The sequence below is a fragment of the Nocardia vinacea NBRC 16497 genome (genome assembly GCF_000308835.1).
Classification (GTDB): Bacteria; Actinomycetota; Actinomycetes; order Mycobacteriales; family Mycobacteriaceae; genus Nocardia; species Nocardia vinacea.
In genome coordinates, this window is record NZ_BAGN01000129.1 from 1 (window position 1) to 56,636 (window position 56,636).

General features: G+C 65.2%; 57 protein-coding genes and 2 pseudogenes (1 of these 59 running past the window's edge). 23 read left to right on the forward strand and 36 right to left on the reverse strand.

Annotated features, from left to right (window positions below; genetic code table 11):
* Together ON44_RS17840 and ON44_RS17845 are read left to right on the forward strand one after the other, a co-directional pair.
* On the forward strand, positions 1–520 hold a 520-nt coding region (locus ON44_RS17840; RefSeq protein WP_040691458.1), incomplete at its 5' end, for an SDR family oxidoreductase.
* Between the two features lie 14 nt (positions 521–534).
* Positions 535–1,605: an NAD(P)H-dependent amine dehydrogenase family protein gene (locus ON44_RS17845; RefSeq protein WP_085998556.1), complete on the forward strand. Its 1,071-nt coding sequence runs from the start codon at positions 535–537 to the stop codon at positions 1,603–1,605.
* A 151-nt stretch (positions 1,606–1,756) separates the two neighbouring features.
* On the opposite strand, the gene ON44_RS17850 is transcribed toward ON44_RS17845, so the two are convergent.
* The 3 genes from ON44_RS17850 to ON44_RS17860 are packed head-to-tail and all read right to left on the reverse strand — an operon-like array spanning position 1,757 to position 4,324.
* Positions 1,757–3,004 carry a bifunctional cobalt-precorrin-7 (C(5))-methyltransferase/cobalt-precorrin-6B (C(15))-methyltransferase gene (locus ON44_RS17850; protein ID WP_040691463.1) on the reverse strand — a complete coding sequence of 416 codons (1,248 nt, stop codon included), beginning with the start codon at positions 3,002–3,004 and terminating at the stop codon, positions 1,757–1,759.
* Positions 3,001–3,756, reverse strand: coding sequence for a decaprenylphospho-beta-D-erythro-pentofuranosid-2-ulose 2-reductase (gene dprE2 / locus ON44_RS17855; protein ID WP_040691464.1), 756 nt, complete (start codon positions 3,754–3,756; stop codon positions 3,001–3,003). Before dprE2 ends, ON44_RS17850 begins: the two co-directional genes overlap by 4 nt.
* Positions 3,757–3,799: 43 nt before the next feature.
* Positions 3,800–4,324: a hypothetical protein gene (locus tag ON44_RS17860; protein ID WP_040691465.1), complete on the reverse strand. Its 525-nt coding sequence runs from the start codon at positions 4,322–4,324 to the stop codon at positions 3,800–3,802.
* Between the two features lie 139 nt (positions 4,325–4,463).
* On the opposite strand from ON44_RS17860, the gene ON44_RS17865 reads away from it, so the two are divergent.
* Positions 4,464–4,874, forward strand: coding sequence for a PPOX class F420-dependent oxidoreductase (locus tag ON44_RS17865; RefSeq protein ID WP_040691466.1), 411 nt, complete (start codon positions 4,464–4,466; stop codon positions 4,872–4,874).
* 60 nt (positions 4,875–4,934) lie between these two features.
* Here the strand turns inward: ON44_RS17865 and ON44_RS17870 are convergent, their stop codons facing one another.
* The gene (locus ON44_RS17870) at positions 4,935–6,062 is read right to left on the reverse strand and encodes a M24 family metallopeptidase (protein WP_040691469.1); all 1,128 of its coding nucleotides are present in this window, start codon (positions 6,060–6,062) and stop codon (positions 4,935–4,937) included.
* Positions 6,063–6,151: 89 nt separating this feature from the next.
* On the opposite strand from ON44_RS17870, the gene ON44_RS17875 reads away from it, so the two are divergent.
* Entirely contained in the window at positions 6,152–7,123 is a 972-nt protein-coding gene (locus ON44_RS17875; RefSeq protein WP_040691472.1) for a 5'-3' exonuclease, read from the forward strand.
* A 393-nt stretch (positions 7,124–7,516) separates the two neighbouring features.
* Here the strand turns inward: ON44_RS17875 and ON44_RS17880 are convergent, their stop codons facing one another.
* From ON44_RS17880 to ON44_RS17900, 5 genes are all read right to left on the reverse strand, one after another.
* A complete protein-coding gene (locus ON44_RS17880) occupies positions 7,517–8,242 on the reverse strand; it encodes a DUF4333 domain-containing protein (RefSeq protein WP_040691578.1) in 726 nt (241 codons plus the stop codon).
* 150 nt (positions 8,243–8,392) lie between these two features.
* Positions 8,393–11,095 (reverse strand): DEAD/DEAH box helicase, encoded by a 2,703-nt coding sequence (locus ON44_RS17885; RefSeq protein ID WP_040691474.1) that lies wholly within the window; start codon positions 11,093–11,095, stop codon positions 8,393–8,395.
* Positions 11,092–12,042: a twin-arginine translocase subunit TatC gene (tatC, locus tag ON44_RS17890; protein WP_040691475.1), complete on the reverse strand. Its 951-nt coding sequence runs from the start codon at positions 12,040–12,042 to the stop codon at positions 11,092–11,094. Before tatC ends, ON44_RS17885 begins: the two co-directional genes overlap by 4 nt.
* A 104-nt stretch (positions 12,043–12,146) precedes the next feature.
* Positions 12,147–12,422 carry a Sec-independent protein translocase subunit TatA gene (tatA, locus tag ON44_RS17895; RefSeq protein WP_040691476.1) on the reverse strand — a complete coding sequence of 92 codons (276 nt, stop codon included), beginning with the start codon at positions 12,420–12,422 and terminating at the stop codon, positions 12,147–12,149.
* 395 nt (positions 12,423–12,817) lie between these two features.
* Positions 12,818–14,062 carry a cytochrome P450 gene (locus tag ON44_RS17900; RefSeq protein WP_157187206.1) on the reverse strand — a complete coding sequence of 415 codons (1,245 nt, stop codon included), beginning with the start codon at positions 14,060–14,062 and terminating at the stop codon, positions 12,818–12,820.
* A 592-nt stretch (positions 14,063–14,654) separates the two neighbouring features.
* Between ON44_RS17900 and ON44_RS17905 the strand changes: the two genes are divergently transcribed.
* Complete coding sequence (locus ON44_RS17905; RefSeq protein WP_051182147.1) at positions 14,655–15,203, forward strand: TetR/AcrR family transcriptional regulator; 549 nt, start codon at positions 14,655–14,657, stop codon at positions 15,201–15,203.
* 11 nt (positions 15,204–15,214) lie between these two features.
* Here the strand turns inward: ON44_RS17905 and ON44_RS17910 are convergent, their stop codons facing one another.
* Both ON44_RS17910 and ON44_RS17920 read right to left on the reverse strand, forming a co-directional pair.
* The gene (locus ON44_RS17910) at positions 15,215–16,033 is read right to left on the reverse strand and encodes an SDR family NAD(P)-dependent oxidoreductase (RefSeq protein ID WP_040691477.1); all 819 of its coding nucleotides are present in this window, start codon (positions 16,031–16,033) and stop codon (positions 15,215–15,217) included.
* A gap of 1,277 nt (positions 16,034–17,310) precedes the next feature.
* The gene (locus tag ON44_RS17920; protein WP_063721585.1) at positions 17,311–17,973 is read right to left on the reverse strand and encodes a TetR/AcrR family transcriptional regulator; all 663 of its coding nucleotides are present in this window, start codon (positions 17,971–17,973) and stop codon (positions 17,311–17,313) included.
* 103 nt (positions 17,974–18,076) lie between these two features.
* On the opposite strand from ON44_RS17920, the gene ON44_RS17925 reads away from it, so the two are divergent.
* The 5 genes and pseudogenes from ON44_RS17925 (at position 18,077) to ON44_RS17940 (ending at position 21,588) form a co-directional block, all read left to right on the forward strand.
* Positions 18,077–18,271, forward strand: coding sequence for a ferredoxin (locus ON44_RS17925; protein WP_040691482.1), 195 nt, complete (start codon positions 18,077–18,079; stop codon positions 18,269–18,271).
* Between the two features lie 167 nt (positions 18,272–18,438).
* Positions 18,439–19,638, forward strand: a complete 1,200-nt coding sequence (locus ON44_RS17930; RefSeq protein WP_040691484.1) for a cytochrome P450 — start codon at positions 18,439–18,441, stop codon at positions 19,636–19,638.
* A gap of 10 nt (positions 19,639–19,648) precedes the next feature.
* Positions 19,649–20,082, forward strand: a pseudogene (locus ON44_RS49485) (SDR family NAD(P)-dependent oxidoreductase); the annotation flags it as partial.
* 91 nt (positions 20,083–20,173) lie between these two features.
* Positions 20,174–20,626, forward strand: coding sequence for a Rossmann-fold NAD(P)-binding domain-containing protein (locus ON44_RS49490; RefSeq protein WP_085998559.1), 453 nt, complete (start codon positions 20,174–20,176; stop codon positions 20,624–20,626).
* 119 nt (positions 20,627–20,745) lie between these two features.
* Positions 20,746–21,588: an amidohydrolase family protein gene (locus ON44_RS17940; RefSeq protein ID WP_040691485.1), complete on the forward strand. Its 843-nt coding sequence runs from the start codon at positions 20,746–20,748 to the stop codon at positions 21,586–21,588.
* Positions 21,589–21,661: 73 nt separating this feature from the next.
* On the opposite strand, the gene ON44_RS52620 is transcribed toward ON44_RS17940, so the two are convergent.
* Positions 21,662–21,769 carry a helix-turn-helix domain-containing protein gene (locus tag ON44_RS52620; RefSeq protein WP_245567212.1) on the reverse strand — a complete coding sequence of 36 codons (108 nt, stop codon included), beginning with the start codon at positions 21,767–21,769 and terminating at the stop codon, positions 21,662–21,664.
* 10 nt (positions 21,770–21,779) lie between these two features.
* Between ON44_RS52620 and ON44_RS51975 the strand changes: the two genes are divergently transcribed.
* Positions 21,780–21,977 (forward strand): hypothetical protein, encoded by a 198-nt coding sequence (locus tag ON44_RS51975; protein ID WP_218007601.1) that lies wholly within the window; start codon positions 21,780–21,782, stop codon positions 21,975–21,977.
* Between the two features lie 84 nt (positions 21,978–22,061).
* On the opposite strand, the gene ON44_RS17950 is transcribed toward ON44_RS51975, so the two are convergent.
* The 3 genes from ON44_RS17950 to ON44_RS17960 form a co-directional block, all read right to left on the reverse strand.
* Positions 22,062–22,559, reverse strand: a complete 498-nt coding sequence (locus ON44_RS17950; RefSeq protein ID WP_040691587.1) for a nitroreductase family deazaflavin-dependent oxidoreductase — start codon at positions 22,557–22,559, stop codon at positions 22,062–22,064.
* Between the two features lie 101 nt (positions 22,560–22,660).
* The gene (locus ON44_RS17955; RefSeq protein ID WP_051182149.1) at positions 22,661–24,160 is read right to left on the reverse strand and encodes an MFS transporter; all 1,500 of its coding nucleotides are present in this window, start codon (positions 24,158–24,160) and stop codon (positions 22,661–22,663) included.
* 17 nt (positions 24,161–24,177) lie between these two features.
* Positions 24,178–24,669, reverse strand: coding sequence for a hypothetical protein (locus ON44_RS17960; RefSeq protein WP_040691486.1), 492 nt, complete (start codon positions 24,667–24,669; stop codon positions 24,178–24,180).
* 369 nt (positions 24,670–25,038) lie between these two features.
* On the opposite strand from ON44_RS17960, the gene ON44_RS17965 reads away from it, so the two are divergent.
* Positions 25,039–25,689, forward strand: coding sequence for an MspA family porin (locus ON44_RS17965; protein ID WP_040691489.1), 651 nt, complete (start codon positions 25,039–25,041; stop codon positions 25,687–25,689).
* 62 nt (positions 25,690–25,751) lie between these two features.
* Here the strand turns inward: ON44_RS17965 and ON44_RS17970 are convergent, their stop codons facing one another.
* A complete protein-coding gene (locus ON44_RS17970; protein WP_051182151.1) occupies positions 25,752–26,351 on the reverse strand; it encodes an Lrp/AsnC family transcriptional regulator in 600 nt (199 codons plus the stop codon).
* A 56-nt stretch (positions 26,352–26,407) separates the two neighbouring features.
* Between ON44_RS17970 and mmsA the strand changes: the two are divergent.
* Both mmsA and ON44_RS17980 read left to right on the forward strand, forming a co-directional pair.
* Positions 26,408–27,445 (forward strand): annotated as a pseudogene (gene mmsA / locus ON44_RS17975) (CoA-acylating methylmalonate-semialdehyde dehydrogenase); the annotation flags it as partial.
* A 64-nt stretch (positions 27,446–27,509) separates the two neighbouring features.
* Positions 27,510–27,902: a tautomerase family protein gene (locus tag ON44_RS17980; RefSeq protein WP_040691492.1), complete on the forward strand. Its 393-nt coding sequence runs from the start codon at positions 27,510–27,512 to the stop codon at positions 27,900–27,902.
* 115 nt (positions 27,903–28,017) lie between these two features.
* On the opposite strand, the gene ON44_RS17985 is transcribed toward ON44_RS17980, so the two are convergent.
* The 5 genes from ON44_RS17985 to ON44_RS18000 form a co-directional block, all read right to left on the reverse strand.
* Entirely contained in the window at positions 28,018–29,736 is a 1,719-nt protein-coding gene (locus tag ON44_RS17985) for an alpha/beta fold hydrolase (RefSeq protein ID WP_245567213.1), read from the reverse strand.
* Positions 29,737–29,788: 52 nt separating this feature from the next.
* The gene (locus ON44_RS17990) at positions 29,789–31,003 is read right to left on the reverse strand and encodes a cytochrome P450 (protein WP_040691495.1); all 1,215 of its coding nucleotides are present in this window, start codon (positions 31,001–31,003) and stop codon (positions 29,789–29,791) included.
* The gene (locus ON44_RS50285) at positions 31,000–31,149 is read right to left on the reverse strand and encodes a hypothetical protein (RefSeq protein WP_157187207.1); all 150 of its coding nucleotides are present in this window, start codon (positions 31,147–31,149) and stop codon (positions 31,000–31,002) included. Before ON44_RS50285 ends, ON44_RS17990 begins: the two co-directional genes overlap by 4 nt.
* A gap of 286 nt (positions 31,150–31,435) precedes the next feature.
* Entirely contained in the window at positions 31,436–31,669 is a 234-nt protein-coding gene (locus ON44_RS17995) for a hypothetical protein (RefSeq protein WP_157187208.1), read from the reverse strand.
* A gap of 188 nt (positions 31,670–31,857) precedes the next feature.
* Positions 31,858–32,466 (reverse strand): TetR/AcrR family transcriptional regulator, encoded by a 609-nt coding sequence (locus ON44_RS18000; protein WP_040691499.1) that lies wholly within the window; start codon positions 32,464–32,466, stop codon positions 31,858–31,860.
* Positions 32,467–32,662: 196 nt separating this feature from the next.
* Between ON44_RS18000 and ON44_RS18005 the strand changes: the two genes are divergently transcribed.
* The 4 genes from ON44_RS18005 (at position 32,663) to ON44_RS18020 (ending at position 38,356) form a co-directional block, all read left to right on the forward strand.
* Positions 32,663–33,955 (forward strand): MFS transporter, encoded by a 1,293-nt coding sequence (locus tag ON44_RS18005; protein ID WP_051182152.1) that lies wholly within the window; start codon positions 32,663–32,665, stop codon positions 33,953–33,955.
* The gene (locus ON44_RS18010; RefSeq protein ID WP_040691502.1) at positions 33,952–35,319 is read left to right on the forward strand and encodes a 4Fe-4S dicluster domain-containing protein; all 1,368 of its coding nucleotides are present in this window, start codon (positions 33,952–33,954) and stop codon (positions 35,317–35,319) included. Before ON44_RS18005 ends, ON44_RS18010 begins: the two co-directional genes overlap by 4 nt.
* A gap of 66 nt (positions 35,320–35,385) precedes the next feature.
* The gene (locus ON44_RS18015; protein WP_306306495.1) at positions 35,386–36,957 is read left to right on the forward strand and encodes an MFS transporter; all 1,572 of its coding nucleotides are present in this window, start codon (positions 35,386–35,388) and stop codon (positions 36,955–36,957) included.
* A 226-nt stretch (positions 36,958–37,183) separates the two neighbouring features.
* Positions 37,184–38,356 carry an aromatic ring-hydroxylating oxygenase subunit alpha gene (locus ON44_RS18020; RefSeq protein WP_040691504.1) on the forward strand — a complete coding sequence of 391 codons (1,173 nt, stop codon included), beginning with the start codon at positions 37,184–37,186 and terminating at the stop codon, positions 38,354–38,356.
* A gap of 93 nt (positions 38,357–38,449) precedes the next feature.
* Here ON44_RS18020 and ON44_RS18025 read toward each other — a convergent pair whose 3' ends face one another.
* The gene (locus ON44_RS18025) at positions 38,450–39,070 is read right to left on the reverse strand and encodes a TetR/AcrR family transcriptional regulator (RefSeq protein WP_040691608.1); all 621 of its coding nucleotides are present in this window, start codon (positions 39,068–39,070) and stop codon (positions 38,450–38,452) included.
* A 41-nt stretch (positions 39,071–39,111) separates the two neighbouring features.
* Entirely contained in the window at positions 39,112–39,240 is a 129-nt protein-coding gene (locus ON44_RS53465; RefSeq protein ID WP_281005215.1) for a hypothetical protein, read from the reverse strand.
* 1,050 nt (positions 39,241–40,290) lie between these two features.
* On the opposite strand from ON44_RS53465, the gene ON44_RS18030 reads away from it, so the two are divergent.
* A complete protein-coding gene (locus ON44_RS18030; RefSeq protein WP_245567214.1) occupies positions 40,291–42,894 on the forward strand; it encodes a discoidin domain-containing protein in 2,604 nt (867 codons plus the stop codon).
* Here ON44_RS18030 and ON44_RS52625 read toward each other — a convergent pair.
* The 7 genes from ON44_RS52625 to ON44_RS18060 all read right to left on the reverse strand — a co-directional run bounded on the left by ON44_RS52625 (position 42,828) and on the right by ON44_RS18060 (position 47,632).
* Complete coding sequence (locus ON44_RS52625) at positions 42,828–43,289, reverse strand: NAD-dependent epimerase/dehydratase family protein (RefSeq protein WP_373283177.1); 462 nt, start codon at positions 43,287–43,289, stop codon at positions 42,828–42,830. The genes ON44_RS18030 and ON44_RS52625 overlap by 67 nt on opposite strands.
* The gene (locus tag ON44_RS54035) at positions 43,180–43,527 is read right to left on the reverse strand and encodes an NAD-dependent epimerase/dehydratase family protein (RefSeq protein WP_051182155.1); all 348 of its coding nucleotides are present in this window, start codon (positions 43,525–43,527) and stop codon (positions 43,180–43,182) included. Before ON44_RS54035 ends, ON44_RS52625 begins: the two co-directional genes overlap by 110 nt.
* 28 nt (positions 43,528–43,555) lie before the next feature.
* Positions 43,556–43,807, reverse strand: coding sequence for a hypothetical protein (locus tag ON44_RS18040; RefSeq protein ID WP_157187209.1), 252 nt, complete (start codon positions 43,805–43,807; stop codon positions 43,556–43,558).
* A gap of 145 nt (positions 43,808–43,952) precedes the next feature.
* A complete protein-coding gene (locus tag ON44_RS18045; RefSeq protein ID WP_040691509.1) occupies positions 43,953–44,243 on the reverse strand; it encodes a hypothetical protein in 291 nt (96 codons plus the stop codon).
* 169 nt (positions 44,244–44,412) lie between these two features.
* Positions 44,413–45,456 carry a 2-dehydropantoate 2-reductase gene (locus ON44_RS18050; RefSeq protein WP_040691511.1) on the reverse strand — a complete coding sequence of 348 codons (1,044 nt, stop codon included), beginning with the start codon at positions 45,454–45,456 and terminating at the stop codon, positions 44,413–44,415.
* Between the two features lie 22 nt (positions 45,457–45,478).
* On the reverse strand, positions 45,479–46,477 hold the full coding sequence (locus ON44_RS18055; RefSeq protein WP_040691513.1) for a helix-turn-helix transcriptional regulator: 999 nt from the start codon (positions 46,475–46,477) through the stop codon (positions 45,479–45,481).
* Positions 46,478–46,636: 159 nt separating this feature from the next.
* Positions 46,637–47,632 carry a helix-turn-helix transcriptional regulator gene (locus ON44_RS18060; RefSeq protein ID WP_085998562.1) on the reverse strand — a complete coding sequence of 332 codons (996 nt, stop codon included), beginning with the start codon at positions 47,630–47,632 and terminating at the stop codon, positions 46,637–46,639.
* Positions 47,633–47,720: 88 nt separating this feature from the next.
* On the opposite strand from ON44_RS18060, the gene ON44_RS18065 reads away from it, so the two are divergent.
* The gene (locus tag ON44_RS18065; protein ID WP_040691611.1) at positions 47,721–48,017 is read left to right on the forward strand and encodes an MTH1187 family thiamine-binding protein; all 297 of its coding nucleotides are present in this window, start codon (positions 47,721–47,723) and stop codon (positions 48,015–48,017) included.
* A gap of 154 nt (positions 48,018–48,171) precedes the next feature.
* Here the strand turns inward: ON44_RS18065 and pafA are convergent, their stop codons facing one another.
* From pafA to dop, 5 genes are all read right to left on the reverse strand, one after another.
* Complete coding sequence (gene pafA / locus ON44_RS18070) at positions 48,172–49,530, reverse strand: Pup--protein ligase (protein WP_218007602.1); 1,359 nt, start codon at positions 49,528–49,530, stop codon at positions 48,172–48,174.
* Between the two features lie 175 nt (positions 49,531–49,705).
* Positions 49,706–50,488 carry a proteasome subunit alpha gene (gene prcA, locus ON44_RS18075; RefSeq protein WP_040691520.1) on the reverse strand — a complete coding sequence of 261 codons (783 nt, stop codon included), beginning with the start codon at positions 50,486–50,488 and terminating at the stop codon, positions 49,706–49,708.
* Positions 50,485–51,351, reverse strand: coding sequence for a proteasome subunit beta (gene prcB / locus ON44_RS18080; protein WP_040691523.1), 867 nt, complete (start codon positions 51,349–51,351; stop codon positions 50,485–50,487). Before prcB ends, prcA begins: the two co-directional genes overlap by 4 nt.
* Positions 51,348–51,542, reverse strand: coding sequence for a ubiquitin-like protein Pup (locus ON44_RS18085; protein ID WP_014351559.1), 195 nt, complete (start codon positions 51,540–51,542; stop codon positions 51,348–51,350). The genes prcB and ON44_RS18085 overlap by 4 nt, the downstream gene beginning before the upstream one ends.
* A gap of 324 nt (positions 51,543–51,866) precedes the next feature.
* Positions 51,867–53,366 (reverse strand): depupylase/deamidase Dop, encoded by a 1,500-nt coding sequence (gene dop, locus ON44_RS18090; RefSeq protein ID WP_040691614.1) that lies wholly within the window; start codon positions 53,364–53,366, stop codon positions 51,867–51,869.
* Positions 53,367–53,504: 138 nt separating this feature from the next.
* Between dop and ON44_RS18095 the strand changes: the two genes are divergently transcribed.
* The 3 genes from ON44_RS18095 to ON44_RS18105 all read left to right on the forward strand — a co-directional run bounded on the left by ON44_RS18095 (position 53,505) and on the right by ON44_RS18105 (position 56,204).
* Complete coding sequence (locus tag ON44_RS18095; RefSeq protein ID WP_083897957.1) at positions 53,505–54,713, forward strand: DUF418 domain-containing protein; 1,209 nt, start codon at positions 53,505–53,507, stop codon at positions 54,711–54,713.
* A 206-nt stretch (positions 54,714–54,919) separates the two neighbouring features.
* Complete coding sequence (locus ON44_RS51985) at positions 54,920–55,657, forward strand: hypothetical protein (RefSeq protein ID WP_040691527.1); 738 nt, start codon at positions 54,920–54,922, stop codon at positions 55,655–55,657.
* A gap of 19 nt (positions 55,658–55,676) precedes the next feature.
* Positions 55,677–56,204, forward strand: coding sequence for an NUDIX hydrolase (locus ON44_RS18105; protein WP_040691530.1), 528 nt, complete (start codon positions 55,677–55,679; stop codon positions 56,202–56,204).
* Here ON44_RS18105 and ON44_RS18110 read toward each other — a convergent pair whose 3' ends face one another.
* Positions 56,205–56,636 carry the 3' portion of a TetR/AcrR family transcriptional regulator gene (locus tag ON44_RS18110; protein ID WP_051182156.1) on the reverse strand. Its footprint extends 174 nt past the window's final position, so the window shows 432 of its 606 coding nt (coding positions 175–606); the start codon falls outside the window, past its right edge; its stop codon occupies positions 56,205–56,207.

Consider the following 56,636-nt stretch of genomic DNA (forward strand, 5'->3'; position numbering starts at 1 on the left):
GATCAACAATGCCTTCGCGATTCCTCCGATGAACCCGATCACCGAGATCGAGATCGACCACCTGCGCACCGTGAACGAGACCAATGTGTTCGCGCCACTGCGCCTTTCGGCCTTGTTCGCCGACGCGCTGGCGGCCTCGCGCGGCTCGATCATCATGCTCAACTCGTGCGTGTCCTACAGCTCGCAACCGGAGTACTCCGGATACAAGCTGTCCAAAGGCGCACTGCAGCATCTGGCATCGTCGCTGGCCACCGAGCTCGGCCCGCGCGGCATCCGCGTGAACAGTGTCGCGCCGTCCTACGTCTACGAGGACATCAACAAGGCCTACTTCGACTGGCTGGCCGGCCAAGCCGGAGTCACACACGCCGACATCTACCGCGAGAAGGCCGCACCGACCGATCTACAGCGACTGGCCGGGCCCGAAGAAGTCGCCCGCGCCACGCTGTTCCTGGCCAGCGATCTGGCCACTGCCGTCACCGGGCAGATGCTGACCGTCGACTGCGGCGAGTTCCACCGATGAGCACAGGAGCAACCATGAAGAAGCGAATCGTCCTGTGGGGTACCGGCGTCGTCGGCTCGATGGTGCTGTCGGAAATCCTGCGCCACCCACGTTTCGAACTGGCCGGCGTCGGTGTCAGCAACCCCGACAAGGTCGGCAAGGATGCCGGGGACCTCTGCGGAGCGCAGCAAACCGGTGTCCTGGCCACGGATTCGGTCGACGACCTGATCGCATTGCGCCCCGACGCGGTCGTGCACTACGGCCCCACCGCCCAGTTCGCCGACGAGAACATCAGGGTCATCGGCGCATTCCTGCGCGCCGGTATCGACGTGTGCTCGACGGCCATGACACCGTGGGTGTGGCCCGCCATGGACAAGACCCCTGACCTATGGCGTGATCCCATCACCGACGCGTGCGCCGAGGGCGGGGCATCCTGCTTCACCACCGGCATCGACCCCGGCTTCGCCAATGACCTGTTCCCGATGACCCTCATGGGTCTGTGCGGTGCGGTGGAGTCGGTACGGGCGTCGGAACTGCTCGACTACACCGACTACGAAGGCAACTACGAATTCGAGATGGGCATCGGCCATCCGCCGGAATTCCGAGCGCTGCTGGAATATCCGGACCTGCTGATCATGGCCTGGGGCCCGACGGTGCCCATGATCGCCAGCGCCGCGGGCATAGAACTCGACGCCATCACCACTACCTGGGACAAATGGGTGACTCCCGAGGATCGCCCATCGGCCAAGGGCATCGTGAAAGCAGGCACCGTCGCCGCCATCCGATTCACCATCAACGGCGTCTACCAGGGCCGTGAGGTCATCACCCTCGAACACGTCAACCGCATCGGCCGAGACGCCGCACCGCACTGGCCGGCCGGCACCCGCGACGACGTCTACCGTGTCGATATCGTCGGCTCGCCCTCCATATCCCAGGAGACCCAATTCCGGTTCACCGACGGTTCCGGCCGCACACCGGCCGTGGCGGGCTGTCTTGCGACGGGCATGCGCGCGCTCAACGCCGTACCCGTGGTCAACGAGCTGCCGCCCGGCTGGGTAACCGCACTCGACCTGCCACTGATTCCGGGGGCGGGCACGATCCGCTGAGGGCAGCGCCCTCGCCACCGGAACCCATCCCGCCACGATGGCAGGAGAATTCATCCGTCTCTCAATGGGACACGAATCCGGTGATAACGTCCAGATCGTTGGCACCGAGCCACCGCCGGATCGAGTCCGTTTCACCCGCGCATCGAGGTCTTCAGACCGAGTCACCTTTCACAACTGCCCACTGGGCGACCGGCAATTGCGGCCGCCAGGTCGTGAACTTGCCGAGGGCTTCGGCCCGGTAGATTTGAAACTTCCGCAGTTCACCGCCGTGCGCGGCGGCCCAATTCAGTAGCAGTGCTTCGGATTCCGCCGTCACCGCATTCGCCACCAAGCGGCCGCCCTGGCGTAGATGCGACCAACATTTCTCGAGTACGCCAACTTGAGTGAGCCCGCCACCGATAAATATTGCGTCCGGAGGCGCTGATTCGGTAGATTTTCCGATGTCGGTGAGTATTTCTCCACGCACACCGACATGTGGAACACCAAGGGCGGCGGCGTTGTCGGCGATCTGCCGCCGCCGGTGTTCGAGTCGCTCGAAGGTGACCGCGCGACAGCTCGGATGCGTGCGGCACCATTCGATCGCGATACTGCCTGAACCCCCGCCGACATCCCACAGCAATTCCCCGGGCGCGGGTGCCAGCGCGGCCAGCGTCATTGCCCTGATTTCGGATTTGGTGAGTTGACCGTCACCGCCGAAGAGCTCATCCGCCAGTCCGGGCACACGCGTCGCCCGCAGGTGCTTCGGGTCGGCGACGCAGTCGATCGCGACCATATTGAGCGGGTCCCCCGCCGCGAGTTCCCACCCCACCGCGCGATCGCGTACGACCCGTTCGCGCGGGCCGCCCAACTGCTCGAGCACGATCAACGTCGACTCACCGAAACCATTGTCCCGCAACAGTTCCGCCAGCCGTCCCGGTGTGTGCTCGTCCGCGCTCAGCACCAGCACCCGCCGCCGGTCCGCCAACTCGGGCAACACCGTCTCCACCGGCCGCCCCACCGCGCTCACCACCGGAGTTTCCGCCAACGCCCAACCCAGCCGTGCGCATGCCAGCGATGCCGCTGATGCCTGCGGAAATACCCGCAGGTGATCCGCACCGAGGAGCCGTGCCAACGTCACCCCGATGCCGTAGAACATCGGATCCCCGCTGGCCAGCACACCTATCTGCCGACCGGTATGGTCGGCGAACAAACCGGGCAGTGCAGGGACCAACGGTGAAGGCCACTCCCGCCGCGCCACCGCAACATCCTGTGGAATCAGCTCGAGCTGCCGCGCCGATCCGAATACCACTTCGGCATCCGAGACTGCTTCGCGCGCAGCCTCGCCGAGCCCGCTCCACCCGTCGGCACCGATACCGACGACAGCGATCGGCGGCCCACTCCACTCCGCACCGCTGTTCACCGCGGCATCCGACGCCAGATGGGTTGGGGCAGTAGGCGGATCGCGAAGATGACCGGACGCAGGATGCCGGGTACCCACACCCGGCCAGCACGACGACGCAGACCGCGCACAACCGCCTCCGCCACCTGGTCGGGGGTGCTGGACATCGGGGCGGGGTCCATGCCCTCGGTCATCCGGCCGATCACGAACCCGCAACGCAGCAGCAGCAGGTGCACACCGCTGCCGTGCAACGCATCCGCGAGACCGCTGGCGAATCCGTCGAGACCCGCCTTCGCGGAACCGTAGACGTAATTGGCTCGCCGCACCCGCGCACCCGCGAACGAGCTGAATACGACGAGCTGCCCGCTGCCCTGTGCGCGCAGCAGATTCGCCAGGATGGTGAGCACGCTGATCTGCGCGACGTAATCGGTGTGCACGACCGCGATCGCATGTGCCGGATCACGTTCGGCCCGCGCCTGATCCCCGAGCACTCCGAATGCGACCACCGCGACCCCGATCCCCCCGTACTCGGCCGCGATCTTCTCCAACAGCGCGGGATGACTCGCCGTATCGTCCGCATCGAATTCGACGGTATGCACTGCCGTCGCCCCGGCTGCCGCGACCGCCGCACTCTCCTGCGTCAACTCTGCGCTGCGCCGCGCCGCGAGAATCACCACACGCCCTGGCGCCAGCCGCCGCGCCACCTCGAACCCGATCTCACTGCGGCCCCCGAGTACCAGCACCGGCCCCTCGGCAATTCCACGCGATCCCATGCCGCCAGTCTTTCACCCCACCCCGCTATGCCGATCCGCCAGGTCAGACGATCTCGAGCTGATAGGAAGCCTCGACCCAGAAGCCTCCCGGCTCATACTCACCGCCGAAGGTGAGGATGTAGTCGCCGCGGAGCAGGTCGTCCAGCCTGCACCAGAGCCCCCAGGCCGTCGCCTTGAAACGGCCGGTCACCTGGAACGGGCCGCCGGCTGCCGCGTTGACGGGAAATGCCGCGCGGTTGGTCACTTCCAGCAGCGGTAATGCGACACCGTTCAGCTCGGCGTGGCCGCTCGCCGTCGGTACCACCGGAGGTCGGCTGCCGAATTGGAAAAACGACCTTTCGACCTTCTGGAAGATATTGAAGGCGGGAAAGAAGATCGGGCGGCCGTAGGGCACGGTGCAGCTTCGGCTGACCTTGCCGCCGAACGTTCCGGCGAGGAACCAGACATCGTCGGGCTGACCTTCGGCCGCGCAGGCTCCGGTCTCGTCGCAGACCGGATTCTTGGCGATCGGAATCGACATCGCCCACTGCCACCATCGAGCGGCCAACTGGACGTCCGTGCTCTGCATCCCTGAACCCCTCGATTGTCGATCTCGGCGCTCAGAATATCCGAGCACGCACGAAACACCGAACTGACCAGTCCGTACGGGAAGGGGCGACCCGGTACGTGCCGCTGCCGGGCGGCCCGCATACCGCTACGGTCAGGAGATGCCGACCAGCACCGCACAGCTGTCCACTGCCGCACTCGAATTCGTCGCCGAGCGACACCTCGCGACCTTGACCACCCTGCGCGCCGACGGCACGCCGCATGTGGTCGCCGTGGGTTTCACCTGGGATCCGGAAGCCGGGATCGCACGAGTGATCACCAACAACGGCTCGGTGAAGGTGCGCAATGTGCGGCGCTCCGGCTACGCGGCAGTGAGCCAGGTGGACGGAATCCGCTGGATCACCCTGGAAGGCCCGGCAACGGTGCTAGACGATCCGGACAACGTCGCAGAAGCGGTCGACCGCTACGCGGGCCGCTACCGAGTCCCCCGCGAGAACCCGACCCGCGTGGTCATCGCCATCCAAGTCCAGCGCGTACTCTCCAGCAGCACCCTCGCCCACACACCGGACTGAACCGACCGACGACCTCACCTGGCACCCGAGTCGTTGCGCCCCAGGGTATTTCGCCGCTTCTCAGAGCACCGTCAACCCATGCGGCCGCTGGTTCATCGACTCGCAGCCGTCTTCGGTGACCACCACGATGTCCTCGATCCGTGCGCCCCAATCGCCGCGGAAGTAGATGCCGGGTTCGATGCTGAAGGCCATGCCGGGTTCCAGGACCAGGCTGTTGCCTTCGACGATGTAGGGCTCCTCGTGGACCGACAGGCCGATGCCGTGGCCGGTGCGGTGGACGAAGGCGGGGCCGAAACCGGCTTCGGTCAACAGGTTTCGCGCAGCGGCGTCGACGGATTCGGCGGTGACACCGGGGCGGACGGCGGCGACGGCGGCGGCTTGGGCGCGCTCGAGTTCCCCGAACTGCGTGGCCACGCTCGGCTCGGGCGCACCGAGGACGTAGGTGCGGGTCGAGTCCGAGTAGTAGCCGGGGTCGACCGGGCCGCCGATATCGATCACCACCACATCTCCGGCTTCGATGCGACGGTCGGAGACACCGTGGTGCGGGTCGGCACCGTGCGGACCGCTGCCGACGATGACGAACGCCGCCTCGGTGTGCCCCTCCTCGACGATCGCCGCCGAAATATCCGCGCCGACCTCGGCCTCGGTCCGCCCGGCGCGCAGGAATTCACCCATCCGCGCATGCACCCGATCGATGGCCGCACCGGCACGACGCAGAGCCTCGATTTCGGCCTGGTCCTTGATCATTCGCAGTTCCCGCAGCACCGGCGTGGCCGAAGTGGGCAGTCCGCTGACGGATTCGGCCAGCGGCAGCAGATGCAATGCCGGCATGACATCGGTGACCGCGACCCGGGAGCCGACGTGCAACGACGACTTCACCAGCTGATACGGATCGACACCGTCGACCCAATCCAGCACCTGCAAACCGAGTTCACCCGCCGCCGAACCCTCCAGCGACGCCAATTCCAACTTCGGAATCACCACCGACGGCGTGGCGCCATCGGCCGTGATCACCAGACAAGTCAGTCGCTCGAAAGACTCCGCCGCCGATCCGATGAGATAGCGCAGATCCGGCCCCGGCGTGATCAATAGTGCGTCCAGATGAGCGGCGCGCATCAACTGCACCGCCCGCTCGAGTCGATCACCGTAGACATCCGCCGCGAATCGGGACTCCGTGTGCGAGCTCATACCGTCCGACGTTACCCGTCAGCGACATCAACCCGAATGCGAATACCGATCACCCGAGGTTGTCGTTGCGGACAGGTAGCCTCAGCGGCGTGAACACTGCGACTTCCGGTGGGCCCCTGCTGTTGCTCGATGGCGCGAGCCTGTGGTTCCGCGCGTTCCACGCGATTCCGGAGAAGATCACCGCATCCGACGGTCGATCGGTGAACGCCCTGCGCGGCTTCACCGATATGGTCGCCTCGCTCATCACCAAGCACAAGCCGACCCGGTTGGTCGTCTGCCTGGACCTGGAATGGCGCCCCGCATTCCGGGTGGCGCTGGTGCCGACCTACAAGACCCACCGCCTCGACACCACCGCCGATGCGGCACCCGGCGCCGAGGACGTGCCGGACACCCTGACCCCGCAGGTCGAGATGATCCTCGACGTGCTCGCTGCGGCGGGCATCGCCACCGGCGGCGCGATCGGACTCGAGGCCGATGATGTGCTCGGCACCCTGGCCACCCGCGAACGCACCGATCCGGTGGTGGTCGTCAGCGGCGACCGTGACCTGCTCCAACTCGTCCGCGACGATCCGGCACCGCCGGTGCGCGTGCTCTACGCCGGTCGCGGATTGGCCAAGGCCGAATTGTTCGGCCCCGCCGAGGTGTCCGCGAAATACGGTGTGCCACTGGAGAATGCGGGTCCTGCCTATGCGGATATGGCGACCCTGCGCGGCGACTCCTCCGACGGCTTGCCCGGCGTCGCAGGTATCGGCGAGAAGTCCGCCGCGATGCTCATCTCCCGCTTCGGCTCCCTCGACGCGCTCACCGCGGCCGTGGACGACCCCGCAGCCGATATGGCCCAGGGCATCCGCGCCAAACTCCGCGCCGCCGAGACCTATCTGAAGGCTGCCGCTCCGGTCACCCGTGTGGTCTGCGACGCCGATGTGGAGCTCTCCTGCCCCGACACCCTCCCCACGACCCCCGCCGACCCGGACCGTCTCCGCGAACTGGCCACCGCCTACAACGCGGAAAGCCCCATCACCCGCCTGATCGCCGCACTGACCGCGGCGTACTCGGCGTGACCGCACCGATCGTTACGCGCAAGCACGAGGCCTCGCATACCCAGTAACGACCTCGCATAGGTCGCAGCTTGTCCGACGCCGTCACTACCTCTGCGCCACCAGGCGGAAGCTCGGCGGTGTGCCGCCACGAATCCTGAGCGGCGGCTTCGTCGTGCGGCTCCCGGCCGAGGAAGAAGAAAACGTGTTTCGCGCCTGCACGCCGCGACACCGCCGGCCGCCCGATCGACAAAGAGCCGGGAACCAGGGACCCGGCACGCCGTACTCGACTCAGTAGTTGGAGCTACCCGGGCAGAAACTGGTCGCCGCGCGAAGGTATCCGCGCTCGACCACCAGGCCCGCGCAGCGGGGCCGCCCCACCGACGCCCGCTCGCCGACCTGCCGACCGAAGAACCGTCAGTTCGGGCGGCCGACCTCGTAGGTTCCGTCGTCCTTGGTGATCTTGACGGTGACCTTCTTCTGCTCGCCGCTGACCTTCAGATCACAGGTGAAGGTCGCGTCGACCTCGACCTGCTGGCCGGAGGGGCAGGAGACATCGGCGACGTCTTGGATTCCGTAGGAATCCGAGAGCACCTTCTTGACGCCGTCCTGAACGGCGGCCTGGTCGAGTTCGTCCTTGCTGGTCAGCACGAGCACCAGCACCACGATGGCACCGATGACGGCGAGCGCGAGCACGCCTAAGCCGATGAACAGGCCCTTGCTCTTGCCGCCACTGCTCGGCTGCGGGGTCTGCTGCTGCCACGGCTGCTGCTGTCCCTGCTGCCAGGGCTGTTGTCCCTGCTGCGCCGACCAGTCCTGCTGGGTCGGCTGCTGCCCCCACTGCGGCTGACTCGGCTGGCTGGGCTGAGGCTGGCCCCACTGCGGCTGGCTGGGCTGGCTCTGCGGATTCGGCTGGCCCCACTGCGGCTGACTCGGCTGGCTCTGCGGATTCGGCTGACCCCACTGCGGCTGCTGCGCGTTCGGATCGCCCCACTGCTGGGTCGGCTGCGCCTGCGGGGTCCCACCCCACTGCTGGGTCGGCCCGGCTGCACCAGGTGCCTGCTGTCCACCCCACTGCTGGGTGGGATCATTGCGTCCCTCCCCGGGACCAGGGGCGTCGTTCGGTCCGTACGGGCCGCTCATCTGATTGCCTCCACTCGCATCGTTATACACACGGTAGCCCCCCGCGTGAGACTCGTCGCACAACAGGATCAATCCGGTATAAGGTGCGATCCTGTCCGACTCCTCCGCCACGGTCGGTACGCGAAAGAAATCAAATCACAATCGAATCGGCTACGCGGCGTCCACGGCTACGACACCCCGCCGGATCGCGCGGACGGCCTTGGCCGCGGTCCCGGCGATCTCCACATCGTCGGCGGTTCCGTGGATCTGATCGAGCAGATCGATCACCTGTCGGCACCACCGCACGAAATCGCCCGCGGACAGCGGCGCGTTCTGATCGCCGCTGGCCAGCAACGATTCGGCCAACCCATCGCCGCGCGCCCATTTGTAAACACCTGTCACGAAACCGAGATCCGGTTCACGGGTGGGCGACAACTTGTGCCGTGCCTCATCGGAGCGCAACTCGCTCCACACGCCGACGGTCGCGCCGACGGCACGGCGCATCGGTTCGGTCGGCCCGCTGGCGCCGAGATAGCCGCCCTCCTGGCGGGATTCATAAACCAGAATGGAAACCACCGCCGCCAATTCGGCCGGACCGAGCCCGCGCCACAGCCCCTGCCGCAGGCATTCGGCGACCAGCAGATCGCTTTCGGCGTAGATCCTGGCCAGCCGACGTCCGTCGGCGGTCACTTCGCCCGCGTCCACGAACCCGCGCTCCTCGAGCAGGCCGAGGATCCGGTCGAAGGTGCGCGCCAGCGAATTGGTGGTCGCGGCAACCTTCTGGCGCATCGTTTCGGTTTCGCGCAGCAGCCGGTTGTAGCGCTCGCCGACCCGGCTCATCTGCTCGCGATCGGGCCGCGCATGCGCTGGATGCGAACGCAGACTGCGCCGCAATGTCGACAGCTCGCGGTCCTCGCCCGCCTGCGAACGGTCACCCCGCCGCGGCCGGCCCGGCGCCGAGATCCCGGTGCTGCGCAACGCCGACGCCAGATCGCGCCGAGTCCGTGCCGTGCGGTGATCGATCTTGCGTGGCAGCCGCATATGCCCCAACGTCTTCGCGGGCACCGGGAAATCGGCGACCGATACCCGACCCGCCCACTTGTCCTCGGTCAGTACCAGCGGACGCGGATCCCCCGGCGTGGCATCCGGCTCCAGAATCACCGCGAGCCCGGCCCGCCGCCCGGACGGAATGGCCACCACATCGCCGCGCCGCAGGGACACCAGCGCGTCGACCGCGGCCCCGCGCCGATCGGCCCGACTCTGCTGCGCGATCTGACGCTCGCGCTGCTTGATCCGCTCGCGCAGGGAAATGTATTCCAGGAAGCCGCCGTCCTCGCCGCCGAGCTGATCGCGCAACTTGCGCAACTGCCCCTCATTGCGCTCGATCCCACGCACCAGCCCCACCACCGACCGATCGGCCTGGAACTGCGCGAAAGACCGCTCCAGTAGCGCCCGCGACTCGTCCGCGCCCATCCGATCGATCAGATTGATCGACATGTTGTAGCCCGGTCGGAACGAACTGCGCAGCGGATAGGTGCGGGTGGATGCGAGACCGGCGACCGCACTGGTATCGACCTCGGGCTGCCACAGCACCACCGCATGGCCCTCGACATCGATCCCGCGCCGCCCGGCCCGACCCGTGAGCTGCGTGTACTCCCCGGGCGTCAGCTCGGCGTGCGACTCGCCGTTGTACTTGACCAGCCGCTCGAGCACCACCGTCCGCGCGGGCATATTGATGCCCAAAGCCAGTGTCTCCGTGGCGAATACGGCCCGCACCAGACCACGCACGAACAATTCCTCGACGGTATGCCGGAAGGCGGGCAGCATACCCGCGTGATGCGCGGCCAGGCCGCGATGCAGCGCCTCGCGCCACTCCCAGTAGCCGAGCACCTCGAGATCGCCCTTGGGCAGATCCCCGGTGTGCTTCTCGATGATCGCGTCGATCTCTCCGGCTTCGTCGTCGCGGCTGAGATCCAGTCGCGACCGCAAGCACTGGGCAAGCGCCCCATCGCATCCGGCCCGACTGAAGATGAAGGTGATCGCGGGCAGTAGCCCTTCCTCATCGAGCTTGGCCAGCACCTCCGGCCGCGGCAACGGCCGGAAGTTGCGGTTGCCACCGCGACCGCGCGGTCCACCCCAGCCGTTCATCCGGTCCGCCGCCTCACGGTGGCGGATATAGCGCACCAGATCCTCGTCGACCAGGACCTTCTGCTCGCTGGAGTTGGTATCGAACAGATCGAACATCCGCCGCCCGACCATGACGTGCTGCCACAGCGGCACCGGGCGGGTCTCGTCGACGACCACCGCGGTATCGCCGCGCACGGTTTCCATCCAGGCGCCGAATTCTTCGGCATTGCTGACCGTCGCGGACAGGCTGACCAGCCGCACATCCGGGGGCAGATGCAGGATGACCTCCTCCCAGACCGCGCCGCGGAAGCGGTCGGCGAGGTAGTGCACCTCGTCCATCACCACATATGACAGTCCGCGCAGCGCGTCCGAGGAGGCGTAGAGCATATTGCGCAGCACCTCGGTGGTCATCACGACCACCGGCGCATCCGGGTTGATCGACTGGTCACCGGTGAGCAGTCCGACCTGGTCGCGCCCGTGGCGATCGGTCAGGTCGGCGAACTTCTGGTTCGACAGCGCTTTGATCGGTGTGGTGTAGAAACACTTTCCGCCCGCTGCCAACGCGAGGTGCACCGCGAATTCGCCGACGACGGTCTTACCCGCGCCGGTCGGTGCACAGACCAGCACGCTGTGCCCGCCCTCGAGGGCTTTGCAGGCATTGCGTTGGAAGGGATCCAACCCGAAAGTCAGCTCGGCGGAGAACTTTGCCAGCTCGCCCGCCTGCGACTGGTGATACGTCACGGTCAGAGGGTATCGGAGTAGTCCGACACCGGTCGCGCCGATTTCTCCGGGGCCATGACCGAATCGGCGGGGTTGATCGGCTCGGGACCGGAGATCGTTGAGGCTTCCTCATCCGAAAGTGCCGCCAATGCGTCGGCCTCCCGACGTGCGCGCCGCCTGTCATTGATTCGGGAGAACTGGATGGCGACCTCGAACAGCACCGTCAGGGCCAGCGCCAGTGCCAGCATGGAGAACGGATCCTGCGGGGTCACGATCGCAGCGAAGACGAAGAGCCCGAAGACGATTCCGCGTCGCCACTTGGCGAGCTTGTCGTAGTGCAGCACTCCGACCAGATTCAATCCGACTACCAGCAGCGGGATTTCGAAGCTGACACCGAAGATGACGAGCAGTTGGATGATGAAGCTGAAGTATTGCGTACCGCTCAGGGCGGTGATCTGCGCGTTGTTGCCGATATTCAGCAGGAAGCTCAACGCGTGTGCGACAACCCAATACGCGAGCACGGCGCCGGTCACGAACAGCGCGCTACCGGAGGTGACGAATCCGACCGCATACTTGCGTTCCTTCGAGTACAGACCGGGCGTGATGAAGCCCCAGATCTGATACAGCCACACCGGAGCGGCCAACACCACGCCCGCCGTCATACCGACCTTCAATCGCAGCATGAACTGCTCGAAGGGCGCGGTCGCCAGCAGACGGCAGGCGCCGTCGGTGGTGAGCACGGCTCGTGACGAGGCGGGCAGGGAACAGTAGGGTCCGGTCAGCAGCGATCCCAGGCTTTCGATGCCGAAGATCGTGTGCGCATACCAGAAGAAGCCGAACAGCGTGGTGACGAGGACCGCGGCGATCGAGACCAGCAGCCGACGGCGCAGCTCCTGCAGATGCTCGACCAACGACATGGTGCCGTCGGGATTCGTCCTGCGCTTACTGCGCCGGGGATCGAACGGGATTCGCATGGTGGTGTGTTGGCCCCTGGGGTCGGAGGTGCCCGCAGCGGTCGGCGGGCAACAGCACTAGGCCCGGAGCGAGTTTGCTACTCACCCCGGCGGCAAGGCTGGGCTCAGAGCGACTTCGGCTGGGCCTGGGGCTCGGCCTGCGGCTGCGCGACCGTCGGCTGGACGGCCGAGGCCTGCGGCAGTTCGGCGGCCGGTTGCTGCACCGGTGCTGCACTGGCCTGTGCGCTGCTGCTCTCGTTCTGCATCTGGCTGACTTCGCTCTTGAAGATGCGCAGCGAGCGGCCCAGGCTGCGGGCGGCATCGGGCATACGCTTCGCGCCGAAGAACATCACGAAGACCGCGGCGATGATCAGCCAGTGCCAGATGCTCAGACTGCCCATAATTAAACCTCCAAAGAATGTGGTAGCTCCGATGCTACCGGACTATGACATGCGAGAACGCCCGCGTCGGTGCGCTCCCCCGCCTCCCCGAGCCCTTTGCCGGACGTAAGTACGTCGATAGTTTCATACCGGGCCGACGGTCGGGCGGTGTGCTCATTTCTGGGCGTACCCGACGAGTTACCAGTGTCCTCCCCAAACGCACAGCCCATGGCCATGGGGCCGACATCATCGTGTGTTCTGTGGCCAATTGCCATCTAGTCGTCGAGAATTCGGCCTGCCACTTCCGAAATTCGATGCGATAGACCGACCAGACGATCGACGGCACAGACTCGCCGGGCGATTCAGTGGTTAGCTGGTGTTCCTCCTGCCGTAGGTGGCGGGACTGGGATGCAGACTCAACCGGCAACGGTAATCGGGAGCCGCTCGAGGCCTCGAGCCCAGATCGTCGGCCGCCAGGTCAGTTCGTCCTCTCCGATCGCCAGGCCGAAATCGCCTAGTCGTGTGAGCAGCGTTTCGAACGCAACCTCGCTCTCCACAATGGCGAACGGTGCACCCAGGCAGTAGGTGATGCCGCGGCCGAAGTCGAGATGCTCGGCATTGTGCGGCCGATCCAACCGAAACACCCCAGGGTCCGGAAACTTTTCGGGGTCGCGGTTGGCAGCACCGAACAGCGCGACCAGCGACTCGCCTGCGGCCAGGTCCACGTCTCCCAACCGAGTCGCCTTCGCGGTCTGCCGCGGAACATAGGTGACCGGCGAGTCGTACCGAAGCGTCTCGGTGACAACATCGGCGACCCGCCCCGACTCCCGGCGCACCGCCTCGAGTTCTCCGGGATGCCTTAACAACGCAAGCAGTCCGTTGCCGACGAGGTTGGTGACATTCTCGTGCCCCGCGATGAGCAGCGTCACCGCAAGGCTGATGAGTTCGCGCTCGCTGAGCCGCTCACCCTGCTCCTCTGCGTTCAGCAGTTCGCTGAGCAGATCCTCACCTCGGTGCCTGCGTCGCAACGAGATCAGGGCGAGAAAGTAGCCCTTGAACAAGGCGGCCGCCTCGATACCCCGCGCCCGAACCTCGTCCGAGAGGACGAAGTCGACGGTCGGAGTGATGTCATTGGTCCATGAGCGCAGCATCTCCCGATCCTCCGGCGGCACCCCGAGAATCTCGCACACCACCTGCAACGGCAGCGGGTAGGCGAATTCCGAGAGGACGTCGATGGTGTCGCCGCCCCGGGCCACAGCCTCGTCGAGGAGTCCGGCCGCCAACTCCCGCATCCTCGGTCGCAGCCGCTCGGCTTTCTCGCGCGTGAACGATCCCGCGACCAGACGCCGCAACCGGGTGTGATCGGGTGGGTCGAGCGCGAACATGAACCGGCCCATCACATCGTTCAGGCTGTTCTGTCCGAAATTTCGAGCCAATACATCGGCGAAGTCGCCGCGCACGAAGGTCCGGTGATCGCGCAGCAGCTGATCGATATCAGCAAACCTGGTGAGAAATCGCAGACCGTTGATACCGCGATGAGCCGGATCCAGCGTACGGAGCCGGTCGAACCACGGGTAGGGATCTCTGATCACCTCCGGTCGCGCCGGATCGAACTCATCCAAGCGCGGATCAAAGTCCAACGCCGCCAAAATACCTGTCACAGCAAACCTTTCCCACATATATAGCTGCGGAGCCAGGCGCACGGATTCCTGTCGAACGACGGCCGATCAGCTACCCGCAGACCTCGGTAAATGATCCCCCAGGCAGCGCATTCCCGCAGTGCAGCCACATCGGACCGTGCACGATGCTCGTGTAGGAGGTGGGCCAGCACGCTAAGGATGGCGGTGTGTACACGTCAAGACCCACGTGTGGCGGATAAATCACCCTGCGTGACGCAGTTGCCAAGGCCTCTGGGTTTCTGCGAAACCGGTTGGCCCGCACCGAGATCGGCGACCGCAGACGCGATGGCTCGACCAGCCGTGAACGCGCCGATTTCGATGAGGCCGCGACGCAAGGCCCGTCGACTCCAGCTCGAGAATGAGATATTGCTCGAGGCCGCAGCCTATTTCGCGCGGTCGAACCCGCGGGGCCGCGCAGAGCGACCGCGCACGACATGCGCTGCAGGATCAGTGTGCGGCAGAGTCCGGACCGTCAGCCCCGGTGGGACCGCCGGGCGGCCAGGACAGGTCGGCGATGCATGCCTTCTATAATCGGGACGGTAATCCCGGTTGGATGGAAGTCGGAAGGACTCTCATGCGCGCCGACGCCATGCGTAATCGCGAGCGCATCCTGGAGGTGGCATTGGAGACATTCGCCGCCGATGGCCTCTCCGTGCCGGTAGCCGAGATCGCCCGGCGGGCCGGTGTCGGCACGGGGACGGTCAGTCGACATTTCCCGACGAAGGACTCGCTGTACGAGGCAATCGTCCGGCACATGGTGACAGGGATCGTCGACAAAGCCCGAGAGTTGGCCGCGACCCGTGATCCAGGCAGCGCGTTCTTCGAGTTCTTCGCCCTCATGGTCGAGCAGACGGCGATGAATCGCGGCCTGTCCCAGGCGATGAGCGGGACCGGCTTCGATGTCGACGCCGTGGCCTTCGCCCCCGAGCACAACCTGCTGACCGTGAAAGACGAGTTGCTCGCGGGCGCCCAGAAAGCCGGAGCCGTGCGGTCGGACATCACGCGTGCCGACGTCAAGGCTCTCATGGTTGGCTGCCTCGCCCGGGAACAGCAGGGCCACGACCCGGATGCCCGCAAGCGCATGATCGATGTGGCATGCGCGGGCATGCGCGCCCAGCGGTAGCGGCGTCGGCCCTACTTGCCTTGCGCGGCCTTGGACACATGCGCCCACTCGGACCAGGTTTGCAGGCGCTGCCGATAAGCCGCAGGTATCCACTGGGCGGGCTCGTCGCCGAAAAAGACGCGCAGTGGCGGCTGCTCGGCGTCGACGACCTGCAGGATCGCCGCACCGACACCCTCGGGTCCCGGCGCCTGCACGCTCGCCCCTCGTTGGTGCAGCGACGCGTGCATGGCTTTGTAGGCGTCCATGGGGTTCGCGGTGAAGACCGCCGCGTTGTTGAAGTTCGTGGCGAAGGCGCCGGGTTCGATCAGCGTGACCTTGATGCCGAGGGGCGCGACCTCCTGGGCGAGCGCTTCGCTCAAACCTTCCAACGCCCACTTCGAGGCACTGTAGCCCCCCGCGCCCGGTATGGCGGCCAGGCCGGCGGCGGACGAAATCTGCACGATGTGGCCGCCCCCCTGCGCGCGAAGGACCGGCAGTGCCGCTTGAGTGACGTGGAGCACACCGAACAGGTTCGTCTCCAGTTGGTCGCGCAGTTCCTGCTCGCCGATCTCCTCCACGGCACCGGCAAGGGCGTAACCAGCGTTGTTGACCACCACATCCAGCCGACCGAACCGTTCCTTGGCCGCCGCGATCGCCTCGAACACGTGAGTCCGATCGGCAACATCCACACGCAGCGGCAGCACCGCATCACCGAAACGGTCGACCAGGCCGGTCAAAGCGCCCACGTCTCGGGCCGTGGCGGCGACCTGGTCGCCGCGTTCCAGAGCAGCGAGGGTGAACTCGCGACCGAAGCCGCGCGACGAACCGGTGATGAACCAGACCTTGCTCATGACGTGTAAGCCTCCTGTGTACGGAACGACCAACAGCTACAACCGGGATGGCCGTCCCGAATCACTATATGAGGCAACCCCTCGCCTGGCCATCATTTCTTCGAATATTGGATAGAATTTATCTAATATTCGATAAATGCCAACATTGCTCGGTGCCCCGTACGTAGAAGCAACAGGAACGCGAGCCAGCGGCGGTCCGGGGATCGCAACACCGACCCCGTCATGAAGGCCATGCGATGCTCGCCTACACCTCCGAGACCAGACCACTCAGCGCTGCCGCCGGGCGGCAGGGTGTCTTCCGCGAGATCGCACGATGGGCAAGCGGCCAAGCAAGACAGCGGAACCATCCCGCCTACAACTGATAATCGGCTTCGATCACCAACCGGGCCGCCCGAAAACCGCAGGTCGTACCCGTTCTCATGTTCGACATGCCCCGCCCCGCCATAAAGTTCGGGCCGATTGACCAACGCCCGCAGGGCATAGCGATCCCTCAGACGGGATACGCACCCACGATGACCAGGCGTTTCCCAGTTGCCCATATTTTGCGTGCCCGGTTGACGTCAACCAACGAATCCAAGCACGCCAACGCTAGTAATCGATATCACAGCCATAACTGGGCAGAATTTCAATGTATCCGCAGCTCAGATGCTTACCGAACCAACGACACTCAACGCTGCCAGTTGACAACGACACCCATCGCACCCTAGTTCGATGTGAGTACATGGAGTTGCCAGTGTGCTCCCTAAACGCATCGCCACTGGTCATGGTGCCGACAGCCCCGTGTGTTGTGTGGCCAATTGCCATCTAGTCGTCAAGAATTCGGCCGACGTGTGTAGGGCGGTACAGAATGACGCCGTGTGCTGGTCTCCCCCGGTCGGGCCGGGCTGGTGGCGGTCTGCGGTGTCGCCGGGAACCCACCCGAGTTCACGCGGAGCGGCCGGGCAACGTTGGTACCGCAAGCAGGTGCAAGCCAGACGTCGGACGGCTCAGTACCCTCCAGAACGTCTAGCCCGGATACTCGGCCCGATGGAAGAGGGGGCGGATTCGCGCGGCAAGCCGAAGGTCTGCCCGATCCCGCCGACGGCCGATGAGTCCGGTGCCTGCTCCGGCGAGACGATGTAATGCCGCTCCGTGATGCCCTCACGAGAACGCCCCAACTGCTTCGCGGCCGTTTTCGAATCCGACGCCTCAGCGACCAGCGTTGCGGCCTGATACGGATAGAAGCCGGTCACGGCTCGATCTGGATCAGCGCACACTCCGACGAACGGGTAACTCGCTTATTCCGTGAGCGCAATGGAGCCGCGGTGGGATCGGCCCGACCAGTCGGCGGTGCGGGCTCCGGTGCGAAGGGGCTCCGGTGGCGGCAGTGGGTTCCCGCCAGTGGGCGCCAGGCCTTCGAACAGGAGGGTGAGGTAACGCCGCCAGCCGTCGCTGCCGGGATCCATGGTCCACAGCGTGTTGGTCAGCATGGACATGATCCTGGGCAGGTCGTCGGGCACGAGGTCGGCGCGAAGCGTGCCTTCGTCTTGGGCACGCCGGGCGAGCAGGACCAGCGAATCGAGGAATGGGGTGTAGGCCGCCGCATCCAGGATGCCGGCGTTGCGCGCGGCTGCCACGGTGTTGAACTCGCGTGCAACCATGCTCATCGCGGCTTCCATCACGCTGAGAAGGCCGGCCAGCGGATCGTCTTCGGCGAGTGCGCGTTCGGTGGCGGGAGCGAGTTCTTCGGTGATGCTTTGGTTGATGGCTGCCCGTACCAGGTCCGACTTGCTGGGGAAATGGTTGTAGAGCGTCCGGATCCGTATGTCGGCGCGGCGGGCGATCTCCTCGAGCGGCGCATCCGGGCCGAGCTCGGCGAAGACCGCGCGCGCCATCCGCACGATGCGCTCGGCGTTGCGTGCCGCGTCGGCGCGCACCCGGGGCTCGGTGTCGTTGTCCATCACGCCATCTTAGCAACATGCAGTCATGTGCAAGTTGTGTTACCTTTTAACGAACGAGAGAATTTGCATTCGACTGTAAAATATTGCGGGAGGCGGAGATTCGATGAAGGTGAGCGTCGAGGCCGACAAGTGCGTCGCGGCTGGTCAGTGCGTGTTGCTGGCGCCGGAAGTTTTCGACCAGCGCGAGGAGGATGGCGTCGTCATCCTGCTGGACGAGACGCCCGCGGCGGAGCGGCACGCCGCTGTCCGCGAAGCGGCCATGCTGTGCCCGGCCGCGGTCATCCATCTGGCCGGGTGATGAACCGCGTCATGATCGTCACCTCGTTGCCGGTCGCAGCGGCGACCGCTTGACCTGCATCTCGCCATCGACCAGTCCCGAAGATCTTGCGCGCCAGGCGCGTTCATCTGCACCGATGCCGTGTGGGGTGCCGCACACCGCCGCCTCCACGCTCCGAAAGGATTTTTATGACCACCACTGAACTCCCGATTTTCCCCGCCGACCGGGACGCCCGCTGCCCGTTCGACCCCGCTCCCGAGTATCGGGAATGGCGCGAGGGGAGCGGTCTGCGCAAAGTAGATTGGCAAGGACGGGCCATGTGGGCGGTGAGCCGCCATGAGGATGTCAAGCTCGTGACGACCGACCCGCGGATCAGCTCGCAAGTCCCCCCGCTGCCGGGCGGCATCACCGAAGTCAACGGCGGCAAACTGCCCAAGATCTTTCCCCGGATGGATGACCCGGAGCATGCCGTGCTGCGGCGGATGCTGACCAAGGACTTCACCGTCAAGCGGGTCAACGCGCTGCGCCCGGAGATCGAGAAGATGGCCAACGACTTCATCGACACGATGGTCGCGGGTGGCGGCCCGGCCGATCTGGTCCAGGCCTACGCGTTGCCCATTCCGTCGTTGGTGATCTGCCACCTGCTCGGTGTGCCCTACGAAGACCACGGGTTCTTCCAAGGAACCACCGCCGTGTCGATGCGCCGTAATGCCACCGTCGAAGAGAGGCAGCAGGCGCTCGGGAAAATCTTCGGCTACATGAACGAACTCGTGGGGCGCAAGGAAGCCGAGCCGGATGACACCTTGATCGGCCGCCTGGTTCGGGAGTACCTCCCGACGGGGGAACTCGCCCGCGACACCATCGCGATGAACGGCATGATCTTGCTCAGCGCCGGCCACGAGACGACCTCCAACATGATCGCCCTGGGCACCCTGGCTCTGCTGCAGAACCCGGATACCTTGACTCGGGTCCGGGACACCGACGATCCCCAGGTGGTCTCGGGCGCGGTCGAGGAACTGTTGCGGTACCTCACGATCGCACACAGTCTCATAGTGCGGGTGGCCAAGGAAGACATCGAGGTCGGCGGCACCCTGGTCCGCGCCGGTGAAGGGTTGATCCTCAACTTGCCCGCCGCCAACCGGGACCCGGCCTTCCTCGAGGATTGCGACACCTTCGACATCGATCGCGACAACCGCGGGCATATGGCCTTCGGTTACGGTGTCCACCAATGCCTCGGCCAGACCCTTGCCCGCGCCGAACTGGCGATCGCGCTGCCCATCCTGCTGCGCAGGCTGCCGAACCTGCGCCTCGCCGTACCCTTCGAGGAACTCCGGTTCAAGGGCGATATGAGCATCTACGGCGTCCACGAACTCCCGGTCGAGTGGTGACCGAACAGCCATGACGGCGCTGGGATTCGGTGGCAAGGTCGCGATCGTCACCGGTTCTGGAGGCGGACTAGGCAAAGAGCATGCCCGGCTGCCCGCACGGCGTGGGGCGCGGGTGGTGGTCAATGACATCGGCGGCTCGATCGCGGGTGACGGACTGGATCTGGGCCTGGCCGGCGCTGTGGTCCGCGAGATCCGTGACCGGGATAGCGAGGCGGTCGCCGATGCGTACAGCATGGCCACGCCCGAGGGAGGACACGCCGTCGCGCAGACCGCGCTCGACGCCTATGGTCGGGTCGATGTCGTCGTCAACAATGCGGAATCCTGCGGGAGGTTCCGTTCGCGGAGATGACACCCGAGTCGCTCGAACCTGTGCTCGATGTGCATGTGAAGGGTGCGTTCTACGTGACCAGGCCTGCCTGGGTAGTCATGCGGCGCCAGGGTTATGGCCGGGTGGTCAACGTGGTCAACACCTCCTCAGCCGCCGGACTGCTGGGTTCCCCGCGTAAGAGCAAACTACGGCACGACCGAAACCGGCATGATCGGCTTCATCCGTGGCCTGGCGGCAGAAGGCGCCGGCCACAATATCAAGATCAACGCCGTCGCGCCGATCGCTGCGACCCGCATGCTCGCACAGTCGCTGGCGGACGCGGACGAGGTGGCCCAGCGGCGGCCTGGTCCGGAGGACGGCGGGACGACTCCGGAGCGGATGCGAGCCTTCGTCGGCAAGCTCGATGCCGCGCTGGTGTCCCCGGTGATGGCCTTCCTCGCCCACGAGGCCGGTGAGATCTACACCGCGGGCGCCTGGCAGGTCTCGCAATTCTTCATCGACAGGACCGGGGGCTACTACAACTCGGCGCTCTCGATGGAAGACGTGCGAGACCACCTCGCCTTGATGCGACCCGACGGGCTACACAGTGCCCGCGGACCCCGTGCGGAGATCGTGCAATTGTTCCAGGCCATCGCCGCCGGTTCGAGAGACCACGACTAACTTGCAGTCGACTGCATCTTTGCTAGGCTGGGCGAGGCGTCATCGATTACCGGCGCCAGTCGCGCGCAGATACGAGTGAGGCTCCGGTCTCGCAACGCACACTTCAACCAAGGAGACCCATGAACGTCGTTGATGCCCAGGTCCATCCGTTCGCGGCCAACACACCCGAGCGGCCATGGGCACGCGAAATGCCAGAGGCGGTGCACCTTCCCGAGGTCACCGGCGACCAGATGGTCGCGGCGATGAAAGAAGCCGGCGTCGACCGCGCGATTGCCGTCTCGCCGGTGCGTGTCTACGACTTCGACGCCGGCTACGCCGAAAAGGTCTACCGCGACCACCCGGACCGATTCCGGCTGGTCACCCCGGTCCACGCGCTGGCCCCGAACGCCGTGTCGCGGATCGAGCAGTGGGCGGAAACCCCTGGCGCTGTTGGCATCCGACTGCTGTTCGAGTTGATGCAGATGTCGCCTGACGACCCTGCCGTCGCTGCCGCCGTCCACGCGGCGATCGACGCCGATCTCACCATCAACATCTCGTGCTGGGGCCGGCTCGGGATCATGGACACGATGGCGAAGAAGTTCCCTGAGGCCCGTTTCGCCCTCGACCACCTCGGCATGGCCCAGAGCGTCGAGCCGCCCGCGCCCAAGGATCCGTTCGCCGAAATCGAGACGGTCCTCGCCTTGGCGAAGTACCCCAACGTCAATATCAAGGTGACCGGCGTATGCACGGTGTCGCATGAGCCGCACCCCTACAAGGACCTTTGGGAGCCCGTCGGCCGGGTGATCAGCGCCTTCGGCGTCGACCGGTGTATGTGGGGCACCGACTGGACCCGCGCCACCATGTTCCTCACCTACGAGCAGGGCCTCAGCGCGTTCCGCGACCACTGGCCCATGTCCGAGGCCGACAAGGAGAAGTTCCTCGGTGGGACCGCGCTGCGGGTGTACAACTGGGACCGGTACTGATCTCGGCGTAGCGTGCCGCCGGTGTGTCTGCGCAACAAGCCATGACCGTCTCGATGCCGCGGCACCGAGGCGGTCATGCGATGTTCGCGTCGCGCGCCACCAGAGCGGCTTGGACGCGATTGGTGACTTCCAATGCGTCAGGAATGCGGCTGACGTGGGCCTTGACAGTGCTGTCCCGCATGCTGAGGTGGGTGGCGATATCGGCGCCGTTCGAATCGAGCTTGTGCCGCAAGAGTTTTGCCCTGATCGCTCGCATGGTAGCGATCGATGAGACGGCGCGCAGCGGTGGGGTGGAGCATGGCCGAGCCCGCGGCCACCAAGTGGACGGCACGCAGAATCTCGGCGGGGTCGGTATTCTTGAGCAGAAACCCATCGGCCCCGGCGGCTAGGGCTCCGTAGACGAATTCGTCCAAGAGGAAAACTGACATGCCGTGGCCTGGCTCGCATGTTTCGCTCGTTGTCGTGCCGGACGATCAGTCGCCGGTGGTCCTGGGCCGCAGGATGACGACAGGAATTTCGCGTTCGGTCCATGCTTGGTAGGTATCGAAGTCGGCGTAAGCGTCGACCAGCAGTGGCCAGAGGCGCGCGCGTTGCTGTGAGTCTGCCGTGCTGGCGTGCACCGCGTACCGGTTGCGGCCGATCTGGATGTGGGCGGTGGGGTCGGCGCGCAGATTGTGGTACCACTGCGGATGCTTGGGCAGCCCGCCCTGCGATGCGACGATGACCGTATCGTCGCCATCGGTGATATAGAGCAGGGGCGTGGTGTAGTTGGTCCCGGATTTGCGCCCACGATGTTCGAGCAGCAGCGTCGGCACGGGTTTGCGGAACCCGGCACCGACCCGCCACTTTCCGCCGATGCGTCCGCCGGTGTGTTTGTAGACCCAAACTTGGGTTTTGCCAAGGTATTTGAAGATCTTGGGCAGCACGGGCGAGTCGAGTTGTTTCGGACGTGGTGGCGGTGTGGCTGTCATCGTTTCCTTCCTGGTGTACTTCATCACTGACGACTAGACCATACATTTATGCATACATGTATGGTCAACCGTTGTGTGCCGGGAAGGAATTGCCTGACTGGTCACTGTGACGCGCGGGCGTCGACCGGCACGGATGCTGGTCCCGGCATCGGCGGCAGCTGCGCCGTGTTCGTGGTCTCCGCACCATGGCGGTAGGGAACGATCAGCGCAGCGACGATGGCGAGGACGCAGATGCCGCCGGAGACGGCGAATGATGTGGTATAGCCACCGATGGTGGGCAGTGGGGCGCCGGTCATCGTATTGGCCGCGAGGACCGCGGTGGCGGCGGCGGTGCCGATCGACCCACCGACCGAACGAAGCGTCTGGTTGACACTGTTGGCCGCGCTGGTCTGCTCCGGCGTTACCCCGCTGTTGAGCAACGTCGGCATTGCCCCCATGGCCAGGCCGAGGCCGAGTCCGAGCAGGCCGGTGGCGACGTAGAAGTGCCAGTGCTGGGTGTGCAGGAACAGCAGGAAGATGAACGTGGCGGTGGCCACGACGGTGCCGAGCACCATGGGCCACTTCGGGCCCATCCACCGGATCAGCAGCGAAACCGCGACAGCCGCGATCAGCGTTCCCGCGGTCATCGGGAGCAGGGTCAATCCGGCACCGAATGCGTCGGAATCGAAGCCGTAGCCGAACCGGCTCGGCGTCTGCACGAACTGGATGACCAGGACGAACGCGCCGAACATGCCGGCGCCGGTGAGGAAGGCCGTGAGATTGGTGCCGAGCACCACCGGCTTGCGCATCAACGACATGTCGACGAGCGGTTCCCGGACGTATTGCTCGACGAAGTAGCACGCCACCAACAGCACCAGCGCACCGGTGAACAGGCCGAGCACCGTGGTGGAATCCCAGCCCCAGCTCGGGCCACGGTTGATGCCGAGCACGAGGCACACCAGACCGCCGCCCACGGTGAGCAGGCCCCAGATATCGACGTGGAAATCGTTCATTCGTTCCGGCAGCCGGATCAGCACGATGACGCCCAGTAGGCCGATCGCGGTGGCCCCCGCACAGATCCAGAACATGCCTTGCGGGGTGATCCCCGCCTTCACCAGCACCCCGGAGATCAGTAAGCCCGCCCCGGCCCCGATCCCGGTCAGCGCGCTGAGCAGGGCAATGCTCGAAGGTACCCGCTCTGGCGGGAATATCGACCGGACGATCCCGATCGCGAGCGGCATTGCGGCGAAACCCATTCCTTGCAGCGCCCGCCCCGCCAACAACAGTGGCAGCGAGCTCGCCATCGCCGCGAAGACCGAGCCGACGATGGTGAGCGCCAGGGTGGCCACCAGCACCCGCTTGCGACCCAGCGCGTCACCGAGTGAGCCGAGGAACGGGGTGAACACGGCCGCTGACAGCAGGCTGACCGTGATGACCCACGACACGTCGGACATGGAGATATTCAGCGACTTCGCCAGTCCAGGCAGGACCGGCAACACCATGCTCTGCATCACCACGATGGCGAACGTCGAGAGTGCGAGCACGAGCAGCACGGCCGTGGGGGCCGTGTTCGCGCGGGGGGATATCGCGGCACCGCGCCGTGAAGCGATGGGTTCAGTCATTGAACACTCCTAAGTGGTCATCGGTTGCGGGATCGAACACAACGTCGCCCGACTTTGGCCGAGGTCGCGGGCACGGCATTCCCGAGTTCCGGCTCGCGCGGACGAGTGAGCATGAGTGGATGCAAGACAGGCCCAAGAGCGGCCACGATCGCAGCCATCGCTCCTCCGAGGATGATGTCGGCCCAGGAGGTCACCGATTGCAGCGACCATGACGCGAACACCACGAGCACCACCAGAATCGCCTTCGCGACAGTGAATCGGAACAAGGAGCCATGTGCACCGTCCGACCGCGGTTGCGCCCGGACCATGCGTACCCGCACGAGGTGCAGGAGCAGAGGCACGACAAGGAGCAGCATCGACATGACCAGCGCTCGCACCCATAGCGGCCCGATCTGCCCGATCCAGCCGAGACCGAAACCCAACCCTGCGACCAGATAGCGAACTGGGAGTGGGATGGCCGTGAGGCGGGTGACCAGTCTCGTGGCGAACCCGGAACTGTTTTCGGACAACAGATCTCTCCTCGAACAAGATCTTGCAGTGGACTGCAAGATTCCTTCGAGGTGAAGATAGCATAAATTGCAGCCAACTGCATGTTGCCTTCCTCGAGGAGTGGACACCGATCACTGCCTGTTGTTCGACCAGATCGCTGTTCACGGCCCTCCCAGGTCCGCAGCCGGGCGCAAAGCTCCAGGTAGTCGCGACGCCGTCCAGCACGGGCATGCACACGTCCATCAGCGCCACATCCGGCCGGAGTGCGAAAGCCTTCAAGGCCGCACGAACGGGCAACGACGGCATCGAGAACCGAATGCTGGGTTGTGCTAGCCTCGCTTGAAGTAATTTGCAGTCACATGCAAAATGCTGTTGTGCGAGGAGATTCGATGTTCTTACGTGGCGCCGGTGCTGCTGCCGCCCTGACGCTCTGCTTCGCTGCAGTTGCCGGTGCGGACACCGTTATTGCACTTCCAGGCGGCGAAATCACCAAGACCCTGTCCGACGGCACCGTCGTCACGGTCCGGCTGGTCGGCGAGTCGGCAGAGATCAACCCCTCGATGGGCTCGACCCCGGCGCACCACAACGCGTGGGTGTCCGGCAGTGCGCAAGTCGACCTGTCGGGCCCGGGAGGCAGTGCGGGAGGCATTGTCTTTCCGGGCTATACCGTGGGATGCCAGGTCGACATCGCAGGCGGCGGCGCCAACGGTGGTGTCGAAGGTGGGCTCCGGAGTGACGGCCAATACGTGACGCCGCAGGTCGGCGCGACCTCCGGTGCCAACCTGACCCTCGGACCTGGGCAAGCGAAGTCGTTCTACCTTCTCGATCGGGAAAAGGCCGACGACTTCGGAAACGAGTCCCACAAGATGTACAACCGCTTCTCCGGCACCAGTGGCTCGGTCACCTGGACCGACGAAACGCTCGGTCTGAGCGGCTGCGGCGGATACGCCCAAGCTCGCGCCTTCGTCAGCGTCGAAGTCAGGAGCAACACTGTCTCCTCGTGGATCACGTTGTGGGGGAAACCTTTCAGCCTCGGCTAGCGCCGGGTTTGTCGAACGACCCATGTCGGCGTATGCGCCACCGCGTGTTGTGCGGTCCGCGACTACACTTCGGCGACCGTGTTGCGAAGTGCGGTGGACAAGACGCCGCTCCGCTTCAGCGCCGTGACGACGAAGCTGGTGACCACTGCCTGAGCCCGGTTGAGCATGGGCGATCGGGTGAGGACCGAGTGGAGTTCTTCTTTGGTTGCGACGATGAGGTCGGCGACGATTTGGTACTCGCCGGTGATGGCGGCGGCATAGCGCACGCCGGGATGGGTGAGAAGGGCTGCTCCGATGGGATCGATGTCGCCCGGCGCCGCCTTGATCCAGAGGATGGCCTCGACCGGTAGGCCCAGTTGTGCGGGGTCAACGACGGCGCGCAACGCTATCGCTCCGGTGCGGCGTAGTTCGTCGACGCGCCGTCGGGCGGTCGCTTCGGAGATTCCGGCCGCCCGGCCGAGCTTATCGTTGGAAAGTCGACCGTCCGCGGCGAGCAGTCGCACTATCGCGCGGTCGGTGCTGCTGAGGGCTTTGGCGGAGTCGTTGGGCGATTGCGGCGGCGGAACGAATTCGCGTAGTTCGGAGACCTGTTCCGGGGTGAGGAAATCCGGGTGCCACTCGTATCCGGTGCGGTAGTACTTCATCACCGGCAGTGTCGACATCCCGACCACACCCGGGGTGCCGGGCAACTCATCGAAGAGCAGAGTCGGCAGTGAACCCCGCTATGGTGCCGATGTGGTTCTTCCCCGTCGCGATCGCGGCCGGAAACACCGTTGTCCTCAAACCATCCGAAAAAGCCCCCACGGCCGCGAACTGGCTGGCCGCACTTTGGTCCGAGGCAGGCCTACCCGCAGGTGTCTTCAATGTGGTGCACGGTGACAAGATCGCTGTCGATGGGCTGCTGACAAGTCCTGGCATCAAGGCGGTCTCCTTTGTCGGGTCTACCCCGGTCGCAAAGTACGTTTACGAGCAGGCCACATCGCACGGCAAGCGGGTCCAGGCGCTGGGTGGGGCCAAGAATCACATGATCGTCCTGCCCGACGCCGACCTCGATCTGGCCGCCGACGCCGCGGTCAACGCCGGTTTCGGCTCCGCAGGAGAGCGTTGCATGGCGATCTCCGCACTGATCGCCGTCGGTGACATCGCCGACGACCTCGTCGCCAAGATCGAGGAACGCACCCTGACCCTACGTACCGGTGACGGCCGCAGAGGGTGCGACATGGGACCGTTGGTGACGAAGGTGCACCGCGACAAGGTCGCCTCCTACATCGACGCCGGGGAGGCCGCCGGCGCCGACATCGTCGTCGACGGCCGCGCCGTGCAGCCGGACGGAGCGGCCGACGGCTTCTGGCTCGGCCCCACCCTGATCGACAACGTCACCACCGAGATGAGCATCTACACCGATGAGATCTTCGGACCAGTCCTGTCGGTGATCCGCGTCGACAGCTACGACAATGCGCTGGCCCTGGTCAACTCCAGCGAGTACGGCAACGGCACGGCGATCTTCACCAACGACGGCGGCGCCGCCCGACGGTTCCAGAACGAGGTCGAGGTCGGCATGGTCGGCATCAACATCCCTGTCCCGGTGCCGATGGCCTACTACTCCTTCGGTGGCTGGAAGAACTCACTCTTCGGCGACACCCACGCCCACGGCACCGAAGGTGTGCATTTCTTCACCCGCGGCAAGGTCGTTACTACCCGCTGGCTCGACCCGAGCCACGGCGGTATCAACCTCGGCTTCCCCCAAAACGACTGAGCACCCGGCTGCGGGTCGGCTCACACCCGACCCGCAGCAGCCACCGATTCGAGGAGCGCGATCCATGCCACTCGTCCGCATCGACGTCATCGAAGGCCGCCGAAATCCCGATCAACTCCGGACCCTGGCCGACGCCGTCCACGAGGTGATGCTCGGTCAGTTCGCGGCGCCCGACCGCGACCGCTACCAGATCATCACCGAACACAAGCCCCATCACATTATCGTCGAAGACACCGGACTGGGCTTCACCCGCTCCGACGACGTCGTCGTCATCCAAATTCTCCAACAGGGCCGGACCGACCAGCAGAAGAAGGACACGTATCGGGCGCTGGCCGAGGGGCTCGAGTCCGCCACCGGCCTGAACCCCGCCGACCTCATTATCTCGGTGACCGGTAACAGCCGTGCGGACTGGTCCTTCGGATATGGGGTCGCGCAGTTCCTCGAAGGCAATCTGTAACGGCGCACGCCATCCTCATCAGCTGTCGCCGGATGCGATCAGCGGCGGCTGCCGCTGATCGCTTGTCTCGCAAGATGGCCCGTGTGTGGCGACCCGGTGTAGACACGGAGAGTCTCTAGTCGAACGGCGACTTGTCGCTGCTGCAGGTGGTGCCCTCCGTTGGCAGCTCGCCGGAGAACAGGTACTCGCGCTTCACCCGCTCGGCGCATGTGCTGCGCACATACATACTGCTGTGGCCCACGCCTTCGATCACCACCACTCGCGCTCGATCGAGTTCGGCTGCACCGGCATATGCGCCGGCCAGCGGCGTCGCCGGATCAAATCTGCTGTTCAGCACGAGTATTGGCGCAGCGGTGCTGCGGTTCCACGGGCCGGTGTATCGATCGGCGTCGTGACCCTGCCAGAACGCGCAGATGGTCATGTTGAAAACGGAGGTACGCCCGAAATACGGCACCCTCACATCCTCGGTCACCCCTGCGCGAGTGTAGGCGGCAGGATCGGTCGGGACAGTGCTGTCGCTGCACTGGATCGCGTGATACGCCTCGGTGCGATTGGCTAGGTACGGCTCGCCTCCGACGGCGAGGCTCACGAACCTCGGGACCGGGTTGCCCGCGTCGAACAACTTCTGCAGTAACACAGCGAGATCCGGGTAATCGGATGGCTTCGACAGATCGCCTGCGGCGCCGACGATCGCGGAATAGGTCCACCGCTGGCCGTCCACCATGATTGGCGACAAGCGTGCCCGTTCGGTCAGTGCAATCCACTTGAGTTTCGGATCGCCGGGGGAAAATGCGCAGCGCGGCCCGGCCGCCGAGCAATCCCGCAGGAATGTGTCGAAGGATGCCGCGATACTGCTGGCGACATCTTGTCGGGTATCGATCGGCAAGGTAGTGCCCTGCGAATCGTGGCCGTTGATGTTGCCCTCGAAGTCCATCGACCCGTCCAACACCATGGCACGCACCCGGCTGGGGAAAAGGTTGGCATAGATCGCTGCGAGCTGAGTGCCGTAGGAGATGCCATGGTAGGTCAATTTCGGATCACCCACGGCGCGGCGCAACAACTCCAGGTCGCGTGCCGTGTTGACGGTCGAAACATGGTCCAGGATCGGCCCGGCGTTTTGCTTGCAGCGGTCGGCGAATTCCTTGGAGCGGTCGAAGAAATCAGGTTCGGCTCCAACGTCGCTGGGAATCTCCGGAAACGACGCGAAAAACTGTTCCTGTTCGGCGACACTGGAAAAGCAGCGTGCCGCCGCACTGCGCGACACTGCACGCGGATCCCAGGAGACGATATCGAACCGGGAACGCAGCTCGTCGGAGAACAACCACGGCCACTTCGCCCGCTCCCGCAGGCGATCGACACCGGATGGACCGGGACCACCGAAATTGACGAACAGAGTACCGATCCGGCGAACCGGATCCGCGGCAGAAAGTTTGATTACCGCCAGCTCGATCTGTTCATCGTGCGCACGGTTGTAGTTCAGCGGCACTTCCGCTGTCGCGCACTGGAATCCGTCCTGACAGTCGGCCCAGTGCAGGGTCGGCGTGTTCGCCGCTTCGGCCAGTGTGTCGATGTAGGGGTCGGGAGCACCGACACCCGCGAGTGCCGGTGCCGGCGCCAAGAACCCGCCGGTGTTCAGCGCGACAACCAGAATCGTGACCCATGATCGGGGAGATCTCCTGCGGCCCTTACGCATACCGAGCTTGCCCTTCGCTGTTGTGAAGTCTTCCGCCTGCCGCACTGCCTCCTGCTCACTTTTCAGCGGCTCGGCCGGGAGGAAAACGACGGTGCCGTCGTCCTCGTTCTGGTCGAAGTCTCGGGCGCGAGCAGGACGCACTGCCCGGAGGAAACTTCGCTCTCCGTATCGACGGTGATTTCACGGTTCGTCCTCACCAGACCACGGGGACGCGGCCGACGCCGCCGCCGATCCGGTTGGTGCGGATCGGGATCTCGTCGAGCCCGACCGCGAGCCGTAGGCTCGGGAAGCGGCGGAACAGCGCGGGGAACACCGTCCGCAGTTCGATGCGGGCAAGGTTGGCGCCGATGCAGACATGGGGGCCGGTGCCGAAGCCGAGGTGGACGTTCGGCGCGCGGCGGGGGTCGAACTCGTCGGGGTCGGCGAACACCGACGCGTCGCGGTTGGCCGCGTCGCTGGCGATGAGCACCGCGTCGCCGCGGGCGATCCGGATTCCCCCGATCGTGACGTCCTCGTGGGCGTATCGCAGCAGTCCGATGCTGCTGGTGGCCGTCATCCGCAGGATCTCCTCGACAGTCTGCTGCACCTCGCCGTCGGGATCGGCGGCGAAACGGTCGCGGCGAGCCGCGTCGGTCAGCAGGAACAGCGTGCCGGTCGCGATCCGGGTGGAGGTTGTTTCGTGGCCGGCGAACAGCAGAGTGATCGCCGTCCGGGCGAGGTCGTAGTCGGTGAATGTCGGGTCGTCGGCTTGGAACGCGACCAGGTCGGAGATGACGTCCGGTTGCGGGTCCGCACGCTTGGCGTCGGCCAGGCCGGTCATGTAGGCATTGAACTCGGCCATGGCCTGCTGGGCGTCCCCGCCGCTGTCCATCATCCCGATCCGCTCGGACAGCCCGCGGAAGTGTTCGCGGTCGGCGTACGGCACGCCGAGCATCTCGCAGATCACCAGCACCGGCAGGGGGAACGCGAGGAAGGCGATGAGGTCGACCGGTTCGCCGGGGTAGGCGTCGCGCGCGGCTTGCATGTCGTCGAGGCAGTGGTCGGTCAGCTCGGCGATGCGGTCGCCGAGGGCACGCATGCGGGGCGCGGAGAACGCGGGCACCAGCATCCGCCGCATCCGTTTGTGTTCCCGCTCTTCGCTTTCGAAGTCGCCGCTCGGGCCGTCCTGCACCGCGGCGTCGGAGATCCGCGACGCCCGCTCCGGCGCCGGATGCGAACGGCCGAAGCGGCGGTCCCGGAAGAGCTCCATCGCTTCTGCGTAGGACGTCACCAGCCACGCCGGGTCGCCGGCGGGGGTGAGCACCCGGCTCACCGGCCCCTGCCGCCGGAGCGCTTCGTACTCCGGGGCGATCGCGATCGCGTTCGGACGGGTGAAGGGCAGGCGAGGCGTCTCTTTGGTGGTGGTCATGCGTCGCTCCTCGAATCACGTTTCAGGTCGGAAAGCCACCAGCGTTCGGCGTCGAACTTCTTGCAGATGTGGCGGTTCCGGTTGCGCACGTCGGCGCGCAACCGGCGCTCGCTGTCCAGCAGGCCTTCGCGGCAACATGCAGTCATATGCAAGTTACGCTAGCTTGGCGACTTCAGCAAGAACATGCATTCCACTGTAAGATTTTGTGCGAGACAGAGATTCGATGAAGGTGAGCGTCGAGTGCGACAGGCGCGTCGCCGCACGGTGCAGCGCGTGTTGATGACACAGGAGGTCTTCGACCAGCGCGAGAAGAACCGAAACGTGGTCCTGCGGCGAGGCCGGGCAGAGTCATTGCTCGCCACGCAGGCCTCGGCGGCAGAGGTTGGCCACCAATCCCGCTGCGCTGCTGTTGGATTAGCCGTTCACGGGTTATCATGACTGATCGCTTCCCACGACGAGGCCGCCGAGATGGCTCCGCAGGGCGTCGCGGTGCTGGTCATGGGGCAGTTCGCGGCGGCGGTGCTCGACATCGCCCACCACGCGGCTGCTGGTGCGCGGCAGGGCCGCCCGGACAGTGATATCCGAAATGAGTTGGCAGTCCTTTACTTCGGAGTGTTCCTGCCGGTCTACCCGTTCCAGAAGTCCGGGCTGTTCCGGCAAATCCACCGGTGGGAGCCCATACCGCTGGGGATGCTGAGCCTGATCGTCGCTACCGCCGTCGCCGCAGCGCAACACAGCACCGGGTGGATCTGCCGATGCCGCGCCGCTTCGCTCGCACGAAGCGATCCGCCGAACCGCAACGCGGCTTTCACATCCACGTGGAATGAGTTTCACTGTGCCGGTCGAGGGTCGGTCTACGGCAGCACCGGCACCCAGGGCGCGGCGGGTGGAAGGGGCGCAGGGTCGGTGGCGGTGAGCATCTCGAGTACCAGTGCCAGGTATCGACGCCAACCATCGCTGCCCGGGGCCATCGTCCACAGCACGCTGATGAGCATGCCGATGATCCTTGGCAGATCGTCGGGGACCAGATCCGCTCTGATCAGACCTGCCTTCTGCGACCTGTCGACCAGTAGGGCCAGGGATCGGTAGAACGGGTCGGCGACCTCGCCGGTGAGCGCACCGACAGTGAGGGCGGCGGTCAGTGTGTTGCGCTCGCGCGCCGCCATCGCGAGAGCTGCTTCGAGCACCGTACTCAAACCGTGGAACGGATCGCGATCGGCCAGCGCGTGCTCGATAACAGGGGTGATGTCATCGGCAATGGTTTGCGTGAGCGTCGCCCGTACCAGGTCCTCCCTGGTGGGGAACCGACGGTATACGGTCCGCGCACCCACCCCCGCCCGGTGTGCGATTTCCTCCAGGGTCACCTCGGGACCGGCCTCGGCGAAGGCCGTACGAGCAGCTCGCAAGATTTCCTCGGCGTTGCGCGCGGCATCCGCGCGCAACCGACGAGCGGGTGCGTCCATCACCACAACAGAATACGGACACATGGACTGCCACTTATGATACCTTCCTCGCAACGATAAGTGGCAGTCGGTATGTCAGATTTGAGGTAGCCGGGCTTTCACCGTCCATGCGCCCGCCCTCGAGAGCGGGCGTCGAAGAGTTGTTTGCCAAGTTGCCGGGTGTTGCCAGGCGACGAGGGAGATTCTAGGAGTACCGATGGTCACCATCCTGCAGGCGATGGTCATCGCCGCCCAGATCCTCATCTACGGCTTGATCCGAGATCTGATGCCCCGCAAATACATCCCCGTCAGTCTGGGATTGGTGGCTGCCGGACTCGGTCTGTCGACGGTAATGGCGCCACTGTTCGGCGATTGGCTGGTCGATCACCACGGGTGGCAGGGCGTGTTGTGGCTTCTCGCCATCTACACCCTTGTCATGACCCCTTTGGTCGTTCTCGTCTTCGTCAAATCTCCACTGCGGGTGGGCAACCGGATAGACCTCGCCGGTGCGGTGCTGGTTTCGGCCGGTGTCTTGCTGACCCTGCTGTATCTCAACAAAGGTCAGGACTGGGGTTGGGGCAGCCCAACCTCCCTGGCTTGTCTCCTCGGCGGTCTCGCGGCACTGGTGGCGTTGTTCGTCGTCGAAAGCCGCATCGACAGTCCGCTCATGGACATGAAGTTGCTGGCCCAACCCAAGGTCGCGCTGGTGCTGCTGATGACCTTCTTCGGCGTCGGCATCACCGCTTTCCACGGTTACGCGCTGGGCAGCATGTCTCGAACCCCCGATATCGAGGGGATGAAGTCCGTTGTCGCACAAGAAGCTACCGCTCGAGCACAGCAGGCTGGGGTGGACTTGCCGCCTTCGGCGGTGCAGATCGCCTTCGATCCCGGATACAGCTACGGCAGTGGCTTCAGCATGACGGCGTTCATCGTCCATCTCGGGATATGGGTCGGCGTGGCCACCCTGGTATTCGGCCTGGTCGGTGGCCGGCTGGCCCACCGCTACGGCGCCAGGATCCCGGCCATCATCGGTCTCACGGTACTGGACGTACTCGGCGTCTGTTTCGCATGGATAAGCGATGGTCACTATTCCTGGGAACGCTTGCTGGTTTCGACTCTGCTGTTCGGTGTCGGATTCGGGTTTTTTTACGCCGGGTTGGCCAACCTGCTTGTCGAAGCAGTGCCCGCCGGGCAGCAGCGCGTCGGTGTGGGCGTGCTCGGCGTGGCTCAGAACATGGGGGCCGCGGCGGCCCTGGCGGCTGTCACCGCGGTGCTCCAACATCACGCGGTCACAGCGAACATCGCCGTGATGGGCCGCAACGCCACCAAGGTTTTCCCGCAAGTGCACACCGACAACGGCCTCGCCATCGGGTTCGGAATTGTCACCGTCGGCACGCTCGTCGCGCTGGTGATCGCGATCTCCATACGCGGGGTGCGCGCTCCCGCGACCGAAGAGGGCGCCCTTGGCGCAGCTCAACTTTCGGCGACTGAGAGGAAGTCGTACACATGAAGCCCGACTCCACCAACAACCAATGGCACGCGCCACTGCCGGAATCGCCCTACCGTAGAACATCCTTTCAGCGGCGGCTGCACATGCTCGGCCATCGTGTGTCCGCGAAACTGGCGGGCTGGATCGGCCCGGTCGCCATCAGAGGGATCGAAGCCACCATCGACCGGGTCGGCTCACGGTCGCACGCGTTGGCAGCACGGATTCCCCATGTCCCGACCAGGTTCATCCGACGGCTGCGATCCCCGGCACGGCCTTGGACCGATCCAGTGCCACCGTCGGCACCGGAACTGCAGACCGTCGCCGGCGTGCGCCGCGACCTTCAGGCCGAGCAGCACGCTTTCGAGCACGAACCTTTGCGCGACTTCTTCCGAGTCCACCGACGCGAGTTGATCGCGCTGGCGCCGGTGTCGACTGTCATCGCCACCGAATTGTCGGTCGCACCCCGCGTCATGCGGGCACACCACCAACTCGAGCAACGCCAAGACATCGCGCCCACCGTAGCGCCGCAGTCGACCGATCCGGCCGAGCTGACCGCGCAGCTCAAGGCGTACGCGGCCGAACTCGGCATCAGCGCGACCGGTGTGACGGCCTTCGAGGAGAAATACACCTTCGCCGAATACAAGGGAAACGCCGTCGGGCGGACCGTCGTGGTCTGCGCCCTCGAGCAGAACTACGATGCCACCCAACGTATTCCGGCTCATCGATCCGAACAGGCCGCGCTGGCAACCTATGGCGAGATCGAGGTCAGGATGATTGCGCTCGCCGAATGGCTGCGCGCGCGTGGCTGGCGGGCACGCCCGGAAAATGTGATGGGCGAATCACTGTTCATCGCTTACGCGGTTGCCGCGGGCCTCGGACAGTTGGGTCTCAACGGGCAACTGTTGACCCCCCACGCGGGTTCGCGATGCCGTCTGATCGTGCTCACTACCAATGCACCGCTGCTGCACGATGATCCCCGCGATTACGGCATCGAAGGAGTCTGCGATCGGTGCCAGATCTGCGTGCGACGGTGCCCGGTCGGAGCCATACCCCAAACCCGCAAGTCACACCGCGGGGTAACCAAAGCCAAGCTCAACAGCAAACGATGCATGCCGATGATGATGCAGAGCTCGGGCTGCTCGCTGTGCATGAAAGTCTGCCCGATCCAACGCTACGGACTGCCCGCTGTCTTGCGGCACTATGACAGCACCGGCGAAATCCTCGGCAAGGGCACCGACGACCTCGAAGGCTACGACTGGCCCCTCGACGGGCAGCACTACGGGCCAGGCGCCACCCCTCGCGTGCCCGAAGAAGTGATCAATCCCCCTGGCCTCGACTTCGGCCGCGCCGCGCCGCCCACTCGGCCTTCGCCGAACCCCGAGTAGCGCCGATCGGTCAGGGAGAATCCGTTGTCACAGAGGACAGTTGGAGATGGTGACGTCGCAGGTCTCGTGCGTGCGAGGTGGTGGCTGCTGACGGTCAGCTGTCTATGCGTACTCGTGGTGATGGCGTCGATGGTGGCCCTCAATACCGCGCTGGCCAACCTGGCCGAGACCACGTCGGCGAGTCAGGCGCAGCTGACGTGGATAGTCGACGGCTACAGCCTGACACTTGCGTGTCTGCTGCTACCGGGCGGTGCACTCGGCGATCGGTACGGACGTCGCGGGGCGTTGCTGGTCGGGCTGGGCGTATTCGGAGTGGCATCGCTCGCGCCGGTGGTCTTCGACAGCCCGCCGCAGATCATCGCGGCCCGGGTGGTGGCGGGCGTCGGCGCGGCGTTCGTCATGCCGGCGACACTGTCGTTGTTGACCGCCTCGTATCCCAGCGCCGAACGCAACAAGGCGGTCGGCATCTGGGCCGGGTTCTGCGGAATGGGCGCGATTGTCGGGTTTCTCGGCACCGGTGTGCTGTTGTTGTTCTGGTCGTGGCAATCGGTGTTCGTGGCGCTGGCCGCCAGTGCGGGTGCGCTGTTCGCCGCGGCCTGGCGCATCGGTTCCTCGCCGGATGCCTCCGCGAAGCCCGTCGACTGGTGGGGAGCGGTACTGGTCGTCGGCGCGGTGGCGCTGTTCGTGTTCGGAGTGATCGAGGCTCCCGAACGCGGATGGCTCGACCCCATTGCCGTCTCGTCCATTACGGCCGGGGTCTTACTCGCTGCTGCGTTCACGGTCGTCCAACTCCGCAGTCGGTACCCTTTGCTCGATGTCCGGTTATTCGCACAGCCAGGTTTCGCGGCCGGTGCAGCAGGCATAACGTTCCTGTTCTTCGCCACCTATGGATATTTCTTCCTGATCATTCAGTACCTGAGCCTCCTACTGGGCTACAGCCCACTGAAAGCCGCAGTCGCGCTGAGCCCGATCGCGCTACCCATGCTCGTTCTAGGAGCACTCACCCACTGGTATCTACCCCTGGTGGGATTGCGCGCTTCCATTGCCGGTGGCCTGCTGATCACCGCCGCCGGACTGTTCGCAACGACGTCGCTGACCACCGACTCGACTTATCTGGAACTGGGGTGGCTGATGGTGGTCATGAGTACCGGCATCGGATTGTGCTCAGCCCCAGCCACATCCGCTATCACCGCGGCAGCGCCGATGGACAAGCAAGGCGTCGCCTCTGCCGTCAACGACACCACCCGAGAGTTGGGTGCGGCACTGGGTATCGCGGTCGCCGGATCGCTGCTGGCCGCCCGATACGATGCCGCGCTGCGATCCGCGCTGGCGTCCTACCCCGCCGATATCCGCGATACTGCCGCAGGTTCGCTCGCACAGGCACTGGCGGTGGCCGATCGAAGTGGTGCTCTCGGCACGCAATTGGCCGAACTGGCACAGACAGCATTCCTCCAGGCGATGACCACATCACTGACTGCGCTCGGCGCTGTGCTGGTCATCGCGGCAGTGCTTGTCACGATCGTGGCACCCGGACGCAACGGCCGACCAGCGCCGTGGATCCGCTACCTGCGGCGACAGCACATAGTTCCAGATCATGTGCCAGCCGGGACGACGGTCGATTGTGACACCGCAGATTGAGGCGTTTCGCATGCGTGAGGGCTGCGTCCACGGCGACTCCCCCGACTTCGTCTCCAGAGGAACGGCAGTACGCCACCGAGCAACCGGCACAGCAGAATACACGCAGTCACAGGTCGCCCGGCTGCATCGCCGGGCGACCTGCTGTGTCCCGGGTTCCGCCGATTTTCGACCATACACATCATTCAATATGTATGGTCTGAGGGGAGTTCGCGAAAGGAACACCTCCATGACCTTCCAGACCGCCGAGGGCCGTACCGGACTGACCGAAGACCTGACCCGGCGTGCGCTCCGGCTGGTACTCGGCCACACCACCGACATGGCTGAGTCCACGCTGCGCGTACCGCTGCACTACTACCGCGATCCCAAGATCACCGAGATCGAGGAATCGCAGATCTTGCGCCGCACCCCGCTGGCGATCGTCCCCAGCGTCCAGATTCCCGAGCCCAACGACTACGTGGTGCGCACCGTGCTCGGCGATTCCCTGCTGATCACCCGCGACCACACCGGAACCACGCACGTCTTCTTGAACTACTGCCGCCACCGCGGCGCCAAACCCGCCTGCGGCTCGGGTAACGCCACCCGCTTCACCTGCCCGTACCATGCATGGACCTACCGCAACACCGGCGAGCTGGCGGGTGTGCCGGGCAAGGCCGGCTTCACCGGGATGTCACGCGACGACTACGGCCTGGTCGAACTGCCCAACCAGGAACGGCACGGTTTCGTCTGGGCGGTGCTCTCCGCAGACGGCTCGATCGATATCGATGCCCACCTCGGCGCGATCGGCCCGGAATTGGCCCAGTTCGATTACGGCTCCTACGGCTTCCACGACGAACGTGAATTCGAATCGGAGGTCAGCTGGAAAGGCGCGCTGGAGGCCTTTGCCGAGAGCTACCACTTCCCGTTCGTCCACGGCGAGAGCGTCATCGGCCAGAACACCGTGGCCAACACCTCTGCCCATGACACCTTCGGACGCCATCACCGCATGGGCTTCCCGTTCAACTGGATCACCGCGTTGGACACCGACCCGACCGGTTCCTGGGACCCGTTGATGAACATGGGTGTGATCTATTGGATCTACCCCAACCTGATCCTGGCCAATAGCCCAGTCGGGGTCGAAGTCCTCGATTTGCTCCCCGCCGGATCACCCACCCGCTGCACCGTCCGACACAGCTGGATGGCCAAAATCCCCGCCACCACCGACGAACAACGCGCGGTTTACGACAGCATCTACGCCCAGGTCCACGCCGCGGTCCGCGACGAAGACTTCGCCGTGCTCCCCCAATGCGGCGAAGGCGTCCGCCGAGGTCAACACGATCACATGATCATCGGCCGCAATGAAATCGGTGTCCAACACATGATCAAAGTCTTCGCCACCGAACTCGGCGTCGCCCTGGGCTAGTGGCCGTCGTCGGCGTACCGACCTTCGTGCCACCCACTATAAGAAGGACACCAAACCTGCCGAACTGGTTCAGGTATGTGGCCGATGCGTCGGCTACGTCGGGTTGTTGCGCGATAGGTTGCTGTTCGGAAGTGCCGGGGCAACCCAGGTGGTGAGGTATCTACGCAGGTCTTCGCCGCGGCGTGGCGGGCGGCCGGGATCGATGACGAAGGACTGGACAATACGCAACATATGTTCGACAAGTTGGTCCAGTTCATTGCCGGAAATTCCGGCTGCGTCCCAGTCGACCGAGAAGCGCTGCACAATTGAGCGACCGAATGTCAGTGCGGCGTCGGAAGTTACGCCGGCGGAGAAGGCGCTAGCGCGACCTGGGGTGAGCAGCAGGTTGAGGTATTTCTCGTGGGGCAGGCGCTCGAGGGTGTAGGCGATACCTTCCACAACAGCGGTTGCGGGGTCACGAATATCGCCCAGATGCTCAGCGAGGATGTCCAGGAAATGCCCGGTGTGCGCAACAGCCGTCGCGGTCAATAGCGCTTCGGTGCTGGGGAAGTAACGGTACACCGTCTGGCGGGTGACACCGACTTCACGAGCAACCTCCGCAATGCTGAACTCGACACCGAAGCGATCGATCGCCTGCCGCGCGGCAGCCAGAATCCGTTCGATGGCTTCGTTGTCGTCGCGGGGTGCCGCCCCAGACCATCCATGCGTACGCATCGGATTGTTCACTCCTTCACCCGCTACGGTCGCGGTCGACGTTACCGGGTCAGCATGAACTCCTTCTCGATGCGGTTCATCAGCGTTTCGTCCTCTTCAGCCACACCCAGATTCGACAACGACACCCGCAGCACTCGCCGCCCATGACGCCGTTCGGTCTCATCGAGCACGCTCGACTTGCCAGCTCCACACCGTCAATGCCGCGTCGAAGTGCTCGGCATACAGTTGGTGCTCTTCGTGCTGGTACACCGAGCTCAGTGGAAGCAGGCGACCGCCCCGGCCCCGGTCGCCTCGCGGCGATCACGAAACTGTTGCAGCAGTGTTCTCACTCGCCGTTCACCTCGACTTCTCCCGGCACCACCCGGTCGCGCTTGACAAGATCCGGCCACAGGGGCACAGCGATGCTTATCGCGCAGCAAATCGGCCAACCGCCATGTAGAGCCTGGACTTTCCTCACTCACGCCCCTCCTCCGCTAGCGATCGTTGCCACATCACGACCGCGTCCGACACTGCCGGGGGCCGACACGACAGTTAAAGAAGGCACCATGCGAGGAGCTGTACTCCACGCACCCAGGGTCTCTCGGCGATCGAGCAACTCACAAGCGTGGCGTATCCAGCACCCCCTTCCTTGGTCAGATCGGCGGCCGAACATGCGCCGGCATGGATCCATGTAGCCCATTGCGCACCAAACGGATACGGACTTTCTGGCTCGAAACGCGCTGCCCGACGGTGCCTTTCGGTGACTACAACGCAATCGCGTCGTGCAATGCCGAAACCGCCAACCGAGGTCATGCGCGAGCAGTCGATCTCGAAATCCTTCGCGGCCTGCTTTGCGGCCCGTGGCCCTTGCGGGCCACGGCGACCACGTAGCGGTCCATCTCCCCAGGCTCGCCCGATCGTGGTGCCGACCCGCTACAGCATGCGTCTCGGACCCGAACTCTGCTCGGTCGCAGCAGGATACGGTCTTGACCCTCGACCCGCGCGCCATTAGGGTTCTCTCAATTATTCGGCAAATTATATCGAATAATCGATAATCTCCGACCGCGCTGCTGCGGCGCTGGCGTACACGCGGAGTAGTCGCCACACGGAGAGGTACGTAGTTGTCCTTGATAGGCAGGCGCTTCGGCCGGGTCGGCGTGTGGGCCAGGGCTTGTATCGCTGTCGCGATGCTTGTGGTTCTTCCGTTGGCGGTTCGGGTTCCTGCGGTCGCGGTACACCACATGTCCGAGGCGACGGCGGGGACTATTTGCCCGGATGACGAGCTCGCCGCCGCATCGGAGTGGGCGCCGTCGAGCGGCGAGGTCGATGCCGCCTACGATCGGCATCCCTTCGTGGGCAATGGCTATCTCGGGTTGCGGGTGCCCCCGCGTGGTATGGGCTACGCCGTGACGGACGAGCTGAGTGGTTGGCCGCTGTACACGCCACGTTATGACGGCGCGTTCGTTGCCGGACTCTACGGCCATACACCGGGTGTCGCCGCGGACCGCGAGGTGGCGGTGGCCATTCCGAACTGGTCGGGCCTCACCGTTGGTGTCGGCGGCGAGAAGTACTCCGGCGCAACACCGTCGGCGCAGATCACGAATTTCGTGCAGACGGTGCACCAGCGGTGTGGGCTGGTACGCACCTCCCTCACCTGGACCACACCGGACGGCGAGTCCACCGACCTGGTGTACGAGGTGCTCACCGATCGCGTCGATCAGCATGTCGGGGCGGTGCGTCTGACGATGGTTCCGCACTGGTCCGGTCAGGTCACTGTCACCGATATGCTCGACGGCGCCGGGGCGCGACGAATGACGCAGAGCGACGGTGGTGCGCATGGCGAGGACGGTATCGGTGTCGGTTTCCGAACTGATGGCACTGCGGTCACCGGTGAGGTCGCTTCGGTATTACGCACGACAGCATCGACGGCGCAGCAGGTTTCGCCAGCGCTCGAATTGAGCATCGGCCGGGAGGCACGGTGGGAGGTTCGGGCGGAGGAAACCTACGAGGTGACGAAGTTCGTCGGTGTCGACACAACGCTCACCGCCTCGGATCCCGCGACTGCGGCGTTCGACGCCGCGCGCGCGGCCGCGGACAAGGGCTGGCCGCGGCTGCTCGCCGACACGGCAGCGGTGTGGCGGTCGCTGTGGCGCGGCGACATTGCCATACCGGATGATCCCGAGGTCCAGACTTGGGTGCGTGGCTCGCTGTATTCACTGTATTCGAGCACGAATTCCCAGCAGGACAACAGCATTTCACCAGTTGGGCTCAGCAGCGACAACTACGCGGGCGCGGTGTTCTGGGATGCCGATACCTGGATGTTCCCGACGCTGCTGCAGTTCGCGCCCGAGCTGGCGAAAACGGTTGTGGACTACCGGCACAAGACACTGCCGGGGGCGCAGGCCAATGCACGGCTGCTCGGTTTCCGTGGCGCGTTCTATCCGTGGACCAGCGCCAGCCGCGGCGATCTGGCCGAGTGTCTGAGCTGGCTGCCGCCGCACTGCCTGAATCAGATTCATCTGCAGGGTGATATCTCCCTGGCCGCCTGGCAGTATTACCTCGCGACCGGTGACAAGGACTATCTACGCAACCGCATCTGGCCGGTCATGCAGAACGTGGCCGAATTCTGGGTCTCGCGAGTCACGCCGAATCCGGACGGCAGCTACTCCATCAACAATGTCGCAGGCCCCGACGAATACAGCAACGGCGTACGGGACGGGGTCTATACCAACGCTGTGGCCGCACGTGCCCTGCGGAATGCCGCACACGCCGCCGATCTCCTCGGCGAACCGAGCCCACCCGAATGGACCACGATCGCCGACCGGCTGCGCATACCGTTCGATCCGGCGAAACAAGTCTTCCTCCAGTACGACGGCTATCCGGGCACACCGATCAAACAAGCCGACGCCGCGCTGCTGATCTACCCACTGGAATGGCCTATGTCCCAAGAGGTTTCCGAGCATACGCTGGACTACTACGCCGAACGCACCGATCCCGACGGTCCGGCGATGACCGACTCCATCCACGCCATCGCCGCCGCCGCGATCGGGCGCCCTGGATGCGTGACCCAAACCTATCTCGAACGTGCGGTGCGTTCATTCATGCGTGCGCCGTTCGGGCAATTCTCGGAGTCGCGGGGTGTCGGTGGTATCACGGAGATCCTGAGCGCTCCAGCGTTCACGTTCGTTACCGCGGCCGGTGGATTCCTGCAGTCTTTCACCAACGGACTGCTGGGGCTGCGCCTGCGCGAGGACAGGATCCGCATCGACCCCCTGCTGTCGCCGGAACTGAAATCCGGCGTGTCCATACACGGAATGCACTGGCAGGGAAGAACTTTCGATGCCCAGATCGGGCCAGGCAGCACAACCCTCACTCTTACCGAGGGTGTACCGATGCAGGTCGAAACCCCGACCGGCATGCACATGCTCAGTAGCAGCGAGCCGTTGACCGTCGCGACTCGGCGGCCGGATCTGGAGCACAGCGAAAACCTCGCCCGATGCACATCTGTCACCGCCTCCTCCGAGGAACCGGGCCGATACGCCGCCGCCGCAGTCGACGGCAGCCTCGCCACCGGTTGGGCACCCGAGGCCACCCAAGCAAACCTCACCGTCGATCTCGGCACCGACCAACCCATCAGCAGAATCCTCCCGCGCTGGGCCGAGCGCGCACCGATGTACACAATCACCGCATCCACCGACAACCACACCTGGACACCGGTCACCACCGACCCCGCAACCGGCACAGTGCAAAACCCACTCACCGCCCGCTACCTGCGCCTTCAGGTCACCAGCCCCAAAACCCATCCCACTGTCCAGGAACTGGAAATATCCGGCCCACCACAGTGATACGGACTATCGCCGAGAAGGGTTTCGTAGTCGGTGCCGAATAGCGTGAACGTGTCACGCTGGCCATCGGCGGCTTGCAGCAGGATCGGTATCAGATGCGATTCCGGTTCGTGCCGTTCACCCAGATGGACCCCGTCCGCGGTGAGGACCGCTCTGGCGGCGTTGAAGTAGCGCAGCGTTGCCGCGCCGAGCGTGTCGGCGGCGCCGCATTCTCCTGCGATGAGCTGATCGACCGTGGCTTTGGTTGCGGCGTATGGGTTCTTGGGTCGGACTTCGGCGGTTTCGTCAAAGGCGGTGGTGCCGTCGCCGGTGTACATCGATCCCGTGCTGGAGAAGATCAGGCGAGGAACAGTCGCGTTGCGGATCGCGCGCAGCAGTGCCAGTGATCCTTCGATGTTGTTGTGCCAGTATTTGTCTGGGTTGCTGACCGATTCGGCGACCCCCGGGCTTCGGGGGTGAGGAGGTCGGCGACCTGATGACCGACATCTCATAAAATCGGGCCGCGGTGGGCAGGTTGGACTCGAACCCGGTGGAGAGGTTGTCGATGATCTCGACCTCGTGGCCGGCGTCGACGAGTTGGTGGGCGACGACGGAGCCGATGTATCCGGCGCCGCCGGTGACGAGCAGCTTCACAGAATTCGAATCCTCCTTGGTAGCAGTGCTATTCAACAATTCCGGTGGCGACGATATAGCCCTTGGGGTCGCGCCACACCTGGCTTGGATGGCTAGTGAACCACCGGTGGATGTCGGTGGCTACGTCGGCGAGGATGGCGTCGCGGTGTGGGCTGTCGGCACCGACGCCGCAGAGGGAGGCCATGGCCTCGGCGAAACGGATCAGCGGCGCTGCGGTGTCGAAGACGAGGGCGTTGTCGAAGCGGTTGATGCTCACCGTGGTGAAGACCTCGGCCATCATGTCCGGCAGGCTGTCGGAGTTGACGCTGTTGGCCAGTTCCGCGACGGGTTCCAGTCCGTGGCTACGGGCGTGGGATGCAACGAGATCGCCTGTGCGGCGATGGCGTTGACGAGGCCGAGATCGAAGTCGAATCCGCCGTCGTCGGTCATCCATGTGCAGTGCTCGATCGAGTCGACGCCCACGTCGACCGCCTGGCGGATCCCAGTGGTGCCGTATGCGTGGGCGGGATCGTCAGCGGGATAGTGGCTTTCAGTACCCGGGTGGGCGGTGTGGTGGTGGCGAAGGTGTCGCTGTCGACGTAACGGGGCGCGCCGAGGTCGCGCACCGTGGTGATGCCCGCGGCTGCCAGCTCGCGCAGTGCGCGCCGGATCGTCACGGCGACCGCGAGACGGGTGTTGTGTTGGATCGCGGGTGCTGCGCAAGGGCCGGTACCCACCAGCTTACGAGGCCGGACTCTCGAAGCGGCTGCGGTGTTGGCTATGGCAAAACTGCACCCTGCCCGATCGGTCGTGTCCAGCATGGTTGCTGGCCAGCCGTCGCAGCTTGTCATCAAACCCGCCATTTAATGGCTGACGTCAACCGGAGTTAACCATGTACTCACGAAGTCAGTCGTTCTTTGTGCCAGCCGCCGATCGCAGTTGCTCCAACAGTTCCGGTCCGGTCCAGTCGCGGCGGTCACCGTGTTCGGCGGCCACGATCAGTTCGATAAGTCGCTGATTGACCGGTGTCGGCAGCCCCACCATCGCGCCGAGGCTCACGATCTCCCCGCACAACCAGGAGATTTCGGTCTTGCGACCGAGTTCGAGGTCATCGGCCATGGACGAGCGCGCCTCCGGATCGATGGCCAGCACGGTCGCGGCGACCCGGCGGAAGATCCCGTCCGGAACGGTCAGCAGCCGGGCCATCCACTCCGGTGGCAGCGGCGTCAGCCGGGCAGGGCGAATTCGCGCCCTGTGCATCGCTGCCAGCGCCTCGCGCTGGGTGAGGGCCAGGCAGCGCCGGAAGTCGCGGTCGGACAGTTCCTCGCGCAGCGGCCTGCCGGACAGCGCGTTGATCGGGTTGTTGAGGTTCAGCAGCAGCTTCGCCCATTGCACCGGCAGCAGGTCCGGATACCGCCGCAGTGCTAGACCAGCACGCGCGAATACGTCGGCGAACTGTACGAGCGCCGGATCGTCCTGTACCGCCAGCCCGCCCTCGGTGCCGCGATGGAACCGGCCGTCGGGATGGTGCACGACGTTGAACATCACCATGCCGGCCAGCACCACGCAGGTGGGCAGGATATCGCGAATCACCGCGTCGTTGCCGATCCCGTTCTGCAGGCTCAGCACCACGGTGCCGGGGCGGATCTTGCCCTCGAGATCGCGCACGGCCGCCGCGGTCGCCGCCGACTTCACCGTGACCAGCACCAGATCGGCAGACCCGACATCCTCCGGCGTGGTCGACACCCGCACCGCATCCCCCGCCACCGCGACGTCACCGCCATCGAGGTCGGTGAGCCGCAGCCCGGATGCGCTTATCTCGTCCAGCACCGGCTGCCGGCCGACGAATGTGACACCGGTGCCGGCCGCCGCCAGCTTTCCGCCGACAAAGGACCCGATGCTTCCGGCGCCCAGGACCAGCACCCGAGCGGGTGCTACCACCTCACTCACGCCGTTCCAGCCTCCGTGTGATTCATCTGGTCTCCAGGAAACCGGCCGCTTCGTAGGCGGCCAGCGCGGCGTTCGAGCGTTCGCGCACCGCAGTGATCAACTCGGGTGGGCCGAGCACCGTTACGCCGGAACCAAAGCCGAGCAGCAGCCGCGCCATCCAGTCCATAGTGGCGAAGCGCATGGTCGTCTCGATGCTGCCGTCCGGGTGCACCGCCATCCGATGCATCGGATATTGATCGAGCACCCAACCGTAATCGCCGCGAATGCGCAAGCGCGCCAGCGGAACCGCGGGATCGTCCTGGAACAGGTCGAGCGCGGCGGCCTCCTCGGTCGCATGGCTCGGCGGACGGGCGGGCTCGTCGAGTTCGGTGGCCGCCTCGATCCGATCGAAGCGGAACAGTCGCACACCCTCGGCTTCGCGGCACCAGGCCTGCAGGTAACTGTTGTTGTCCACCAGGACAATACGAATGGGATCGACGACACGCTCGGATACGACATCGCGACTCGCCGAGTAGTAGACCAGGCGCAGCGCGCGCTGGCGGGCCAGCGCGGACCGCACCGTCGAGACTGCCGGCGCCTCGGTCGGCAGATGCTCGCGGGCCTCATCGACGGTCTTGCCGCCGACGATGGCCGATTCCAGTTTGGCGATCGCCGCATGCGCCGCGGTCGGATCCACCATGCCCGGCATATCCACGATCGAGCGCAGCGCCACCAGCAATGCGGTCGCCTCGGTGGAGGTCAGCCGCAGCGGCCGGTCGATGCCCGCCGAGAAGGTGACCTCGATGCTCTCCTCGGAGAACGACAGGTCGATCAGATCGCCCGGTCCGTAACCAGGTAGGCCGCACATCCACAGCTGATTGAGATCGCTCATCAGCTGCTTGGTGGTCACGCCGAGATCGGCGGCGGCCTCTGCGGCACTGATCCCCGGATTGGCGATGAAGTAGGGAATCATATTGAGCAGCCGCGAGAGCCGAACCGAAAGTCGACTGCGCTCGGCTGTGCCTGTCGTCCGCTCGCTCATGACTGCACCTCGCCGCCGCTCGGCTCCGTCATGACCGAGCGATGCTCGGCTGTGCCTGTCCTTCGCTCGCTGCGCTCGCTCATGCCTCCACCTCGCCGGCGCTCGGTTCCGGCACGAGCGAGTGCCCGGCTGTGTTGATGGTTCGCTCGCTGCGCTCGCTCATGCGGTGACCTCCGTGTGGTCGAAGACCGAACGCAATCGCGCCACCACATCCGCGCGCAGTTCCTCGGGTGCGAGTACTACGGCATCTGGACCGAGTCCGGTGATCAAGCGCGCCAACCAATCTCGGGATCGGATGGGCAATTCGACGACCACGCCGTGGCGTTCGCCGATGGTGCGCTCTTCCAGCACGGGTCCGAGTCGACGGATCTCGCGGCCGTGACCGTCGGCCACCCACACCGTCGCGGTGCCGGTCACCGGGGCGCTGCCGGTCACGGTGCCGACGATCTCACGCAGATCCACGCCCTCGGGCTTGCTCACCGCATTGGGTGGGCCGTAGGCGGTCACATCGTCGCCGATGCGCGATAGCCGGAAGCTGCGGACCGCATCCCGGTTCCGATCGTGCCCGACCAGATACCAGCGGCCGTTGTGGGTGACCACACCCCACGGCTCCACATCACGCATGACATACGGCTCGTTGATCGCACCCCGATGTTCGAACCGCACCGCCTGACCAGCATCGACCGCGGCCAGCAGCTTGCCGAGCACCGCATCCGAGCCACGGGTGCGCGCGGGGACCGCGGGCACCGAGGCCACCGCGGCATCGGTCTCGACGTGGATCCCGGCCGCGCGCAATTTCAACAGCGCGCCCTCAGCCGCGGCCGCCAGCTCCGGCGACTCCCACATCTGCACCGCGACCGCGACCGCCGCCGCTTCCTCGCTGGTCAGATCGATATCGGGTAGTTCGTAGGCGTCACGGTTGATCCGATAGCCCTCCACCGTCGAATATCGGCTGACCTGCCCGACCTCCAGGGGAATCCCCAGGTCACGCAGCTCGTTCTTATCGCGCTCGAACATTCGACTGAACGCCTCGTCGCTGGCCGAATCCTCGTACCCCGCGACGCTGTCCCGAATCCGCTCCGCGGTCAGGAATTGCCGGGTCGACAGCAGCGCGATGACCAGATTCATCAGCCGCTCGACCTTGGATATCGCCACTCGACACAGGGTAATCGGCCGCCCGCCGCGACCGCGCGTCGGCGCGCGATTCACCCCGATCCGGTTCGCGCGCGGCCATCATGGAGTCATGATCATCGCGTTCTCCGTGACACCGCTGGGTGTGGGTGTAGATGTCGGCCGAGCCGTCGCCGAGGCCGTCCGCGTCGTGCGGGCCAGCGGCCTCCCGAACCGCACCGATGCCATGTTCACCACCGTCGAGGGCGAATGGGACGAGGTGATGGCCGTGGTCAAGGACGCCACGGACGCCATACTCGCGGTCGCACCCCGCTGCAGCCTGGTCATGAAAGCCGACATCCGCCCAGGCGTCACCGACGCGATGACCTCGAAGGTCGAAACCGTCGAGCGCTACCTCACCGAGAGCTAGCTACAGCCCACGCCGACTTTCGCTCGCACAGACCTATCGGCCTCCGCACAGAAGTCACAACCTGTGTGAGGGGCCCAGTAGGTCTGTGACTGCAAAGGCCGACGGCGGCGCTCACCTTGATCACTACCTCGCCCTGGGAGGGCGGCGGGAGTGGCTACATCGAGGCGATCAGCCGATCCACGCGCTCGTCGACGGAGCGGAACGGGTCCTTGCACAAGACCGTGCGCTGGGCCTGGTCGTTGAGCTTGAGATGCACCCAGTCGACGGTGAAGTCACGGCCCGCCTCCTGGGCGGCGGTGATGAAATCGCCGCGCAGTTTGGCGCGGGTGGTCTGCGGCGGGGTGTCCACGGCGGCGTCGACGGCCTCGTCCTCGGTGACGCGCTTGGCCAGACCCTTGCGCTGCAGCAGGTCGAAGACGCCGCGGCCGCGTTTGATGTCGTGGTATGCCAGGTCGAGCTGGGCGATCTTGGGATCGGACAGTTCCATGCCGTAGCGGTCCTGGTAGCGCTGGAAGAGCTTGCGCTTGATCACCCAGTCGACCTCCGTGTCGACCTTGGCGAAGTCCTGTGCCTCGACCGCGTCCAGAGTGCGGCCCCACAGATCGACGACCTGGTCGATATTGGGATCACGGTCGCGGTTGCGCAGGTGCTCGACGGCGCGGGCGTAGTACTCACGCTGGATGTCGAGTGCACTGGCCTGGCGTCCGCCGGCGAGCCGGACCGGACGACGACCGGTCAGGTCGTGGCTGACCTCGCGGATGGCGCGGATCGGGTTGTCCAGGGCGAAATCGCGGAACGAGACGCCCGCCTCGATCATCTCCAGCACCAGCGCCGCCGTGCCGACCTTCAGCATGGTGGTGGTCTCGGACATATTCGAGTCGCCGACGATCACGTGCAGACGCCGGTACTTCTCCGCGTCGGCGTGCGGCTCGTCGCGGGTGTTGATGATCGGGCGCGAGCGGGTGGTCGCCGAGGAGACGCCCTCCCAGATGTGCTCGGCACGCTGGGACAGGCAGAACGTGGCCGCCTTCGGCGTCTGCAGCACCTTGCCCGCACCGCAGATCAGCTGGCGCGTGACCAGGAACGGCAACAGCACATCCGAGATCCGGGAGAACTCGCCGGCCCGCACGACGAGGAAGTTCTCGTGGCAGCCGTAGGAGTTGCCCGCGGAGTCGGTGTTGTTCTTGAACAGGTAGATGTCGCCGCCGATGCCTTCCTCCGCGAGGCGCTGTTCGGCGTCGATCAGCAACTCCTCCAGCACGCGCTCACCAGCCCGGTCGTGAGTGACCAGCTGCGCCAAGTTGTCGCACTCTGCGGTGGCGTACTCCGGATGCGACCCGACATCGAGGTAGAGCCGAGCACCGTTGCGGAGGAACACGTTAGAGCTACGGCCCCAGGAAACTACCCGGCGGAAAAGATACCGGGCCACCTCGTCGGGGCTGAGCCGACGGTGTCCGTGGAAGGTGCACGTCACACCGAATTCGGTCTCGATCCCCATGATTCGTCGCTGCACACTATCGACATTACAGCTATGTCATGTACTCGCGTGGGGCTGCGGACAACCCCGGTGCATACGTCTTCACAACGATTTCGCACGTGAGCGAAATGTTCGGCGGAAAACTACCGGTCGAAACGAAGGCCCTCCCGATGCATCGGGAGGGCCTTCGCAGTCGAACAATCGTGGTGAACTACTCCGATTCGGAAGCGTCCTCGGACTTCGCCTCGGCGGGCGCCGCCTCGGCATCGCTCACCGAGTTACCGCCGTTCAGCAACTGGTCCAGGGCCACGCCCGCGACCCGGCGGAATGCCCGCCGAGGTCGCGCCTGTTCGAGGGTGGCGACCTCGAGCGAACCCACCCCGAGCACCCGCTTGTCCTTGTCCGCGGCGCCCTCGGGCACCCCGGCCTTCAGTGCCTTCACGGCCACGCCGACGGCACCGGCCAGATCGAGTCCGGGCTGGTAGGAGCTCTTCAACGCGGTCAGGATGGGCTCGGTCGTGCCGCCCATCACCACGTATTCGCGCTCATCCACTATCGAGCCGTCGAAGGTGATCCGGTACAGCACCGATTCCGGTGCCTGTTCCGGGTAGCCGACCTCGGCCACGCAGATCTCCACCTCGTAGGGCTTGAGCTGATCGGTGAAGATCGTGCCCAGGGTCTGCGCGTAGGCATTGGCCAGGCCACGACCGGTGACATCGCGCCGGTCGTACTGATAGCCCTTCAGGTCGGCCTGCAGGATGCCGCCGCGGCGCAGTGCCTCGAATTCGTTGTACTTGCCGACGGCCGCGAACCCGACGCGGTCGTACAGCTCGCTCACCTTGTGCAATGTCGCGGAGGGATTCTCCGCGACGAACAGCACACCCTTGTCGTAGGTCAGCACGATCACACTGCGACCGCGAGCGATGCCCTTGCGCGCGAGCTCGGTCTTGTCGCGCATGATCTGTTCGGCCGACGCGTAATACGGCAGTGTCATGCTGAGGCACTCCCCTCTTCCGCGGCCTCGCGATCGGCGACGATCGCCCGCGTGATCTCCTCCAACCGCGATTCGGTCACCTCGTCGGCGCCCTCGTCGTTGATGACGATGGCCGTCGGGTAGATGCCGCGCACCAGATCCGGTCCGCCGGTGGCGGTGTCGTCGTCGGCAGCGTCGAAGAGCGATTCGACGGCGATCCGCAATGCGCGGTCCTCACCGATTCCCTTGGCGTACAGCTTTTTCAACGACGACTTCGCGAACATCGAACCCGAACCGACCGCGGTGTAACCGAACCGCTCCTCACTGCGCCCGCCGACCACGTCGTAGGACACGATGCGACCGGCTTTGTCCGGATCGGTGGCGTGCTGGTCGTAGCCGACCAGCACCGGAACCACCGCCAGACCCTGCAGCGCGGCAGGGAGGTTGTCGCGCACCATCTTCGACAGCTTGTTGGCCTTGCCGTCGAAGGTCAGCGAGACACCCTCGATTTTCTCGTAGTACTCCAGCTCGACGGCGAACAATCGCACCATCTCGATGGCCATGCCCGCGGTGCCCGCGATACCGGCCGCCGAAAAGGTGTCGGTGATGTACACCTTCTCGATATCCCTGCTGGCCAACAGGTTTCCCTGGGTGGCCCGCCGGTCACCGGCAATCAGCACACCACCGCGGAACGAGACCGCCACGATGGTGGTTCCGTGCGGAGCCAGCTCCTTCGCGGCGGTGCCACCGGAGATTCCGGTGGCACCTTCGATCGCGCCGAATCGGTTGCCAGGCAACAGTTCCGGTGCGTGCATGCGCAGGTGCTCGGTGAATGACGAGAGGGCGTGCCCCGGGTGGAGACGCAAGGGGTCACCTGCTGTCACTGGCCGCCCTTCTGCACATACGCGCGAACGAAGTCTTCCGCGTTCTCCTCGAGCACATCATCGATCTCGTCGAGCAGGTCGTCGGTATCCTCCGCCAATTTTTCGCGGCGCTCCTGACCGGCGGCGTCAACGCCCTCCGGGCCCTCGTCCTCGTCGCCGCCCCCGGCGCGCTTGGTCTGCTCTTGTGCCATGGCAGCCGACCTCCTCTGTCCTCATCATGACCAGGGCTCCATTCTGAGCACGACCCTGATCATGAGCAATGTCCGTGCCCGTACATCAACACTACCCAGCCGCCCTGACAACGTGCTCGGTTATCGGCCGCGTGTTCGCGGCCCCTGGTGTCTCGCGTGCGAGCCATCGAGCCTCGCTCGTACGGCGCATGCGCCTCGACGACTCGGCCGTGTTCGATGGCCGCGGACGCCGGACGAGCCGCGAACAGGTCGCTCGTAAGACTCGTTCCGTGTGGATCGCGTTCGCGATAGTCGTTGCCAGCTGGGCGTATTCACCCATCTGGGCTAGGTCGTCAGCTGTTCCACCAACTCGGCGGCGGTATTCACACCGTCGAGCAGCTTGCCGACGTGAGCCCTGGTGCCGCGGCGCGGTTCCAGGGTGGGGATGCGCACGAGTGAATCGCCGCCCAGGTCGAAGATCACAGAATCCCAGCTGGCCGCTGCGATATCGGCACCGAATCGACGCAGACATTCGCCGCGGAAGTAGGCACGGGTGTCGGTCGGCGGCTTGGTCATCGCGTCGAGCACCTGCTGCTCGTTGATCAGGCGTTTCATCGAGCCGCGGGCGACCAGGCGGTTGTAGAGGCCCTTGTCCAGGCGGACGTCGGAGTACTGCAGGTCCATCAGGTGCAGTTTGGGCGCGGCCCAGCTCAGGCCCTCGCGCTTGCGCATCCCCTCGAGCAGGCGCAGCTTGGCGGGCCAGTCGAGCAGATTCGCGCATTCCATCGGATCGCGTTCCAGCAGATCCAGCACATTGGCCCAGTTCTCCAGGATGTCCTTGACGCGCTCGTCGTCGTTGCCACTGCGGGCCACGAACTTCTCCACCCGGTCCAGGTAGATGCGCTGCAGCGCCAGCCCGGTGAGTTCGCGACCATCGGTGAGCGCGACGGTGGCGCGCAGGGTCGGATCATGGCTGATCTGGTGCACGGCGGTGACCGGACGGGCCAGCTGCAGATCCGACAGATCCTCGCCCGCCTCGATCAGGTCCAGCACCAGCGCGGTGGTGCCGACCTTGAGGTAGGTGGACATTTCGGCGAGGTTGGCATCGCCGATGATGACGTGCAGGCGGCGGTATTTGTCCGCATCGGCGTGCGGTTCGTCGCGGGTGTTGATGATGCCGCGCTTGAGCGTGGTCTCCAGACCGACCTCGACCTCGATGTAGTCGGCGCGCTGGGACAGCTGGAATCCGGCGTGATCACCGGACTGGCCGATGCCGACCCGGCCGGAACCGCAGATCACCTGCCGCGAGACGAAGAACGGGGTGAGCCCGACGATGATCTGGTTGAACGGGGTGTCGCGGCTCATCAGGTAGTTCTCATGGGTGCCGTAGGAGGCGCCCTTGCCGTCGACATTGTTCTTGTACAGCTGCAGCCGCGGCGCGCCCGGCACGCTCGAGGCGTGCCGCGCGGCCGCCTCCATGACCCGTTCGCCGGCTTTGTCCCAGATGACCGCATCCAGCGGATCGGTGACCTCGGGCGCGGAGTACTCCGGATGGGCGTGGTCGACGTAGAGCCGGGCGCCGTTGGTGAGGATCATATTGGCCGCGCCGACCTCGTCGGCGTCGATCACGGGGGCCGGACCGTTCATCCGGCTCAGGTCGAAGCCGCGAGCGTCGCGCAGCGGCGATTCCACCTCGTAGTCCCAGCGCGTGCGCTTCGCGCGCGGCACCCCCTCCGCGGCGGCATAGGCGAGAACCGCTTGAGTGGAGGTGAGGATCGGGTTGGCCGACGGCTCGGTGGGTGTGGAGATGCCGTATTCGACCTCGATACCGATGATGCGCTGCATACCGTCGAGCCTAGGCGACGCGTGCCTGCCGCCGGTCGCGACCGGCGGCATCGGCGATCTCGGGTGACCTCGATGTCATACCGATGGTGGTACTTCCGGAGGATACGGGCAGGCCGCGGCGGCCGGGATATTCGGAATATGACCGATTCGATCGCCGAAATCACGGGGCGCCACCGCAAGTCGGATGAACCGAGCGTCACCCAGCCGAAGAATCCCGCGCGATTGGTCGCCCTGGACGTATTGCGCGGCATCGCGATCCTCGGCACGCTCGGCACCAATATCTGGATCCTCACCCATCCCGAGGGCATCGTCGGGTACATCAACGAATTGGGCAGCCCGGCGACCGGCTGGATGTGGTCGGAGCGAGTGCTGCAGCAGCTGGCACAGGGCAAGTTCCTGGGGCTGCTGACCATCATGTTCGGCATCGGCCTGGCCATCCAGCAGGGCTCGGCGGTGCGAGCCGGTCGACGGTGGCCGGGAAGCTATCCGTGGCGGGCCGGGTTGCTGTTCCTCGACGGTGTGCTGAACTTTCTGTTCGTCGCGGAATTCGATGTGCTGATGGGTTATGCGGTGACCGGTTTCGTCGTCGCCTTCATTCTCGCGACAAGCGAACGCGCGCAACGTCGTTGGCTGACCATCGCAGCCGGATTCCATATCGTCGTGCTGACGCTCATCGGTATCGCGATGGCTGTTGCGGACCAACAGGATTCGATGTCGCGCGAGCCGCTGGATCCGAATCCCTATGCGGACGGGTCGTTCTGGGATCTGGTGCTGTTCCGACTGGAGAACGCGGGCATGTTCCGGTTCGAGCCGATTTTCGTCTTCCCGATGTCGATCGCGCTGTTCCTCGCCGGTGCGCAGTTGTTCCGGGCCGGTGTGTTCCGACCGGAGGGTGCGCGGATACGTAGGCGGCTCATGATCGTCGGATTCGCTGTTGCCGCGCCGATCGATCTGGCGGTCGGTGTGCTCGGCGGCGATCTGGTCTTGCTGACCAGGTACGGCACCGCCCCGTTCGTCGCCTTCGGCCTGCTCGCGCTCGTCGCGGAGTTCTACCTTCGTCGCCCGCGGGTCGGATTCGTCGGCAGGCGGCTCACCGAGGTCGGGCGGATGGCCCTGAGCTGCTACATCCTGCAGAATCTGATCGCTTCGGCGCTGTGCTACGGCTGGGGTTTCGGGCTTGCCGCGCGCGTTTCCCCTGACGCTCGGGTGCCGTTCACCGCGGGTATCTACCTGCTGGTCGCGCTGATCATCGTGACCATCGCGCACCTGTGGTTGCGCCGGTTCGAGCGCGGTCCGGTCGAGTGGGTGTGGAATCTCAGCTATCGCACGCTGGCCCGCGAACACTGAGTCACCGCAGCGTTGCGTACATCGCCGCAGTTCAACACCTGAAATCGGCGCGAATGCGACCGGATGTACCCGAGGAGAACATGAGTAGCGGACTACTCGTGTTCTTTTCGCGTCGGCGCCGGATGCTGACGCGACGTCACCGAACTGCGTCGACGTATCGATTTCAGATGTACAGGAGGTGCGTAGCGTCGGAACCAGCCCGAGCAATGAGTAAGGACCACGCGTTCGCCGAACTCGAGCGTCTCGCGAACGATGACCTGATCCGCTTCGACGGGCCCGCCTCACCGGCCTCGGTCGGATTCGCAGGTTTCGACCCACTGTCCGGCCGGCCGCTACCAGGCAGTCTCGCCGGGGTGGTCATCCGTCACGGCAACACCCCGGCGGCACCCCAGCACCTCGATTCGCGAAATGCTTTGGCACTGGTGCGATTCTGCCGATTCCTGGCCGCCAACTTCGGCGTCACCGAGTTGCACACCCTGGGAGCGGCCGGCCGCGGAACGCATTCCGACGACTGCCACGGCCAGGGCCGCGCCGTGGATTTCGCCGGTGTCACCATGCCGGTCGGGGATGTATCGCGCAGAATCACCGTGGCAGCGCATTGGGGCACCGTCGAGACCGCCGTGACACCCGGCGGCACGTGGCCGCGCGGCACTGGCTCCCGGGTGCGCTACCGACTCGACGAACCCGATGCGAGTCCGCTCGGCGATCCGGACGGCGATCTGTTCGTCGCCGACTTCTTCCGCAGCGTCTACGATTTCGCGGCGGGTGAATGGCAGGACTGCTCGGACAGTCCCGATCCCGCGACTGCCATCTCCGGCATCGGCGATCCGAGTTTCATCCTGCATCCCGACCATCCGGACGACCATCCGCTCCCGGCCACATCCGGTCGCGCGGCCCATATCGATCACATCCACTTCCAGATCGGCAAGTCCGGGACCGAGTAGGTGGACTAGCGTCGTCGGTGTGACACTCGCCGACCGATATCCCTTGCTGCACACGCCAACCCGCTGGGAATGGGGCAGTCTGGATGTGCGGTTCTCCACCGAGTTGCCACCCGACGAATTGGTCACCAATATCCACGTCGTCTGCTTCGTCGGCGCCGATATCGTGCTGTGTCACGACGATCGCGATATCTGGATCGTGCCCGGCGGCACCCGAGAGGCGGGCGAAACTGTCGATGCCTGCGTGCGACGCGAACTCATGGAAGAGGCTGGTGCCCGCCCGGTCGGACCGGTGCGGCCGTTCGGCGCTCACCACACGACCACCGACCGCCCTGCACCGCACTATCCTTGGCAGCCACACCCGCACAAGGCGTGGCTGTGGTGCACGGCGGATGTGGTGCTCGAATCCGCGCCGACCAATCCCGAGGATGCGGAGAATATTCTCGAGGTCCGCGCCTTCGCACCAGCGGAAGCAATGCGCCTGTCGCGCACCGACGGCGACTACATGGCCGAATTACTCTCCCTCGCAATAGAATTCCACCGGGGCTGATCAGCCGAGGGGCGTACGGAATCCGGTGAGCAGTCGCGCGATATCGATCGGCGCCTGCTCCGGTCGCAGCGGTGCGTGTTCGACGAGCAGGCGGTACCAGAACGGTCCGAAGATCAGATCGGTCGCGTACTCGATATCCAGGTCGGCGGCGAGTTCACCGCGTGCCACACCGCGGGTCACTATGCGCGCCACCACATCTCGCCGAGTCTGTACCCAATCCCGGAACGGTCCGGCGAAGTCCGGGTCCAGCTGAGCCTCGGCCATCAACCCGCGTAATGCCTTGACCCGCAACGGATATTCGACGACACCGTAGAGCGCCTCGAGGAAGACGGTCAGGTCCCGTTCGGCCGATCCGGTATCCGGGTCCGGCATGCGCTGGGTGACCACCATACCTTGGGCGTCCATGACCAGGACCGCCTTCGATTTCCACCA

Coding starts and splice junctions, on each gene's coding strand:
- ON44_RS17910 (WP_040691477.1), bottom strand. CDS start 16,033: ATGAGCAAGGTCTGGTTCATCACCGGTTCGTCGCGCGGCTTCGGTCGC.
- dprE2 (WP_040691464.1), bottom strand. CDS start 3,756: ATGGGATCGCGTGGAATTGCCGAGGGGCCGGTGCTGGTACTCGGGGGC.
- ON44_RS18065 (WP_040691611.1), top strand. CDS start 47,721: ATGATCATCGCGTTCTCCGTGACACCGCTGGGTGTGGGTGTAGATGTC.
- ON44_RS50285 (WP_157187207.1), bottom strand. CDS start 31,149: ATGACTGCATGTTGCCGCGAAGGCCTGCTGGACAGCGAGCGCCGGTTG.
- ON44_RS17955 (WP_051182149.1), bottom strand. CDS start 24,160: ATGACTGAACCCATCGCTTCACGGCGCGGTGCCGCGATATCCCCCCGC.
- ON44_RS17930 (WP_040691484.1), top strand. CDS start 18,439: ATGACCACCACTGAACTCCCGATTTTCCCCGCCGACCGGGACGCCCGC.
- ON44_RS18030 (WP_245567214.1), top strand. CDS start 40,291: ATGTCCGAGGCGACGGCGGGGACTATTTGCCCGGATGACGAGCTCGCC.
- ON44_RS17980 (WP_040691492.1), top strand. CDS start 27,510: ATGCCACTCGTCCGCATCGACGTCATCGAAGGCCGCCGAAATCCCGAT.
- ON44_RS18000 (WP_040691499.1), bottom strand. CDS start 32,466: ATGGACGCACCCGCTCGTCGGTTGCGCGCGGATGCCGCGCGCAACGCC.
- ON44_RS18095 (WP_083897957.1), top strand. CDS start 53,505: ATGACCGATTCGATCGCCGAAATCACGGGGCGCCACCGCAAGTCGGAT.
- ON44_RS17990 (WP_040691495.1), bottom strand. CDS start 31,003: ATGACCACCACCAAAGAGACGCCTCGCCTGCCCTTCACCCGTCCGAAC.
- ON44_RS18085 (WP_014351559.1), bottom strand. CDS start 51,542: ATGGCACAAGAGCAGACCAAGCGCGCCGGGGGCGGCGACGAGGACGAG.
- ON44_RS17925 (WP_040691482.1), top strand. CDS start 18,077: ATGAAGGTGAGCGTCGAGGCCGACAAGTGCGTCGCGGCTGGTCAGTGC.
- ON44_RS17950 (WP_040691587.1), bottom strand. CDS start 22,559: ATGACAGCCACACCGCCACCACGTCCGAAACAACTCGACTCGCCCGTG.
- ON44_RS18020 (WP_040691504.1), top strand. CDS start 37,184: ATGACCTTCCAGACCGCCGAGGGCCGTACCGGACTGACCGAAGACCTG.
- ON44_RS18055 (WP_040691513.1), bottom strand. CDS start 46,477: ATGAGCGAGCGGACGACAGGCACAGCCGAGCGCAGTCGACTTTCGGTT.
- ON44_RS17870 (WP_040691469.1), bottom strand. CDS start 6,062: ATGAGCTCGCACACGGAGTCCCGATTCGCGGCGGATGTCTACGGTGAT.
- tatC (WP_040691475.1), bottom strand. CDS start 12,042: ATGCGAATCCCGTTCGATCCCCGGCGCAGTAAGCGCAGGACGAATCCC.
- ON44_RS18010 (WP_040691502.1), top strand. CDS start 33,952: ATGAAGCCCGACTCCACCAACAACCAATGGCACGCGCCACTGCCGGAA.
- ON44_RS18040 (WP_157187209.1), bottom strand. CDS start 43,807: ATGATGGCCGAGGTCTTCACCACGGTGAGCATCAACCGCTTCGACAAC.
- ON44_RS17880 (WP_040691578.1), bottom strand. CDS start 8,242: ATGAGCGGCCCGTACGGACCGAACGACGCCCCTGGTCCCGGGGAGGGA.
- dop (WP_040691614.1), bottom strand. CDS start 53,366: ATGCAGCGCATCATCGGTATCGAGGTCGAATACGGCATCTCCACACCC.
- ON44_RS17865 (WP_040691466.1), top strand. CDS start 4,464: ATGCCGACCAGCACCGCACAGCTGTCCACTGCCGCACTCGAATTCGTC.
- ON44_RS17905 (WP_051182147.1), top strand. CDS start 14,655: ATGCGCGCCGACGCCATGCGTAATCGCGAGCGCATCCTGGAGGTGGCA.
- ON44_RS18005 (WP_051182152.1), top strand. CDS start 32,663: ATGGTCACCATCCTGCAGGCGATGGTCATCGCCGCCCAGATCCTCATC.
- ON44_RS17940 (WP_040691485.1), top strand. CDS start 20,746: ATGAACGTCGTTGATGCCCAGGTCCATCCGTTCGCGGCCAACACACCC.
- prcA (WP_040691520.1), bottom strand. CDS start 50,488: ATGACACTGCCGTATTACGCGTCGGCCGAACAGATCATGCGCGACAAG.
- ON44_RS51985 (WP_040691527.1), top strand. CDS start 54,920: ATGAGTAAGGACCACGCGTTCGCCGAACTCGAGCGTCTCGCGAACGAT.
- ON44_RS52620 (WP_245567212.1), bottom strand. CDS start 21,769: ATGCGGGACAGCACTGTCAAGGCCCACGTCAGCCGCATTCCTGACGCA.
- ON44_RS18025 (WP_040691608.1), bottom strand. CDS start 39,070: ATGCGTACGCATGGATGGTCTGGGGCGGCACCCCGCGACGACAACGAA.
- tatA (WP_040691476.1), bottom strand. CDS start 12,422: ATGGGCAGTCTGAGCATCTGGCACTGGCTGATCATCGCCGCGGTCTTC.
- ON44_RS17845 (WP_085998556.1), top strand. CDS start 535: ATGAAGAAGCGAATCGTCCTGTGGGGTACCGGCGTCGTCGGCTCGATG.
- ON44_RS17920 (WP_063721585.1), bottom strand. CDS start 17,973: ATGGACAACGACACCGAGCCCCGGGTGCGCGCCGACGCGGCACGCAAC.
- ON44_RS49490 (WP_085998559.1), top strand. CDS start 20,174: ATGATCGGCTTCATCCGTGGCCTGGCGGCAGAAGGCGCCGGCCACAAT.
- ON44_RS17965 (WP_040691489.1), top strand. CDS start 25,039: ATGTTCTTACGTGGCGCCGGTGCTGCTGCCGCCCTGACGCTCTGCTTC.
- ON44_RS17860 (WP_040691465.1), bottom strand. CDS start 4,324: ATGCAGAGCACGGACGTCCAGTTGGCCGCTCGATGGTGGCAGTGGGCG.
- ON44_RS17970 (WP_051182151.1), bottom strand. CDS start 26,351: ATGTCGACACTGCCGGTGATGAAGTACTACCGCACCGGATACGAGTGG.